Source organism: Amycolatopsis ponsaeliensis (assembly GCF_030182635.1).
Classification (GTDB): Bacteria; Actinomycetota; Actinomycetes; order Mycobacteriales; family Pseudonocardiaceae; genus Amycolatopsis; species Amycolatopsis ponsaeliensis.
The window spans coordinates 223517-279671 of the sequence record NZ_JAPZLD010000006.1 but is presented as its reverse complement, the minus strand read 5'-3'; the positions used below and the strand labels follow the sequence as shown (position 1 = coordinate 279671).

Genomic DNA, 56155 nt, shown 5'->3' with positions numbered 1-56155 from the left:
CGAGGACCGCATCCTGCGCCGGCTGATGGCCGTCATCCAGGCCACGCTGCGGACGAACTACCACGTCACCGACGCCGACGGGGCCCCGCGGACCTACCTGGCGATCAAGCTCGACCCGGCCGGCGTGCCCGACCTGCCCGAGCCGCGGCCGCGCTTCGAGATCTTCGTGTACTCGCCGCGCGTCGAGGGCGTGCACCTGCGCTTCGGCGAGGTCGCGCGCGGTGGCCTGCGCTGGTCGGACCGGCGTGAGGACTTCCGCACCGAGATCCTCGGCCTGGTCAAGGCGCAGGCGGTCAAGAACGCCGTGATCGTGCCGGTCGGCGCGAAGGGCGGCTTCGTCGTGAAGATGCCGCCGGCCCCGACCGGCGACGCGAGCATCGACCGCGACGCCCAGCTCAACGAGGGCATCGCCTGCTACCGCATGTTCATCTCCGGCCTGCTCGACCTGACCGACAACCGGATCGAGGGCAAGACCGTGCCCGCGCCCGGCGTCGTCCGGCACGACGCCGACGACTCGTACCTGGTCGTCGCGGCGGACAAGGGCACCGCGAAGTTCTCCGACATCGCCAACGAGATGTCCGCGCGGTACGGCTTCTGGCTCGGCGACGCGTTCGCCTCCGGCGGCTCGGTCGGCTACGACCACAAGGCCATGGGCATCACGGCGAAGGGTGCCTGGGAGAGCGTCAAGCGGCACTTCCGCGAGCTGGGCAAGGACACCCAGACCGAGGACTTCACCGTCGTCGGCATCGGCGACATGATGGGCGACGTCTTCGGCAACGGCATGCTGCTGTCGGAGCACATCCGGCTCGTCGCCGCGTTCAACCACATGCACGTCTTCCTCGACCCGAACCCGGACGCGGCCTCGACGTTCGCCGAGCGCCGCCGGCTGTTCGACCTGCCGCGCAGCTCGTGGGACGACTACGACCGCTCGCTGATCAGCGAGGGCGGCGGGATCTACCCGCGCTCGGCGAAGTCGATCCCGATCAGCCCGCAGGTCCGCGAAGCCCTCGGCCTCGACGAAGGGGTCACCGCGCTGGCGCCGATGGACCTGATCCAGGCGATCCTGCTGGCCCCGGTGGAACTCCTCTGGAACGGCGGCATCGGCACCTACGTCAAGGCGGAGACCGAAACCCACACCGCGGCAGGCGACAAGGCCAACGACGCCATCCGCGTCGACGGCAAGCAGCTGCGCGTCAAGGTGCTCGGCGAGGGCGGCAACCTCGGCCTGACCCAGCTGGGCCGGATCGAGTTCGCCCGCGCCGGCGGCAAGATCAACACCGACGCGCTGGACAACTCGGCCGGCGTCGACTGCTCCGACCACGAGGTCAACATCAAGATCCTGCTCGACCACCTGGTGACGACCGGGAAGCTCGAGGAGGCGCAGCGCAACGACCTGCTGGCGGAGATGACCGACGAGGTCGGCGCGCTGGTGCTCGACGACAACTACCGGCAGAACGCCGTCCTCGGCGTCAGCCGGGCGCACGCCGCGCCGATGCTGTCGGTGCACGCGCGCCAGGTCCAGGCGCTGGTGGCCGCGGGCGCCTTCGACCGGAAGCTCGAAGCGCTGCCGAGCAACTCCGAGTTCCGCGAGCTGGAGAAGGCGGGCAAGGGCCTCACGTCACCGGAGCTCGCGACCCTGCTCGCGCACGTCAAGCTGGAGCTGAAGGGCGAGCTGCTGGCCAGCGACCTGCCCGACTCGAAGGTGTTCGCCGGCCGGCTGTCCGAGTACTTCCCGAAGCCGCTGCGCGAGCGGTTCGCCGACGCGATCGGCGAGCACCCGCTGAAGCGCCAGATCATCACCACGATGATCGCCAACGAGGTGGTCGACGGCGGCGGGATCTCCTTCGTCTACCGGCTGATGGAGGAGATGAGCGCGACGGCGACCGACGCCGTCCGCGCGTACGCGGTGGTGACGCGGGTGTTCGACCTGCCGGCCCTGTGGGCGGAGATCGACGCGCTCGACAACGTCGTGCACACCGACGTCGCCGACGCGATGGTGCTGGAGACGCGGCGGCTGCTCGACCGGGCCGCGCGCTGGTTCCTCACCAACCGCCCGCAGCCGCTGGCGCCGCTGTCGGAGATCAAGCGCTTCGGCCGGGTGCTGGGCAAGCTCGTTCCGAAGATCGGTGACCTGCTCCGCGGCCGCGAGGCGGAGTCGGTGCAGAAGCACGTGGAAGAGCTGATCGCCGCGAACGTGCCCGAGGAGCTGGCTCGCCGCGTCTCGCTGCTGCTGCACACCTACGGCCTGCTCGACGTCACCGAGGTGGCCGAGCTCGCCGAGCAGCAGGTCGGCGTGGACGCCCCGCACAGCCCGGCGGAGACGGCGGAGCTGTACTACGCGCTGTCGGCACACCTGGACGTCGACAAGATGCTGACCGAGATCAGCGCGCTCGAACGCGGCAACCGCTGGCACGCGCTCGCCCGGCTTTCGCTGCGCGACGACGTCTACGGTTCGCTGCGGGCGATCACGCTGGACGCCTTGAAGCACAGCGACCCGGGCAGCAGCGGGGACGCCAAGATCGCCCAGTGGGAGAAGACGAACGCGTCCCGGCTGCAGCGGGCCCGCGTCGCGCTGGACGAGATCACCAAGTCCGGCCGGCTCGACCTCGCGACGCTTTCGGTGGCGGCCCGGCAGATCCGGAGCACGGTGCGGTGACCTACGTTGCGCACGTCCGCCCGCGCTGGACGGACATGGACGTCTACGGCCACATCAACCACGCGAAGATGGTGACGCTGCTCGAAGAGGCACGCATCCCGCTGCTGTTCAAGGGCGCCGTCGAGGCGGGGCTCGAGGAGCTGCCGAAGGGCATCGTCGTCGTCAAGCTGGAGGTGGCCTACAAGGCGCCGATCGTGGTGTCCGGGCAGGAGCTCCGCGTGGACATCGACCTGACGGAGCTGCGCGCGGCGAGCTTCCGGCTGGTCTACCGCGTGCACACCGGGCCGGCCGAATCCGACCCGGTCGCGGTCACCGCGGAGACGGTGCTGGCGCCGTACGACACGGTCGCGCTGCGGCCGCGTAGGCTCAGCCCGCCCGAGTCGGAGTTTCTGAAGCAGGGGTTCGCGGATGCCTGAGCTTTTCGTGCCGGACGCGGCGGACCGGGAGACCCTCGGTGCGTTCGTCGCCCGCGCGGTCCGGCTGGACGGCCAGACGGCCGTCCGGCTGCGGCAGCGCGGCGACGGCGTGGTCGAGGCCTGGACGGCGACGCCGTTCGAGTGCCTGGCCACGCGCGCGGTGGCCGGTGACGTCACGCCCGGCGACGTCACGGTGTCCGGCAACGAGCTGCTGGCGGCGCTGACGGTGGCGGGAGGGCCGCGGATGGACCCGGGTCCGGCCCGAGACCTCCTGTGGCACGGCGAGCTGCCGCCGTCCGGGCCGTGGCAGCTGGTCGACGAGCTGCCCGCCCGGGTGGTGTCGGACCTGGCCGACCGCGGCGTGACGCTGGCGCGCGACAACGCCGGCCCGCACGGCAACCCGCCGGCGTCGCTGATGGACCAGGCGGTGCTGACGGTCAGCGGCGGCACGGTCGAGGTCAAGGTCCAGATGCGCTGCCTGTTCGCGATGTCCGGCATGGGGTTCGTGGATTCGGACGTGGACGGCGACGTGGTCCGCGTGACGGCGACGGACTCGTGGCTGCGCCTGGACGCGCGCTACGGCGCGATCGTGCGGCGCCGGCACGCGCTGCTGCCGCTGCTGTTCTGATTACGGAATCCTTGTGTCGCGGGCGTGCGCCGGTTTTCGGTGGCACGCTGGTGCACATGCCCCCGGACGACGACCCGACGGCGGACTTCCTCGACGAAGTCCGCGAGGAGGAGACGCCCTGGCGTCGCGAGCGTCCGCCGGGGGAGCAGGCGCCGGAGCGTGCCGAGCGTCCTGAGAGGTGGGGCCGCACGCGAGCGGCGGGCCGGGCGGCCGCCCAAGCGGCGCCCTACCTCCAGGCCGCGGCGCTCGTGGCGTGGCTGGCGAGCGGCGCCTTCGACGACGGCTCCGGCGACCAGAGCGGTTGACAGGCTCGTGACCGATTGGTTACAGTCCGCGCCTTCCCGGAGGTGAGCCAGTTGATGAGGTTCCCGGCGTTCACCGTGGCCGTGACCCGCGAAGCCGGTGTGTGGACCGCGAAGGTGACCGACGGACTCGACGGCGCCGCGGGTGAATTCAAGCAGTTCGTCGACGTCGACCCCGGCATGCGGAAGATCATCGCGAACCTGACCGCGCTCCCGCCCGAGCGGTTCCACCTCCGGTGGCGCTACGAGTTCGACGACGCGGACGCGACCGAACTCGTGCTGCAGTACCAGGAGGCGCACCGGATCGCCGAGGACGTGGCCGAGTGGCGCGAAGGGGTCCGCGCGCGCCTGGTGTCGGCGTTGAACGGGCAGATCTCGCAACGCGCGATCGCCGACCTGCTCGGGCTGTCGCACCAGCGCGTCAACCAGATCGCGCGCGGCCCCGCACCCGAGGCGGCCGAAGTGGCCAAGCCCGGCCGGTGGGTGCCGCTCTAAACGAGCCAGGCGGCCGAGTCCGCCGGCAGCTTCCCGTCCACCAGCGGGCTGCTGCTCAGCAGCACCTCGCCCGGCGGCAGCGCGATGGGGCTCGCGGACGTGTTCAGCGCGCACACCAGGCCGCCGCTCTTGCGGCGGAACGCGAAGCAGCCGGCCGGGGCGCCGTACCACTCCAGCTCGTCGCCGTCGAACGCCGGATGCGTCTTCCGCAGCTCGATCGCCTGCCGGTACAGCGAAAGCGTCGAGCCGGCGTCTTCGATCTGCTTCTCGACCGTGAGCGCGGCCCACTCGCCGGGCATCGGCAGCCACGTCCGCGGGTTGCGGGAGAACCCGAACGGCGGCAGGTCGCCTTCCCACGGGAGCGGCACCCGCGAGACGTCCCGCCCGAACTCGGCCCCGCTGGTCTTCGCGCGCGGGTCGGCCATCTCGGCGGCCGGGATGTCCACGTTGGCCAGGCCGAGCTCTTCGCCGTTGTACAGGTAGACCGTGCCGGGCAGCGCCAGCTCGACCAGCGCCATCGCCCGCGCGCGGCGCACGCCCGCGGCGCCCCCGCCGTAGCGGCTGACCTGCCGCCAGACGTCGTGGTTGCCCAGCGTCCAGGTGGCGGGCGCGCCGACCTTCGCCGGCACCGTCAGGGAGCGCTGGATGGCCGTGCGCATCGCGTCCGCGTCGAAGTGGGTCAGCACCAGCCGGAAGTTGAACGCCAGGTGCAGCTCGTCGGGCCGCAGGTACCGGGACAGGCGTTCCTCGTCGGTCACCCAGATCTCGCCGACGGCCATCGCTTCCGGGAACTCGTCGAGCACCTTGCGGATCATCTGGTGGATCTCGTGGACACCGTCGTGGTCCCACCGCGGGTCGTAGTAGTGGCTGGGCCCGAGCGCGTCGGCGCGCGGGTCCATGTCCGGCAGGCCGGGCGGCTTGGCCATGCCGTGCGCGACGTCGATGCGGAAGCCGTCGACGCCGCGTTCGAGCCAGAAGCGCAGGGTGCGTTCCAGGTCGGCGGCGACCTCCGGGTTGGCCCAGTTGAGGTCCGGCTGCTGCGGCGCGAACAGGTGCAGGTACCACTGCCCGTCCGGCACCCGCGTCCACGCCGGCCCGCCGAACGCGCTGACCCAGTTGTTCGGCGGGTCCTCGCCCTTCGGGCCGACGCCGTCGCGGAAGATGTAGCGGTCGCGCTCCGGGCTGCCCGGCGCGGCCGCCATCGCCGACTTGAACCAGGCGTGCTGGTTGCTGGTGTGGTTGGGCACCACGTCGACGGTGACCTTGATGTTGCGCTTGTGCGCCTCGGTCAGCAGCACGTCGAAGTCGCCGAGGGTGCCGAACATCGGGTCGACGTCACGCGGGTCGGCGATGTCGTAGCCGTGGTCGGCCATCGGGGAGCGGTAGAACGGCGTCAGCCACAGCGCGTCGACGCCCAGCAGCTCCAGGTAACCGAGCCGGGAGTGGATGCCTTCCAGGTCTCCGACGCCGTCGCCGTCCGAATCGGCGAACGAGCGTACGTAGACCTGGTAGAACACGGCATCCCGCCACCAGCCGGGCCCGGGTCTCATCAGACGAAGCTGTTCATCATGCTGTGGGCGGCCATCTCCAGGTAGGCCCAGAGCTGCCCGCGGTAGGGCTCCTCGAGGTTCTCCTCGTCGACCGCGATCCGGATGCAGCGCAGCCAGGCGTCGCGCTCGATCGGCCCGATCTTGAACGGCGCGTGCCGCATCCGCAGCCGCGGGTGCCCGCGCCGGTCGGAGTAGGTGTGCGGGCCGCCCCAGTACTGCATGAGGAACAGCCGGAAGCGCTCCTCGGCCGGCCCGAGGTCCTCCTCGGGGTAGAGCGGGCGCAGGATCTCGTCTCGCGCGACTTCTTCGTAGAAGCGCGCGACGATCCGGCGGAACGTGGGTTCGCCGCCCACCGCTTCGTAGAGGTTCGCCGGTTCGCTCACTGCAGACACGCCTTCCATTTTGCCTTCCGGGTGCGGGTTCCCGACGCCCGGTCCCGCTCCTCGCCGGAAGGTCGCGAACCCGTTTCCCAGCGTAACCACGCGGGCCGGGTCGTGAGACATCTCACGGCCCGGCCGCGGGAGCACTACTTCTTCTCGGCCACCGGGGCGGAGTTCGGGAACAACCGGCCGAGCGGGGGCTCGAAGCCGGCCTCCTCCAGGGCCGCCAGCAGCTGGCCGCGCAGGGCCCGCTGGACCGCCCACTGCTTGCCCGGCCGCACCTTCACGGTCAGGCGCAGCTGGAGGCCCTCCGGGGTCACGCTCTCCACGCCCAGCATCTCCGGGGGCTCCAGGATGTTGTCCTTCAGCGCGTCGCTCTCGGTCGCGGCCAGGGCCGCCTCCCCGAGCACGGCGGACGCGCGCTCGACGTCGGCGGTGTAGCCGAGCGGGACGTCGACGAGCGCGACCGCGAAGCCCTGGCTCGAGTTGCCGACGCGCAGCACCTCGCCGTTGCGGACGTACCAGACCGTGCCCTTGACGTCGCGCAGCGTGGTGATCCGCAAGCCGACCGCCTCGACGGTGCCGGTCGCTTCGCCGATGTCGACGACGTCGCCGACGCCGTACTGGTCCTCGACCATCATGAAGATGCCGGAGAGGAAGTCCTTCACCAGGTTCTGCGCGCCGAACCCGATCGCGACGCCGATGATGCCGGCCGAGGCGATGATCGGGCCCAGGTTGATGCCGAGCTCGCCCAGCACGAGGATGAAGGCGAGACCGTAGATCAGGAACGTCGCCATCGACTTCAGCACCGAGCCGATGGTCTGCGCGCGCTGGCGGCGGCGTTCGATCACGGCGGAGCCCAGCACTTCAGGGGCGCGCTCGCGCAGGGGGCGGAGCAGCGCGGGGAGCTTCCCGCTGCCTCGGGGCAGCGTCGTGACCCGGTTGATCATCCGTCTGATCAGCAACCGCACGACGAACGCGATCACGACGATCATCAGGATCTTCAGCGGCTTGGTCAGCAGCCAGTTCGTCGAGCCGGACAGCCACTCGTTGCCGGTGGCCTTGTACACCTGGAAGCACAAGGTGGACGCGTCGTTGATGCACGGCGTCTGGCCGGCGGTGAGCAAGGGGGACACGGGAGTTCGATCATCCTTCCGATCAGGTCGGTGAGCCCAACTGTAAGTGGATGTTGGGTCGCGCGGATGTGACACGTCGTGTAACACACGTGCGCTGGGGGCCTGTTCTGTGGTCGACTATGCCTACGCCCCTGGAGGTGGTCGAGTGCCAGACCGACAACCCAGCCCCCGCGGCGTCTCCGGCCAAGCCATGGCCGCCGAGACGCCAGAGGTGGTCCTGCGCGCCTATCCGGGGGGTTCCGCATCCGGCGGAGCCGTCCCGGCCGGGCCGGGGAACCGCCCAGGGGGAGTTACCCGCCCGCCCGGACAGCGTAGTAGAGGCCGGGATCCGGCAGCCCCGGCCTGGGGCCGGCGCCGGGTGCTCCTGCTCAACGCCACTTTCGAGCCGTTGACCGCGTTGCCGCTGCGGCGCGCGGTCGTGCTCGTGATGTGTGGCAAGGCCGAAGTGGTGCACGGCGATCCGGGCGGCATCGAGCTGCATTCGGCGAAGGTGTCGCTGCCCGTGCCCTCGGTGATCCGGCTCAGCACGTACGTGCGCGTGCCGTACCGGGCCAAGGTGCCGCTGACCCGCGCCGGGCTGATGCACCGCGACCGGTACCGCTGCGCCTACTGCGGAGGGCGGGCCGAGACGATCGACCACGTCATCCCGCGCAGCCGGGGCGGGCCCCACGCCTGGACGAACTGCGTCGCCTGCTGCGCCAAGTGCAACCACCGCAAGGCGGACCGGCTGCTCTCGGAGATCGGCTGGCGCCTGCGCGTCGTCCCGCGTGCTCCGCACGGCCCGCACTGGCGGCTGCTCGCGCACTCCAAGGAGGCCGATCCGCTTTGGCGTCCGTATCTGGGCTCCGCAGCCTGACGCTCACGAGCTGACGGAGCCCCGGACATAACGGCGCCCCGGCTGCCTTGCGGCGGCCGGGGCGAGCCGGGTGCTTGCGCGTGTTCAGGTAGTGCGTACGGCCTTGAACGAGCGGTCAGGCAGCGAGCGCGTAGTCGCTCTGGCAGGTGACGCGGGTCCCCATGGTGACGCGCGTGCCGCGGGTGACCCGCGTACCTCGCGTGACGCGGGTGCCGCAGGTGACACGCGTGCCGGCCGTCACTCGAGTGCCCATCGTGACGCGAGTGCCCCGGGTGACCCGGGTACCGCGCGTGACCCGTGTCCCCGCTGTCACCCGGGTGCCCATGGTGACGCGCGTTCCCGCCGTGACGCGTGTACCCCGAGTGACGCGTGTACCCCGGGTAACCCTTGTGCCCGCGGTCACACGCGTTCCGGGCACGAATTCGATTTCGCTGGGTGACGAGGTGGCCTCGGTGATCGCCTGTGCGGGGGTGTGGACGCTGTTCATGGCAAGGCCTCCTGGGACCGGTGCGTTACCTGCTGGGGCTGGGGAGCGGGGCGCAAGGCCCGTACAGGTGAAAAAGCTACGAGGATTTCAAGGCTGCGACAAGACGACAGCGGCGGGTGCGGCCGCCTGTACGTTGAGTTGCAACCTTTCGGCCCGAAGGTCTTCGCCCCAACGTTCCAGTCGCCGCGAGCCAAGCGGCGGACGGCAGTCGGCTTACGACGAACGGTCGAGCGGGGTGGGCGCGGCGGCCTCAGTGTCTTCGGGGACCATCCGATACGCTCAGCGCCGTGAACGTTGTCGAGACGATCGTGGTCTTCGCCGTGATCCCGCTGGCCATCTACGGCCTCGCCGGGCTGCTGACGCTCCGGCGCAGGTCCGGCGGTGCCCCGCGGCACCGGTCCGGCCAGGCCTGGGACTACCCGGCCATGTGGTGGAGCGCCAACCCCGAAGGGGTCGGCGCGGGGCACCACGCCGCCACCGAGAACAGCGCGCCCGAGGGCGCCCCGACCGCGGCAGGAGGCGCTCGTGGCAACTGGTGAGCTGACGAAGCGCGTCGACGAGTCCGAACTGGGCTACGGCGAAGCTCTCACGTCCAGCGGCCGCGTGTCGGCCGCGAAGATGTACGAGCCGGAAGCGCCGACGAGCCCGTTCAACACGCGCCAGCTGGCCCGCCTCGACGAGGCGCTGACGTTCGCGAGCCGGGAGACGGGTCTCGACTTCAGCCTGTACCTCGGCGAGCTGGGCGACGACAGCCGCTCGGCGGCGGAGAAGCTGCACGCGACGACGTCGAACCCGGCGAACTCGGTCCTGATCGCGGTTTCCCCGGGCGAGCGCCTGATCGAGATCGTGACGGGCAAGGCGGCGTACGTCCGCCTGCCCGACCGCGGCGCCAAGCTGGCGATCGCCAGCATGGTGGCGTCCTTCAAGGAGGGCGACCTGGTTCGCGGGCTGGTCAACGGCCTGGTGAACGCGCTGCGCATGCTGTCCGACCAGGCGGGCCCCGCGCCCCGCTGACGCAGAGACGCGAAGAGCCCCGCACCTCGAGTAGAGGTGGCGGGGCTCTTTTACGTCCGGCTCAGGCCTGGGCGTCGAAGTCCCGCGCGGCCAAAGCGCGCACGATCCCCGCCCGGCCTTCCGAAACCAGCCGTCGCAGCGCCTGCGAGTGCTCACCGGTCAGCCACTCGTCCGACGCCGTCACCGTCTCCGGGGCCACCGCCCACGACGGGTACAGCCCGATCGCGATCGGCTGCGCGCGCTCGCTGGACCGCCGCTGCCACACCTCGTCGATCACCTCGAAGTACTGCGCGACGTACGAACCCAGCAGCGCCTTCTGGCCCGGGTGCGAGAAGCCCGAGATGAGCGAGTCGCTGACCGCGTTCGGCAGCTCGTCGTCGTACACCGCGCGCTGCCACGCGTCCGCCTTGGCCTCCGCCGTCGGGCGCAACGCCCGCGCGCGCTCGGCCTGCCGGCGGCCCGTCGCCGTGTTGTCGCGGGCCAGCTCGGCGTCGATCTCCGCCGTGTCCGCCTTGCCGTGCGCCACCAGCGCGTGCAGCAGGCGCCAGCGCAGGTCCGTGTCGACCGTCAGGCCGTCGAGCGGCGCGGACCCGTCGAGCCAGCCGGCCACCACGTCCAGCGTGGCCGCGTCCAGCACCGACCCCGCCAGCGAATTGACGAACGCCAGCTGGTGGTCCGAGCCCGCCTCGGCGGCGTGGACCAGCTCCAGCAGCCGCGTCGTGAACGCCGGCCAGCCGGTCGAGGCCGCCCACTGCTGCTCCGCGTACGAGTTGAGCGCCGTCTGGGCCTGCAGCAGCAGCCGCTGGACGACGCCGACCTCGGTCTCGGTGTGGATGCCGCGCTGCACCAGCGTGACGAAGTCGCGGGCCTTGAGCTCGGCCTCGCGGGTCATCTCCCACGCCGCCGACCAGCACAGCGTCCGCGGCAGCGGCTCGGTGATGTCGGCGACGCGGTCGATCAGCGTCGTCAACGACGCCGGGTCGAGCCGCATCGTGCAGTACGTCAGGTCGTCGTCGTTGACCAGCACGAGCTTGCCCGCGGGCCGCCCGACCAGGTCCGGCACCTCGGTGCGCTCGCCGTCGACGTCCAGTTCCACCCGCTGGGTCCGGATGATCTTGCCCGAGCCGTCCTCGTCGTAGATCCCGACGGCGACCCGGTGCGTGCGCAGCTCACCGGCGCCCGGCTTCGCGCCGGACTGCACGACGGCGAACGAGGTGAACTTCCCGTCCGCGCCGATCTCGTAGCGGGGGCTCAGCGAGTTCAGCCCGGTGGTCTCCAGCCACTGCGCGCTCCACCACGACAGGTCGCGCCCGGATGCCTCTTCCAGCGCGCCCAGCAGGTCGGCCAGCGTGGCGTTGCCCCAGGCGTGCTTGCCGAAGTACACCTTGAGGCCGTCGAGGAAGTGGTCGAGCCCGACGTAGGCGACGAGCTGCTTGAGCACGCTCGCGCCCTTGGCGTAGGTGATGCCGTCGAAGTTGACCTCGACCGCGTGCAGGTCGACGATGTCGGCCGCGATCGGGTGCGTCGAAGGCAGCTGGTCCTGGCGGTAGGCCCACGACTTCTCGATGTTCGCGAAGCTGGTCCACGCGTTCTTGTACTCGGTCGCCTCGGCCTGGGCCAGCACGCTCGCGAAGGTCGCGAACGACTCGTTCAGCCACAGGTCGTCCCACCAGCGCATGGTGACCAGGTCGCCGAACCACATGTGCGCCATCTCGTGCAGCAGCGTCTCGGCGCGCCGCTCGTAGGCGTAGCGGGTGACGCGGCTGCGGAAGACGTAGTCCTCGAGGAACGTCACCGCGCCGGCGTTCTCCATCGCGCCCGCGTTGAACTCGGGCACGAACAGCTGGTCGTACTTGGAGAACGGGTAGGGCGTGCCGAACTTCTCGTGGTAGAAGCCGAAGCCCTGCTTGGTCTCGGTGAACAGCCGCTCGGCGTCCATGTGCTCGGCCAGCGACGCGCGGCAGAAGATGCCGAGCGGGATCGTCTTGTGCTCGTCGGTGTACTCGTCGCTCCACTCGGCGTACGGGCCGGCGATCAGCGCGACCAGGTAGGTCGAGAGCCGCTCGGACTCCTTGAACACCGTGCGGACGGCGCCCTCGGGCGTCTTCTCCGTGGACTCCGCCATCGTGTTCGAGACGACCTTCCAGTCGTCCGGCGCGATCACGGTGAGCCGGTAGACCGACTTGAGGTCGGGCTGGTCGAAGCAGGCGAACATCCGCTTCGCGTCCGCCGTCTCGAACTGGGTGTACAGGTAGACGCCGTCGTCGACCGGGTCGACGAAGCGGTGCAGGCCCTCGCCGGTGTTCATGTACCGGCAGTCGGCGGTCACGGTGAGCTCGTTCGCCTCGGCCAGGCCGGCCAGCGCGATGCCCTTGTCCTCGACGTACGCGCTGACGTCGACGTCGGTGCCGTTCAGGGTGGCCGAGTGCACGCGGTCGGCGACGATGTCGACCCACGTCCGCTCGCCGGCCCGGGCGCTGGCGAACCGGACGGTCGTCTTCGACGCGAAGGTCTTCTCGCCGGGGCCGCCGTGGCCGTCGGTGAGATCCAGCTCGATGTCGTAAGCGGTGACTTCGAGCAGGTCCGCGCGCAGCTTGGCTTGGTCGCGGGTCAGGTTGGGGGCGGGCACAGGCACCTCTGGTCGTTGGTATCGGTTTTCAACTCCTCGCATCCAATCATGGGGAAGGGGTGGCGGGCGATGGGGAACAAGCCCGGGTCCCGAGGTGTTGGCCCGCTGTGTGGGGGTGTGCCCGCCCCCGGACCGGACCTGACTTCGCACAGGAGAACCTGATGACCGCTGCCGAGCAGCCCACGAGGGTCGACTTCTACTTCGACCCGATCTGCCCGTTCGCGTGGATCACCTCGCGCTGGATCCTCGAGGTGGAGAAGCACCGCAACCTGGACCTGCACTTCCGGATCATGAGCCTGTCGGTGCTCAACGAGGGCCGTGACGAGCTGCCCGAGCAGTACAAGGAGCTGCTGGCGAAGGGCTGGGGCCCGGTGCGCGTGGCCGTCGCGCTGTCGCAGCTCAAGGGCGAAGAGGTGCTGCGCGACTACTACACCGAGTTCGGCACGCGGTACCACAACCAGGGCAACAAGGACCGCGACGCGGTCATCAAGGAAGCCCTGGCCGCGATCGGCGCGCCGGCCGAGCTGTACGACGCCGCGGACTCGACCGAGTACGACGAGGCGCTGAAGAAGAGCCACCACGAGGGCATGGACCCGGTCGGTATGGACGTCGGCACCCCGACGATCCACATCGACGGCGTCGCGTTCTTCGGCCCGGTGCTGAGCTCGATCCCGCGCGGCGAAGACGCGCTGAAGGTGTTCGACGGCGCCGTCGCGCTGTCGAGCTACCCGGACTTCTTCGAGCTCAAGCGCACCCGCTCGGGCGAGCTGAACTTCGACTGAGGCGTCTTCAAGGCGTCTTGAGGGCGGCCAAGGTGACGTCGCCGGGGTAGCGCGAAGCGGCCACGGCGGCGGCCTCGGTCGTCTCGCCGCGCCCGACCCCGGCCTTGAGCGCGATCAGCTCGTGCAGGCCGTGGCGGTGGTAGCGGACGAAGTCGGCGTCGACCGGCTCGCCGTGGCCGGGCACGATCACCCGGGGCTCGAGCGCGAGGATCGTGTCGAACGTGTCCGGCCAGGCGGTCAGATCCGACTCGGAGCTGAACGAGAACTCGCTGAAGCCGTGCTCGGCGTTCTCGACGATGTCTCCCGCGAAGACCACCCCCGCGTCGGGCACGTGCACGATCACGTCGTGGTCGGTGTGGGCGCGGCCGGGGTGCAGCAGGACGGCCGTCCGGCCGCCGAGGTCGAGCTCGGTCCGGTCGGTGAACAGGTGGTCGGGCACGACGAACGTGGTGCGCGCGATGGCGTCGGCGGTCTCCGTCTTGCCCTGTTTGCGGTAGTGGGCGATCCAGGTGGCGCGCGCGCCTTCCGGGTCCTCGGTCAGCTCGGCGCGGCAGCCCTCGTGCGCCCAGACCGGGCAGGGCGCGAACCGCTCGGTGCCCCAGGTGTGGTCGAAGTGCGCGTGCGTGTACACGACCGACCAGGGCAGCGGGGTCAGCTCGCGGACCGCCGCCGCCAGCTCGGCGCCCTGCTCGAGGTCGCCGCGCGTGTCGACGACCAGGCAGCGGTCGGCGCCCACCACCAGGCCGACGGTCAGGTCCAGCTCTTCGTAGCGGCGCGCGTGCACGCCGTCGGCGACCTCGATCCAACGCCCGTTCATGCCAGTACTCCTTCGCTCAGTACGGGAGCAGCATCGCTCACGTCGAGCTGCGCGGCCAGCGTCACGTCCGCGCCGTGACCCGACTCGGTCAGCTCGCGACCGGACACGCAGCTTGCCAGGGCCGCGACGTCGACCGATCGGGCGGCGATCGCGGCTTCGGGGGACAACGACAGGCCGAGCCCGGCCAGTGCCGCGGCGATCGCGCCGGCGCCCAGCTGGTCTTCGACGCACGGCCGCAGCGGGCCGAACACTTCGCCCTCTCCGAAGATGTTCACGCCCCAACGTTCCCCCGCGGCGACGAGCCCGATCGGGCCGCCCAGGTCGTGCGCCTTCGCGGCGACGGCGGAGGCGTTGCGCAGGCAGCCGGCGAGGACCCGCGCGCCGGTCGCCGCGGCGGCGTCGCACAGCGTCGCGCCGTTGGGCGAGGGGAGCGCGAGCAGCGTCCCCGGCGGGATTTCCGTCACAGAAGACGGCCTGAGGGTGAACGCGCCTTCACCCGCGATGACGGCGCCGGCCGCCCGGGCCTGAGCCACCCCGCGTTCGTCGCGCCAGCGGACCGGCAGCACGCGCCCGCCGCGGCCGACCACGAGATCCGCGGTGGTGCTGAAGGAAAGCACGTCGACGACGACCAGTACGGCGCATTCCCGGCCGAGAGCGGCCACGCCTTCGGCGCCCCAGTCGAGCCGGACGTCGTACCCCGTCTGCTCCCAGATGCCCACCCCCGGAGCATGCCCGAAACCGGCCGTGATGGCAGACTCCAGCCGTGCGTGTCTACTTGGGATCCGACCATGCCGGCTTCGAGCTGAAGAACCACCTGGTGGCTCACCTGGAGAAGCAGGGCCACGAGGTCACCGACATCGGCCCGCGGGTCTACGACGCGGCCGACGACTACCCGGCGTTCTGCGTCGAGACGGCGCTGCGCGTGGTGGCCGACGAGGGCAGCCGCGGCATCGTCGTCGGCGGCTCCGGCAACGGCGAGCAGATCGCCGCGAACAAGGTCCCCGGCGCGCGGGCCGGCCTCGCGTGGAGCGTCGAGACGGCCAAGCTGTGCCGCGAGCACAACCACGCCCAGCTGATCGGCGTCGGCGCCCGGATGCACACCGCCGAGCAGGCCACGGAGATCGTCGAAGCCTTCCTGGCGACCGAGGTCTCGCCGGAGGAACGGCACGCGCGCCGCGTCCAGCAGCTGCTGGACTACGAGCGCACCGGCACCCCGCCGGCGCTGCCGGAGGCCTGATGCCCGAGGGGCACACGCTCCACCGGCTCGCGCGGCTGCACAAGCGCCGCTACGCCGGCGCCCCGGTCGAGGTGAGCAGCCCGCAGGGCCGGTTCGCCACCGAGGCGTCCCGTTTGGACGGTCGGGTGTTCGTCGGTGCGCAGGCGTACGGCAAGCACCTCTTCCACGACTACGGTCCACACGGGATCGTGCACATCCACCTCGGGCTCTACGGCACGTTCGGCGAGTCCCCGCTGCCCGCGCCGGAGCCGGTGGGCCAGGTCCGGCTGCGGCTGGCCGGGCGGACGCACTGGACGGACCTGCGCGGGCCGACCCGGTGCGAGCTGCTGTCCCCGGACCAGGTCGACGCGATCAAGGCGCGCCTCGGCCCCGACCCGCTGCGCCGCGACGCGAAACCCGACCAGGCCTGGGCGCGCATCTCGCGCTCGAAGACGTCGATCGCGGCGCTGCTGATGGACCAGGCGGTGCTGGCGGGCGTCGGCAACGTCTACCGCGCCGAGGTGCTGTTCCGCCACGGCGTCGCGCCGCTGACGCCGGGACGGTCGCTCGACCGGGCGTTGTGGGACGACCTGTGGGCGGACCTGGTGGCCTTGATGCGCGACGGCGTCCGCGTCGGCCGGATCGACACGGTCCGCCCGGAGCACCTGCCGGAGGCGATGGGGCGGGCGGCGCGGGTGGACCGCCACGGCGGCGAGGTGTACGTCTACCGCCGCGCCGGGCAGCCGTGCCTGGTGTGCGGGACGCCGGTGGCGAACTCGGAGCTGGTGGGCCGCAACCTCTACTGGTGCCCCACCTGTCAGCCGGCCTGAAGGCGGGTGGCGAAGGTCTTCGCGAACGTGTGGACGTCACCGGGCCAGCGCGCTGACACGTAGTTCCCGTCCTCGACGACGAACGCCGGACGCGCGTCGTCGAGCCGGTCGCGGGCCCGGCCGCTCGCCTGGACACGGTCGGTCGTGTCCCGGAAGTCCGCCGGCCGCGCCAGCGCCCGCGTGACCTCCTGCTGCACCGACATGTACCCCTCGGGCTGCCCCGGCTCCTCGCGGTAGGTGCGGTAGTAGTCCGGGTCCCAGAACCGGGTCCGCCGCGCGAGCCGCCAGGCTGTGCGTTCCAGCCGCCAGGTCAGCGCCGTCGTCTCGCGGCCGTACAGCACGGAGCGTCCGTTGTCCGGGTTGCGGCTGCGCGCGGCGAGCAGGACGCCGTGGCAGATCGCGCCGACCGGGAGGTCCCGGCGGAAGGCCTCGACGACCACGCCCTGCAGCACCGGGCTTTCGAGGTACTCCCGCATGCCGCGGGCGCGGTGCCCGCCGGGCAGCAGCAGGCCGTCGAAGCCATCGAGCTCGATGTCGTCCCAGCGGATCGGGGCGCGCCACGCGGGATCCGCGAGCAACGCCCGGTGGGCGTCACGGGCGGCTTCGTCGGCCCGCAACACGCGTCCGAGCGCCGTGAGCTTCCGCAGGCCCGGTACGCGGCTCCACAGGTCGAGGCCTTCGCCGGTGACCATGATTTCGTCGCAGGTCGCCTGCGCACCGTCCGGCGTCGCGAAGACCACGGTGTGCCCGGCGAGGACCGCCCGGCTGACGGCCACTTCGGACGGGTCCGAGTCCCGGGCGGGGACGGGGATCAGCACGGTCGCCACGGCATCCTCCTGAAGGTCGTCCAGGAGGATGCCAGCCGGCGATCAGAAGTCGAAGCCGCCCCCGTCGAAGCCCCCGCCATCGAAGCCGCCACCGTCGAAACCGCCGCCGCCCCAGTCGCCGCCACCCATGTCGCCGCCACCGTCGCCGCCGCCGAAGTCGCCTCCGCCGTCACCACCGTCGCCGCCCGCGTCACCGGACTCGAGCGCGTCCTGCTGGCCCGCGTCGTAGCCCGACTCCCAGGCCCCGGCGCTGGCGATGCCGCCCATGCCGGAGAACATGGCGCTGAACAGGAACATCGACCCGAGGCCCCAGGCGCCGGCGACGAGCGCGGGCTTCCACCACGGCTCGCTGTACCAGCCCTGCGGCACCGGCCGCCCGGCCACGCGGCCGCCGGGGTAGTAGTACGGCGTGTCCTGGCCCGCGTCGGGCGAGGCGGCGTAGTGCTGGCCCTCGACGTCGACGTCGCGGCGCTCGGTGACCTTGCCGGCGCGCTCGCGCTCGGCCTCCTCCGGCAGCTGCGGGCCGGGGTCCATGCCCATCGCGACGCGCGCGGCGCGGACGTAGTAGAGGCCTTCGACGGCGGTGTCCTTGACCAGCCGGGCCTGCTCGATCGTGCGAGCCTGCTCCATCTGGGAACCGGCCGCGTTGTAGCGCTCGGCGGCGTCCGCCATCGCCTGCATCGACGCGGTGTCGTTGCCGTTGAGGTTGAGGACCTGGCCGCCGAGCCGCTCGACGAGGCGCCGGGCGTCGGCCTTGGCGTCGTCGAGTTCCCGCTGCCGGGCCGCGGCGCGCTGCCGCGAGAAATAGAGGCCGCCACCGACGATCACGACGACGAGCACGATCAGGAAGATCGCGGTGCCCATGGACCACTCCCAGAAGCTCGGTGCCCGGTGACCGGAAGTCACCTTTGATTCGGACAACGCGGACGTTACGCGGAGGGTTCCCGGGACGTGATCCGGCACACCGCGCGGGCTGGCCGAGGAAACTAGAACACGTTATAGTTCCGTGGTATGAAGTTCACCCTGTCGATCGCGATGAACCCCCTCGATCAGCTGGGCGAGCTCGCCCGGGCCGCCGAAGAGGCCGGTTTCGCCTCCATCGCCCTGCCGGACTCGCTGTTCTACGCCGAGACGGTGGACACGGACTACCCGTACACGCCCGACGGCAGCCGGTTCTGGACCGGGGAGACGCCCTGGGTCGACCCGCTGGTCGCGACCGCGTCGATGGGCGCGGTCACCAGCCGCATCGAGTTCTACACGTCGGTGCTGAAGCTCGGCTCGCGCAACCCGGTGCTGCTGGCGCGCCAGGTCGGCTCGGCGTCGGTGCTCACCGGCGGCCGGTTCGGCCTCGGGCTCGGCGTCGGCTGGCTGCCGCAGGAGTTCGAGTACTGCGGCGTCCCGTTCGAGCGGCGCGGCAAGCGCGTCGACGAGGCCATCGACGTCCTCCGGCTGATCCTCGACGGCGGCATGGTCGAGTACCACGGCGAGTTCTACGACTTCGACAAGATCCAGATGAGCCCGGCGCCGCCGAAGCGGGTGCCGTTCTACATCGGCGGCCACACCGACGTCGCGCTGCGGCGCGCGGCCCGCGTCGCCGACGGCTGGTCGTCGGCGATGATGAAGCTCGACGAGCTGCGCGACACGATCGCCCGGCTCAAGGAGCTGCTGGCCGAGCGCGGCCGCGCCGACGACCCGTTCGACTACCAGGCCGTCTGCATCGACAAGTTCGGGCTCGACGGCTACCGCGAGCAGGCCGAGGTCGGCGTCACCGACATCATCACCATGCCGTGGGTGTTCGACGGCGTCGGGTTCGACGCGCCGGTCGAGCCGAAGCTCGAAGCGATCCACAAGTTCGGGGCCGAAATCATCGCGAAGTTCGAGGAGTGACGTCCATGGGTGTGCAGGTCAGCTGGGACACGTCGGCGGAGCAGCCGCCGGCGCGGCGCGCGGCGCTCGCGTCGATGACCGCGGTGACGGCGGGCGAGAAGGAGGCCTGGCTGGATTTGTTCGCCCCGGACGGGGTGGTGGAAGACCCGGTCGGGCCGTCCTTCTTCGACGAAGAGGGCAAGGGGCACCACGGCCGCGAGGGGATCAGCGCGTTCTGGGACAAGACGATCGGCAACGTGGAGCGCTTCGAGTTCACGATCCGCGACTCGCACGCGGCGGGCGACGAGTGCGCCAACGTCGGCACGATCACGACGTACCTGCCGGGCGGCTACCGCGTCGACACCGACGGGGTGTTCGTCTACCGCGTCGGCGAGGACGGGCTGATCACGTCGATGCGGGCGTTCTGGGAGACCGAACGCGCGATGGCGACCGCCCGGCAGGTGACCGAGTAGGTCCCGGCCAGCGGAAACCCAATTTCATATCTGATACATGATCTCTTGACGTCCGGTTAGGCAGGTCTCTTTACTAACTGGTGTAGACCTCCGATGTCTCCACCAGGGAGCAAGCATGTCCTTCCTCCGGCGCACGGCGGTCGCGGCCGCCGCATTCGCGCTCGCGGCCAGCGGCACCGTCCTGAGCCAGACCCCGGCGTCGGCTCTGGAAAACGGGCTGCTGCGCACACCGCCGATGGGGTTCAACAACTGGAACTCCACGCAATGCAAGGCCGACTTCAACGAGACAATGATCAGAGGTATCGCCGACCTCTTCGTCAGCAAGGGGCTCAAGGACGTCGGCTACCAGTACGTGAACATCGACGACTGCTGGGCGCTGCCCTCGCGGAACTCGGCGGGCAACCTGGTCCCGGATCCCGCTCGGTTCCCCGGCGGCATCAAGGCGCTGGCCGACTACGTGCACGCGAAGGGCCTGAAGTTCGGCATCTACACCAGCGCCGGCACGAAGACCTGCAACAAGGCCGGCTTCCCCGGTGGTCTCGGCCACGAGCAGCAGGACGCGAACCTCTTCGCCTCCTGGGGTGTCGACTACCTGAAGTACGACAACTGCAACAACCAGGGCGTCGACGCCCAGCAGCGGTACAAGGCGATGCGGGACGCGCTGGCGAAGTCCGGCCGGCCCATCGCGTACTCGATCTGCGAGTGGGGTCAGAACCAGCCGTGGACCTGGGCCGCGCCGGTCGGCAACCTGTGGCGCACCACCGGCGACATCTCCGACAAGTGGTCGAGCATGATCGGCAAGGCGCAGGCCAACCGCGGCCTCGCGCAGTACGCCGGGCCCGGGCACTGGAACGACCCGGACATGCTGGAGGTCGGCAACGGCGGCATGACCGCGGCCGAGTACCGCACGCACTTCAGCCTCTGGGCGATGATGGCGGCGCCGCTGCTCATCGGCAGCGACCTGCGGAAGGTGTCCGACGACAGCTTCTCGATCCTGAAGAACGCCGACGTCATCGCGCTCGACCAGGACCCGCTGGGCAAGCAGGCGACCGTGCTGAGCTCGACCGGCGGACTGGTCGTCTACAGCAAGGTCCTGTCCAACGGTGACCGCGCGGTGGCGCTGTCCAACGAAACGGCGTCGACGGCGACGATCAGCACTTCCGCGTCGGCGACCGGGATCGGCAGCGCGTCGTCGTACACGCTGAAGGACCTGTGGAGCAAGGCTTCTCGCGCTACCACGGGCACGATCAGCGCTTCGGTGCCTTCGCACGCGACGGTGCTGTACCGCTTGTCCCGTTCCGGTTCGCGCTACGAAGCCGAGTCGGCTTCACTGTCGGCGGGCGGCACGGTGGACGCGAACCACGCGGGCTTCTCGGGAACCGGCTTCGCGAACGGCGCCAACGCGGCCGGCAGCTACGTCGAGTGGCAGGTGACGGGGCCGGCGTCGGCACTGACGTTCGGCTACGCGAACGGCACGGCGGCGGCGCGCCCGGTGGACATCGCGGTCGACGGCACGGTGGTGGCCACGGACGTGCCGTTCCCGGCGACCGGCGCGTGGACGACGTGGAGCACGGTCACCCGGCAGGTCGCCTTGGCGGCGGGCCCGCACACGGTGCGTGTCACGGCGACGACTGTCGACGGTCCGGCGAACCTGGACTATCTGGACGTTTCGCCCTAGTGGCGCTGCGCCGCGAGGACCTGCACCTGCACTTCTTCGGCCTGCCGGGGTTCGATCCCGCGCAGTCCTACGGGAGCTGCCTGGTGCAGGTCCCCGACGTCGCGGCGCTGTTCGAGGCGTTCGCCGCGGGGATGCGCGCGGTGCACGGAAAGCTGCTGGCGGCGGGATCCAGCGGATGGCACGCCCCCGCGCGCTTCCTCGGCGGCCGATGTGGCTGCGGCCGAGGACTACCTGGCGGAGCTGCGCGAGTCGTAGGCCTGCCGGGCCGCGTCGACCTTGTCGAGGTTGGGCGACCATTCGGCGAGGGTCGCGAACATCGGGCCGAGGCTGCGGCCCAGTTCGCTGATCTCGTACTCGACCCGCGGCGGGACTTCGGCGTGGTAGGTCCTGGTGATCAGGCCGTCACGTTCCATCTGCCGCAGCCGCTGGGTGAGCACCTTCGGGGTGATGGTGGCGATGCGGCGCTCGAGTTCGACGAACCGCAGACGTCCGTATTCGTTGAGCGCCCACAGGATCGGCGTCGTCCAGCGGCTGAAGACGATGTCGACGACGGGGGCGATCGGGCAGGCCAGCTCGGGTGTGGTCTCGGTCACTTTTGGTGCCTCCGTCCAATACTTTCCTCTAGGTACCTACTATACGTCCGAATGTAGCGTCGCTCGCATGATCACAGTCATGGGAGCAACGGGCAACGTCGGCCGGCCATTGGTGGAGGCCCTGACGGCGGCAGGGGAAGAGGTCCGGGCGGTGTCCCGCAAGGGGCCGTTCCCGGGTGACGTGTCGGACGCAGCGTCGTTGCGTCCGGCCTTCGAGGGCGCGACGGCGGTGTTTTTGCTGCTGCCACCGGGTTTTCACGGTCCGGTTTCGCCGATACTCGCGTCGGCTGACGGAGCTCGGGTGGTGTTGTTGTCGTCGCAGGGAGTCGGAACGGGCCGGCACCCGTCGTTCTTTGAGGACGAGGTGCGCGGCTCGAGTCTGCCGTGGACGATCCTCCGGCCGAGTGGGTTCGCGTCGAACGCGTTGCAGTGGGCGGAAAGCGTGCGTACCTCCCGTGTTTTGTCCGCCCCCTTCGGCGACGTCGGTTTGCCGGTGATCGACCCGGCGGACATCGCCGAGGTGGCGGCCGCAACGCTGCTTTCACCGTTGCACACGGGCCGCACGTACGAACTGACAGGCCCGGCGCTGGTCTCTCCGCGAGACCAGGCGGCGGCGATCGGCACGGCGCTGGGCGAGCCGGTGCGGTTCACCCCGCAGACACGGCCGGAAGCGCTTGCGTCGTTCCAGAACTTCATGCCCCCGGAGGTTGCGGAGGCAACGCTGGACATCCTGGGCTCGCCGACACGGGCTGAGCAGCGGGTGAGCCCGGACGTCGCGCAGATCCTGGGTCGCCCAGCCCGCCCGTTCGCCGACTGGGCGGCACGGAACGCGGTGGCGTTCAAATGAAACTGTTCCACCGCGAGACGGGTGCGGGCGCACCGGTGGTGTTCTTGCACGGTAACCCGACATCGTCACACTTGTGGCGCAACGTGATGCCGCTGGTCCCGGGCCGCCGTCTGGCACCGGACCTGATCGGCATGGGCGACTCGCCAAGGCCACGCATCGACTACACGTTCTCCGACCACGCGCGCTACTTGGCGGAGTGGTTCGACGAGCTGTCGTTGGAGGACGTGGTCCTGGTGGGCCACGACTGGGGCGGAGCGCTGGCGGCGGACTGGGCGTCGCGGCACCCTTCGCGAGTCCGCGGGCTGGCGTTCACGGAAGCGGTCTTGAAGCCGATGACGTGGGAGGAGTTCCCGCCGCCGGGAGCAGAGGTGTTCCGCGCACTCAAGACCCCCGGGGCAGCCGATCCGATGATCGACATGTTTCTGAAGTCGCTCCCACCGGAGTACGAAGGCATGTACCCGACACGGGAGTCCCGAATCCCGCTGTTGCGCTGGGCCTGTTCGATGCCGTTGGGCGGCGAGCCGGCTTCGGTGGTCTCGAGGATCGAGACCTTCGACGGCTGGCTGGCGACGTCCTCTGGGGTCCCGAAGCTGCTGATCACCTTCGAGCCCGGCTTCGACACGATGCTGACCCCACCGATGGTCGAGTGGATGTCGAAGACGTTCGCCTCGCTGGAGGCGGCCCACCACCCGGTGACGGCGGGCCACCACACGCCGGAGGAGCAGCCGGAGCTGATTGCCGAGTCGTTGGTGACCTGGCTGGCAGGTGATGCCCGTCTGAGGTCAAGGTCGAACCGATACTTGAACTCTACCTAGCCCCTAGGTAGAGTTCAAGTATGGCTGGTCCAAGGATGACGCTACCAACGCAGCTGGTGCTGCGGGAACTGGTGAGCGACCCGGCCCGGGAGAGGTACGGCCTGGAGCTCTGTGCGGCTGCGGGACTGCCCAGTGGCACGATCCATCCGATCCTTGCGCGGCTGGAAAAGGTCGGTTGGCTCCGCAGTCGCTGGGAAGAAGTCGATCCGGCGGAACGAGGGCGGCCCCGACGTCGGTACTACAGCCTTGACCCGAACAGTCTGGGGCAGGTCCAGGCCGCCCTGCGCCGTGCGGAAGCCTCCGCGCAGGCGCTCGCGCGTCTGCGTCCCGACTTGGCCGGGGGTGCGTGATGGCGGGGGCACTCACCCTCGATCAAGGGCGTGCCGTTCGCCTCGTCCTCGAGCACGTCGTCGACATCAGCGGTTCCCTTGCTCGCGGCTTCATTGTTCTCAGGGACATCAGCCTGGATCTCCGGCCGCTTGCCGAGGCGCGGATTCAGAACCTCGGCCGTGACCTGGATCCGCGGCTGCTGCAGGACCAACAGCACATCTGTGCCCGTGACCGCGTCTTCGAAAACGCGCGCAGGCTCGTCTTCGAGCTGGAGCAAGCCGAGCGCGGCGCGCGTGCGATCGTCCGGTTGTTCGGCGTCGATCCGGACATCGAAATCTCGTCGAAGCCTGATCTTCAGCGCAACTACCTTGCCGTCCGGGATCTGAATCTCGGGTTCAAGGACGGCATGTTCGACGCGCTCAAGGGGATCGGCAGCCTGGCCAGGGAGCTGAACGAGCACCTCCATGCCGACCAGGTGGCCAACGTGGGCCCGCGATTGACCGATCACGCGTCCGGCGGCATGTACTTCGTGCGGCGGATGGAATCCGTGATTTCCGCGACTTACTTTCCGGTCAAGGATTTCCAGCGTCGGCTAGTGCGTATGCATTCACGAGTCATCGAGCTGTCCAACGGCACGCGTGTCGCCAAGATGTCGCAACGGCTGACTTCTTGCGCGGTCCGGTTGCTCCCCGTTTTCTCCCGTGCGGAGTACGACGAGGTGTTCCGTTCGGAGTTGCTCGAGATGACCGAATCCGGCTGCTCGTGGCTGGGCCAGGTGCGGCACGCGCTGAGAGTGCTGGTGCGAGCGCCATTGCTGGCGCTGACGCTTCGTTCCGGACCGCCGACGGATCGGGGTGTCTGGTGAATGCCCCGAAGTCGCTTGAGGACGGAGATTACCGATGGCTGACGTGGCTCCGTGAGGTCGTTGCGTGTGAGAAGAGCACACGCAACGCCTTGCGGCTGGCGCGGTGTGCAGTCGCGGCGGGCGTCCTCGCCCTGGCGATCGTGGCAACAGCGCTGGTGCTGATCAGCCTGGTGTCACCACTCGCACTGACGGGTCTGGTGAGCGGCGGCTCAGCAGCAACAGCGGGCACTCTAGCCCTACGCCGCCACCGCCCAAGGCGGCAACGAACCCCAAGGAAGTAATCAAGAAACCTCCGGCAGTCCACCCAGGATGAGCCCGAGGCACCGTGGGGTCCGGGGGCTCGGCCCCCGGGGGAAGAGAAGGAGGGTAAGAGGCGCCCGCGAAGCGAAGCCTCGAACCCGGGTCGGGATGACAGGATTTGAACCTGCGACCCTCCGCTCCCAAAGCGGATGCGCTACCAAGCTGCGCCACATCCCGTGACACCCCCAGGGGGGTGTGCGGTCAGCCTAGCGGGTCACGCTAAGCTGACCTCGCACCCGGGTACCTCGGGGGCACGCGGGTGTAGCTCAATGGTAGAGCCCTAGTCTTCCAAACTAGCTACGCGGGTTCGATTCCCGTCACCCGCTCCGAACGATGCAGCGTCCGCTTCCAGCGACGCTGCGATCACGTCCAGCAGCTTGTCCGTGTCCACCGGCTTCGTGATGTAGTCGTCCGCGCCGCTGGCCAATGTCCTTGCCCGGTCCTCCGGGGTTGCCTTCGCCGTCACCGCGATCACCGGCAGGTCCGCGTTCGCCGCCTCGGCCCTGATGGCCGCGATCGTTGCGTTGCCGTCCAGCTCCGGCATCATCACGTCCATCAGGACCAGCGCCGTGTCCTCGTGGCGCTCCAATGCCCTGATTCCGTCCACGCCCGTCTCCGCGTAGACCACCTCGAGGCCCGCCTGCTCCAGGACCGCCGCCAGCGCGAACACGTTGCGGAGGTCGTCGTCGACGATCAGGACCTTCTCGCCGTGGAAGCGCTTCGGTGTGACGTCCGGGGCCGCCACCAGGACCGTGCTCGGGACCGGCGGCAGCCGGGGGGAGGACAACGCCGTCACCGGGTCCACCAGGTTGGCCGCCGCCACCGGGAGGTAGAGGGTGAACGTCGAACCCACTCCGGGCTCGCTCACCACCCGCAGCTCGCCGCCCAGGAGCTCCGTCAGCTGCTGGCTGATGTTGAGCCCGAGGCCCGTTCCGCCGTACTTGCGGCTCGTCGTGCCGTCCGCCTGGCGGAACGCCTCGAAGATCACCGCCAGCTTCTCCTCCGGGATCCCTATCCCGGTGTCCTCGACCGCGAACGCGATGATGCCCGGCGCGTTGCGAAGCGCCTCCTGCTCCACCTCCGCCGGGTCCGCTGCCCGGATGTGGAGGCGGACGCGACCCTCGTCGGTGAACTTCGCCGCGTTCGACAGCAGGTTCCGGAGGATCTGCTGGAGGCGGTGCTCGTCGGTGTGGACGCTGCCCGGTACCGGCGGGTCGATGTGGACCGCGAACTCCAGGCCCTTGTCCGCCGTCAACGGACGGCACAGGGACTCGACGTAGTCCACCAGCTCCGGCAGCGTGATGTCGGACATCTGCATGTCCAGCCGGCCCGCCTCGACCTTGGCCAGGTCCAGTATGTCGTTGATCAGCTGCTGCAGATCGGACCCCGCCGCGTAGATCGTCTTCGCGAACTGGATCTGCTTCTCCGTCAGGTTGCCCTCGGGGTTCTCCGACAGCAGCTTCGCCAGGATCAACGCGCTGTTCAACGGCGTCCGCAGCTCGTGCGACATGTTCGCCATGAACTCGGTCTTGTACTGCGACGCCACCGTCAGCTGCCCGGCACGCTCCTCCAGCTCCTGGCGCGCCTGCTCGATCTCGCTGTTCTTGACCTCGATGTCGCGGTTCTGCTGGGCCAGCAGCGCCGCCTTCTCGGCCAGCTCCGTGTTGGACCGCCGCAGCTCGCCCTGCTGGGCCTGCAGCTGCTCCGACCGCGCTCGCAGCTCCTGCGCCAGCCGCTGCGACTCCGTCAGCAGCGCTTCCGTGCGCGAGTTCGACAGGATCGTGTTGACGTTGACGCCGATCGTGTGCCGCAGCTGCTCGAGCAGGTCCTGATGGACCGTGCTGAACTCGTTGACCGAGGCCAGCTCCAGCACCCCGAGCACCTCGCCCTGGAACAGCACCGGCAGCACGATCAGGTTCACCGGCGACGACGAGCCGAGCCCGGACGACACCAGCGCGTACTCCGGCGGCGCGTCCTGGACCAGGATCGTGCGGTGGTCGACGGCGGCCTGCCCGATCAGCGACTCGCCGATCGCGAACCGCAGGCCGGCGCGGGACTGGGCGAGGCCGTACGCGGCGATGCACTCGAGCACCGTGCCGTCGCGGTCGTCGTCGCGGGCCAGGAAGAACGCGCCCTGCTGGGCGCGGACCAGCGGGGCCAGCTCGGACAGGATCAGCGCCGCCACCGACGCCAGGTCGCGGTGCCCCTGCATCCGGCCCGACAGCTGCGCGAGGTTCGTCTTCAGCCAGTCCTGCTCGCGGTTGGTCCTCGTCGTCTCCTTGAGGTTCGCGATCATCTGGTTGATGTTGTCCTTGAGGTCCGCGACCTCACCGGACGCGTCGACCGCGATGTGCCGGGTCAGGTCGCCCGCTGTCACCGCGGTCGCGACCTGCGCGATCGCGCGGACCTGCGTGGTCAGGTTCCCGGCCAGCTGGTTCACGCTCTCGGTGAGCCGCTGCCAGGTGCCGGACACGCCGCCGACCTCGGCCTGGCCGCCCAGCTTGCCCTCGGTGCCGACCTCGCGCGCCACGCGCGTGACCTCGGAGGCGAACGCCGAGAGCTGGTCGACCATCGTGTTCATGGTCGTCTTGAGCTCGAGGATCTCGCCGCGGGCGTCGACGTCGATCTTCTTCGTCAGGTCGCCCTGCGCGACCGCGGTGGTCACCTGCGAGATGTTGCGCACCTGGCTGGTCAGGTTGTGCGCCATGAAGTTGACGTTCTCGGTCAGGTCCTTCCAGGTCCCGGCCACGCCGGGGACCCGCGCCTGGCCGCCGAGAATGCCTTCGGTGCCGACCTCGCGCGAGACGCGGGTGACTTCGTCGGCGAACGCGCGCAGCGTCTCGACCATGCCGTTGAGCGTCTCGGCCAGGGCCGCGACCTCGCCCTGGGCGACGATCGAGATCTTCTTCGACAGGTCGCCGTTGGCCACGCCGGCCGCCACGGTGGCGATGCTGCGCACCTGGTCGGTCAGGTTGGTGGCCATGACGTTGACGTTGTCGGTGAGGTCCTTCCAGGTGCCCGCGACGCCGCGGACGGTGGCCTGGCCGCCGAGCTTGCCTTCGGTGCCGACTTCGCGCGCGACGCGGGTGACTTCGTCCGCGAACGCCGAGAGCTGGTCGACCATCGTGTTGAGCGTGGTCTTGAGCTCGAGGATCTCGCCGCGCGCGTCGACCGAGATCTTCTGCGTCAGGTCGCCCTTCGCGACCGCCGACGTCACCGTGGCGATGTTCCGGACCTGGTCGGTCAGGTTGTTCGCCATGAAGTTGACGTTGTCGGTGAGGTCCTTCCACGTCCCGGCGACGCCGGGCACGGCGGCCTGGCCGCCGAGCTTGCCTTCGGTACCGACCTCGCGCGCGACGCGGGTGACTTCGTCCGCGAACGCCGAGAGCTGGTCGACCATCGTGTTGAGCGTCGTCTTCAGCTCGAGGATCTCGCCCCGGGCGTCCACCGCGATCTTCTGGGTCAGGTCGCCGCGCGCGACGGCCGTCGCGACCTGGGCGATGTTGCGGACCTGGGTGGTCAGGTTGTTCGCCATGAAGTTCACGGACCCGGTGAGGTCGCGCCAGGTGCCGGCGACGCCGGGGACCTGCGCCTGCCCGCCCAGCTGACCCTCGGTGCCGACCTCGCGGGCGACGCGGGTGACTTCGTCCGCGAACGCCGACAGCTGGTCGACCATCGTGTTCATGGTCGTCTTGAGCTCGAGGATCTCGCCGCGCGCGTCGACGGTGATCTTCTGGGTCAGGTCGCCCTTCGCCACGGCCGTGGTCACGTGCGAGATGTTGCGGACCTGGTCGGTGAGGTTGTCGGCCATCCCGTTGACCGAGTCGGTGAGGCTGCGCCACGTCCCGGCCGCACCGGCCACCTCGGCCTGCCCGCCGAGCTTGCCCTCGCTGCCGACCTCGCGCGCCACGCGGGTGACCTCGCCGGCGAACGCCGAGAGCTGGTCGACCATCGTGTTGAGCGTGTTCTTCAGCTGCAGGATCTCTCCGCGGGCGTCGACCTCGATCTTCTTCGTCAGGTCGCCGTTGGCCACCGCCGTCGCCACCTGCGAGATCCCGCGGACCTGGTCGGTGAGGTTGTCGGCCATCTGGTTGACCGAGTCGGTCAGGTCGCGCCACGTCCCGGCGACGCCGGCCACCTGGGCCTGGCCGCCGAGCTTGCCGTCGGAGCCCACCTCGCGGGAGACGCGGGTGACCTCGTCGGCGAACGACGACAGCTGGTCGACCATCGTGTTGATGGTGTTCTTGAGCTCGAGGATCTCGCCGCGGGCGTCGACGTTGATCTTCTGGGTCAGGTCGCCGCGCGCGACGGCCGTGGTGACCTGCGCGATGTTGCGGACCTGCTCGGTCAGGTTGTCGGCCATGAAGTTGACGGAGTCGGTCAGGTCGCGCCAGGTCCCGGACACGCCCGGGACGACCGCCTGGCCGCCGAGACGTCCCTCACCCGCGATCTCGCGGGAGAGCCTCGTCACTTCGGCGGCGAACCTCGACAGCTGCGCGATGAGGCCGTTGACCGTCTTCGCCAGCGTCGCGTACGCGCCCTGCAGCGGGCGGCCGTCCAGCGTCAAGGTCATCGGCTGGGAAAGGTCACCTTCGGCGACGGCGCCGAGCACCCGGTCCAGCTCGATCGTCGGCCGCGTCAGATCCTCGACCAGGCCGTTGACACTGTCGACGGCGGTGCTCCAGCCGCCCGGGCCGACTTCGGTCTCCAGCCGCTCGCTCAGCCTGCCGTCCTGGCCGACGGCCGCGCGCACCCGCAGCAGCTCGCTGACCAGCCGCTGGTTGCGTTCGGCGATGTCGTTGAACGCGACCGCGAGCTGCGCCGAGATGCCGTCGCCGTGCGGCACGAGCCGCCGGCGGAAGTTGCCGTCCCCGAGATCCCGCACCGCCACGAGCAGCCGCTCCAGCGCCGCCGCCTCGCTCTGGGATTCCGTTGTCATGTGTGCCGACCCTCTCCACCACGCATGCGCCAGCCATGGTCCATGACCCAGCGTGTCATGATTCGCCCTACACTTCGAGCCAGTCCGCCCGCTCACGCGGTAACCGTGCGATAGCTGTCCGGAGGCAGGAGGTCCGTGCATGGTGTCACGTCCGGCTCCGGCCTCGGCGGCCCTGCCGCCGATGACCGGTGAGGACGCGCCGCCGGGCTTCGACGCCTTCGGACGGGCCGTCCTCGAAGACGTGCGCGACGCGGTGTTCCTCCAGGACGCCGACGGGGTGCTGCGCTGGGCGAACCCGGCGGCCCGGACGCTGACCGGCGGCGCCGAGCCGCGGCTGCATCCGCTCGCTGAAACCTCCGGCCACGTCGAAGTGGCGGGTAATCGTCGTCCCGCCCGGATCCGTGCGTTACCGGGCGGCTGGCACGCCTGGACCGTCTCCGCGGAAGACGTCCCGCAGCGCCACGTTGGCGACTTCCTCGCCGAGGCCGGGCCCCGGCTGGCCGCCGCGCGCGGGCGCCACGGCACCGCGCGGGTGATCGCCGAGCTGGCCGCGTCCGCGCTGGCCGAGACGGTCTTCGTGCTGCTGCCGACCACCCGCGGCCGGTGGGAGTGGTGGAGCTGCGAGCGCCCGACGGCGCACGGCCACGGCCGGATCCGGCGCGTCCCGGCGCAGGTCGCGCCGGTGCTGGCGGCCACGTTCGCGGCCACCGGGAAGCCGCAGCCGACCCCCGTGCCCGAGCCCGAGGTCGCCACCCTGCCCTCGGTCGTGGCCGACCGGTTCGCCGGGCACGCCGAGGTGGCGGTCGTGTCGCTGGGCCCGAACGCGAGTGCCGGCGTCACCGGCGCCCTGCTGCTGGGCCGCAAGGCGGACCCCGAGTTCGGCGCCGAGCAGGGCCGCGCGGTCGTCGAGTTCGCCAGGGCGGCCGGGACGGCGCTCGCCAACGCGCAGCGCTACGCCCGCCAGGAGGAGGCCACGCGCGGCCTGGAGACCACGCTGCGCCCGGTCGACCCGCCCGAGCTGGACGGCGCCCGGTTCGAGACCTGGTACGAGCCGGCCGCCGGGGTGCTCGCGGTCGGCGGCGACTTCTTCGACGTCCTCGCGCACGACGACGGCAGCGCGTTCCTGGTGCTCGGCGACATCTGCGGCAAGGGCGCCGAGGCCGCGGCGCTCACCGGGCGGGTCCGGCACGCGCTGACCGCGCTCGCGATGGTCGAGCGCGACGGCCGGACGCTGCTGCGGCTGCTCAACGAACTGCTCATCGCCGGCGGCAGCAGCCGGTTCGCCACGCTGGTGCTCGGCACGGCCCGGCCGTCCGACGGCGGGGTCGGCCTGACGCTGGCCTCCGGCGGGCACCCGGCGCCGCTGATCGTCCGCCGGGGCGGCGTGGTCGAAGAGGTCACCGTGCCCGGGACGCTGGTCGGGATCTCACCGCAGGCCCGCTTCGCCGAGGCGGAGGTGCGGCTGGAGCGCGGCGACGTCTGCCTGCTCTACACCGACGGCATCACCGAGGCCCGCAACCGGCACGACCCGACGGAGCTGTTCGGCGACGACCGGCTGCGCGCGGTGCTGGCGACCGCGGCGGGCCAGCCCGCCCGCGAGGTCGTGCGGCGGCTGCGGCAGGCCGTGCGCGACTGGCTCGGCAGCTCCGCCCACGACGACATCGCGGTGCTCGCGATCGAGTGTTCCGACTGACGGTAAGTCCTGTGTGGACCGAGTTTGGCCGCCTCTCCAGGGGGTAATTCCTTCGTGCATTGATCTCGGGCGGAGGAGAGTTTCATGGCGAACGCACTGCAAGGACGCCGCGTCGCGATCCTGGCCGCGGACGGCGTCGAACAGGTCGAGCTGGAGCAGCCGCGCCAGGCCGTCCTCGACGAGGGCGCGACGGTGGAGCTGGTGTCGCTGGACACCGGCGAGATCCAGGCGATGAACGGCGACATCGACAAGGGCGAGAAGTTCCCGGTCGATCGCAAGGTGGCCGACGTCGGCATCGGCGACTTCGACGCGCTGCTGCTCCCGGGCGGCACGATGAACCCCGACAACCTGCGGACGAACTCCGACGCGGTCCGGTTCGTCGCGGACTTCGTGCGCGCGGGCAAGCCGGTCGGGGTCATCTGCCACGGTCCGTGGACGCTCGTCGAAGCGGATGTCGTCCGTGGCCGCACGCTGACGTCGTACCCGAGCATCCGGACCGATCTGCGTAACGCCGGCGCCACCGTCGTCGACGAAGAAGTAGTAGTCGACAACGGCCTGGTGTCGAGCCGCAACCCGGACGACCTGCCGGCGTTCTGCCGCGCTGTCGTGCGCGAGTTCGCGGGCTGACGTCCTTTGTGGACGTTCACCCGCTCGTGTCCTTAAGTCCGGCTTAAATCTGTTGGCTTTCGGCGGCCCGGCGGAGGACGCTGAGGGTGTGACCAGGATCGCCCGTGGAGAGGAGGTGGACACCATGACAGTGCAGGCACGCCGCTACGGCCGCTGGTGCCGGGAGCACTTCGACGTGGTCGCCGCCCAGGGCGTCCCCGCTCCCCGGCCCGCCGACGTCGCCGAGGCCCGGCCGCGGCCGGAGCCGGAGCCCGTCAAACCGGTCGCCGACCAGCCGAAGGGCTGACCCAGCGCAGAATAAGCCGCCCCGGTCGTGACCGGGGCGGCTTCTTCGCGCGACGGATCAGCCGTAGTAGCTGCGGCGGCGCCGGTACCAGACCCGCCTCGGGCCGGGCGCGCCGATGCGCGTGATGACGTCGGTCAGCACGGCCCCGATGACCAGCCAGATGACCGCGGCCAGGCCGTCGTTGCAGAACACCCGGAACTTCTCGTTGTCCGGGGTGAAGAGGTTGCGCAGGCCGAGGGAGACGCCGGCCGACCACTCGGAGATGAGGTGCGCGAAGCCGTTCGCCGCGTTCGCCTCGCCGAACACCAGCAGGATGTGCACGGCGAGCACCAGGGCGAACACGCCGCACACGAGGTGGATGAGGGCGTTGACCGTGCGCACGATCCGGATGCGCGGGTGGGTGCGCTCCACGACTTCTTCGGCCGGAGCCGGTTCGTACGGCGGATCGTAGGGCTCGGGGGGCGGGGGATACGGCATCGACGTCGCCGTCCTTTCGACTGTCCGATGTGGACGTACCTGGGCGAGCGGGAGCAACAACCGGAGAGATACCCGGCACCCGGGTGCGCGAACCACGCGTTCCCCAAACTTCCCTCAAACTTGACATGGTAGGGTAGTTTGCGGAATATGAGGAGGGTCATGGCGCAGGAGGTCTTCTCCGTCGAACAGGTCGCCGCGAAGCTCGGGCTGCACGTCCGGACGGTCCGGAACTACGTGCGCGACGGGCGGCTCAAGGCGGTCCGGATCGGCAAGCAGTACCGGATCGCCGCCGACGACCTCGAGGCCTTCACCGGGCTGCCGGTCGCCGATCCGCGGCCGGGCCGGCCGATCGCCGAGCTTTCGAGCGTCGCCGAGGTCAGCGGCGTCGACCGCGCGACGGCCGACCGGATCGCCACCGTCGTCGTCGCCTCGGTGAACGGGCCGCGAGACGGGGGCGAGCGGCCCCTGCGCGTCGAAACCATCTACGACAAGGAGCGCGCCACCATGAAGATCATCGTGCTCGGCGACCTCGCCGCCGGCGCGGACCTGCTGCGCTTCGTCGCCTCGTTCACCGAGGGCCTGACGTGACCACCAGCTACCGGACGGCCGAAGGCGCGAAAGCCGTCCGGCAGCGCTACGACGCCCTCATCGAGGACTGGCCCGTGCCGTCCGAGAGGCGCACCCTCGAGACCCGGCTCGGCGCCACCTTCGCCGTGGTCTCCGGTCCGGTGGGCGCGCCGCCGGTCGTCGCGCTGCAGGGCTCCGGTGGCACCGCGGCGCACTGGCTGCCCGACATCGCGACGCTCGCGGAGCACCTGCGCGTGCACGCCGTCGACGCGCCCGGGGAGCCGGGCCGGACCGTCGATGCGCGGCCGCCGCTCGGGTCGCCGGCCTACGCCGAGTGGCTCGAGGACGTCCTCGACGCGCTCGAACTGCCCCGCGCGGCCTTCCTCGGCACCTCGCTGGGCGGCTGGTGGGCCCTCGACCACGCCTTGCGTCGTCCTGAGCGCGTCACGGCGCTGGTGCTGGTCAACCCCGCGGGGATCGGCCGCCGCCGGGTCGCGCCGCTGCTGAAGTTCGCCGCCTACAGCCGGTTCGGCGCCTGGGGGCGACGGCGTTCGCTGGCCATGGTCGCGAAGGGCGGCCCCGCCGACCCGGGGCGGCGCGCGATCGGGGAGTTCACCCTGGCGACGTTCGAGCACTTCAAGCCGCGGCTGGAGCCGATCCCGGCGTTCCCGGTCGAGCGGCTGCGCGAACTCGCGACGCCGGTGCAGGCCCACTTCGGCGCGCACGACGTCCTGCTCGACCAGCGCGACGCCGCGGCGAAGCTGCGGGAAGCCCGGCCGGACGCCGACGTCCGCCTGGCCGAGGACGCCGGGCACTTCCTGCCCGGCTGGGCGGAAGCCACTGTGGAGTTCTTGAGAGGAGCGGGATCGTGATCGACCAGGGCGTGTGGTTCGTACCGGCCGAAGGGCCGGAGCTGGCCACCGAGCAGGACGCCGTCGACCTCGTCGGTGCCACCTACGGCCAGGACGTCGACGTCCTCGTCGTGCCGGTCGAGCGGTTCCCCGCCCGGTTCTTCGACATGCACGCCAAATTGATCGGGCACTTCTTCTCGAAGATCGTCCAGTACGGCTTCCGGCTGGTGCTGCTCGGCGACGTCCGCGCGCACGTCGAGGCGAGCACCGCCTTCCGGGACGTCGTGCGGGAGTCCAACCGCGGCCGGCACGTCTGGTTCGTGGCCGACCTCGCGGAGCTCGACGCCCGGCTGGCCGCGGCGCGCTGAGCCGCGAGACGGAACCTGGCGCCGGCCGCGCAACCCCGGACCGTGCGGCACGTCCAGGTGATCATGCGAATCCCGGCGCTGCTCGCGTCCGTCCTCACCCTCCTGGCCGTGTCCATCGCACCCGCGACGGCGGAATCCGTTGTCCCGAGGGGGTTCCGGCCCGCTTCGACGAGCTGGACCGGCCCGGCCACGGGGTACGTCCTGGGGTACTCGCCGTGCGCGAAGTCGTGGTGCCCGGCGCTGCTGGGCACCACCGACGGCGGGGCGCACTGGCGGCGGCTCGGCACGCCGCCGATGTCGTTGCCGGACAACCACAACCACGTCGCGCTGACCTTCGTCGGCGACCGCGTCGCGTACGTCGACGACGGCGTCCACGTGCGTACGACGCGCGACGGCGGCGCGAGCTGGCGCCCGGTCGGCCTCGTCGGCGCGCGGGAGCCCTACTACCTCTCGAAGATCACCGAAACCGCCGGCCGGGTCTTCGCCGTCGTCACCACCTTCGGCGAGGGGCGAGGCTCGACGCGGCTGTACTCCGGCGTCGCCGGCTCGCCGGTGCTGGTTCCGGTGCCCGGCTTTGTGGCCACCGGCGGGATCACCTACGGCGACCTGGCCGTCGGCGGCGGCCTGCAGGTCGCGCTCGGCGCGGACTACGGCACCGAGCGGTACTGGACCTCGCGCGACGGCGTCCGCTTCACCCCGGCCGAAGCGCCGTGCCCGGCCGGGTCGGTCGCCTCGCTGGCCGGGGTCCGCGACCGGCAGGTCGTGGCGTTGTGCAGCAGCAGCCCCGGCTCGCCGCAGCCCGGCTCGACCGAGCGACAGTTGCGGCACGCGGCGAAGCTCGGCGGGGCGTTCAGCGGTGGGGACGCGGCGCCCTTCGCCGGGATCACGCAGGGCTTCGCGGCGGCGTCACCGGCGTCCGCGACGGTCGCGGCCGAGGGAGGCGGCACCGGATTCCTGCACAGCACGGCCGACGGCGGCCGCACCTGGACGACGAGCGTGCTGTCCGACCGCGGGCTCAGCCTGACCGATCTGGACTTCCCCGGCGGCGGCACCGGCGTGGTCGTCGACGGCCAGCCGGACGCCGACGGCGGCTCCGCCCTGTATCGGACCACGGACGGCGGACACATGTGGCGCGAAGTGCCGATGGGGTAGTTGTCCCTGGCAGCTAAGGCCCTTCGGCCCGGTTCACTTGATGAACGCCATGTCGTAGTCTGTGCACTGTCCGTTGCCGGACAGAGGTGGCCGGGCCCGGGCAGGGGGCCGGCGCCACAGACAAGGGAGAACAGTCGATGACGCCTGGCGACCTGCGGTCCGGAACCGAGGGAGGCTCGGCGTCCCTCGATTTCTCCAAGGCGAGCTTGGCCCGGCTGTCGGACGCGCTGCTGGGTGGCCACGACCACTACGAGGTCGACCGCGAGGCGATGCGGCGCCTGCTGGCGATCGCGCCCGGCGCGCGCACGATGGCGAAGGAGCACCGCGACTGGCTGGTGCGCGCGGTCCGGTTCCTCGCCGGGAAACGCGGCATCGACCAGTTCCTCGACCTCGGTTCCGGCATGCCGACGGCGGAGAACACCCACCAGGTGGCCCAGCGGTACAACCCGGACGCGCAGGTCGTGTACGTCGACAACGATCCGGTCGTGCAGGTGCACGGCCGGGCGCTGCTCGAGGAGAACTACCTGACCCACGTGACGGGCGCCGACCTGACCCGCCCGGCCGAGACGCTGGCCGACGAGGTCGTCAAGGAGTACCTGGACTTCACGCGGCCGGTGGCGCTGATCCTGACGTCGATCGTCCACCACATCGACGACTACGAGCGCGCGAAGTCGATCGTCGCGGAGTACCTGGCGGCGCTCGCACCGGGCTCGTACCTGCTGCTCACGCACAACTTCGACCCGGAAGAGGACTCGCCCCGCCAGGAGCTGGCACGGTTGCTGGAGACGAGCTTCCAGGGCACCGGCCTCGGCAGTGTGTACCGCACCCGCGAACAGATCACGGCGTTCTTCGAGGGCACGGAGCTGCTCCGGCCGGGGCTGGTCTACCTGCACGAATGGTGGCCCGACGGCCCCCGGATCCACCCGCTGAGCGAGCTGAACTTCCTCACGCTGGGCGCGGTCGCCCGCAAGCAGTGACGACGTGCCGTTAAGGCCACCTTACGGGCGTCAGACGCCCGTAAGGTGGCCTTAACGGCATTGATCGGGTCAGGCGGCGTTGAACGTGTCCGGGTTCGGGCCGGTGCGCTCGCCGCGGTCGAGCGGGGTCAGCGACTCCAGTTCATCCTCCGTGAGGGTGAACCCGAACAGGTCGAAGTTCTCCGCGATCCGCGACGGCGTCACGGACTTCGGGATCACCACGTTGCCCAGCTGCAGGTGCCAGCGCAGCACGATCTGCGCCGGCGTGCGGCCGCGCTTCACCGCCAGGTCCGCGACCACCGGGTCACCCAGCAGTGAACCGCCCTTGGCCAGCGGGCTCCACGCCTCGGTCGCGATCCCGTGCTTCGCGTCGAACTCGCGGACCTCCTGCTGCTGCAGGTACGGGTGGAGCTCGATCTGGTTGACCGCCGGCGCGACGTCGGCCGCGTCGAGCAGCCGCTCCAGGTGCGCGGGCTGGAAGTTGGACACGCCGATCGCGCGGACCCGGCCGTCGGCGTGCAGCTTCTCGAACGCCTTCCACGTGTCGAGGTACTTGTCTCGCTCGGGCGTCGGCCAGTGGATCAGGTAGAGGTCCAGCTGCTCCAGGCCCAGCTTCTTCATGCTCTCGTCGAACGCCTTGAGCGTCGAGTCGTAGCCCTGGGCCGAGTTCCACAGCTTCGTGGTGATGAAGAGTTCGTCGCGGGCGATGCCGGACTCGGCCAAAGCCTGGCCGACGCCCTTCTCGTTGCCGTAGACGGTGGCGGTGTCGATGCTGCGGTAGCCCGCTTCGAGCGCGGCCTTCACGGCGGTGGCGGTCTCGTCGTCCGGGACCTGGAACACGCCGTAGCCCAGTTGGGGCATCCGCACGCCGTTGTTGAGTTCGATCACGGGCACGCTGGTCACGAGGGTTCCTTTCGGTGAGTGGTTCATCGGGCGGGTACCCGTTCCCCGGCTTCGAAACTAGCCGGGGCCTTGCGGTCGAGCAGGCCGGAAACGAGCGCCACGGCGAGGCCCGCGGCGGCGAGCACCGCGCCGATCCAGTTGGGGGCGGTGTAGCCGAGGCCGGACTCGATGGCCTGGCCGCCGAGCCACGCGCCGCCGGCGTTGCCGAGGTTGAACGCGGCGATGTTCGCCGCCGAGGCCAGCGCCGGGGCGCCCTCGGCCTTGGCCATCACGCGGGCCTGCAGCGGCGGGACCGTCGCGAACCCGGCCGCGCCGAACAACACGATCGTGATCGCGGCCGGCACCTTCGCGTGGGCGGTGAAGACGAACGCGACCAGCACGATCGCCAGCGCGGCGAGGATGACGTACAGGCTGGGCATCAGCTTGCGGTCCGCGGCCCGGCCGCCGAGCAGGTTGCCGGCGAACAGCCCGGCGCCGAAGAGCACGAGCAGCCAGGTGACGGCGCCGCTGGAGAAGCCGGCGACCTCGGTCATCATCGGCGCGATGTAGGTGAAGGACGCGAACACCCCGGCGAAACCGAGCGCCGTCATGGCAAGGGCGAGCCACACCTGCGGGCGGCGGAACACGGCGAGCTCGCCGCGCAGGCCCGCGTTCGGATCCGGTTCCTGGTGCGGCACGAGGGCGAGGATGCCGATCGCGCCGATCACCCCGAGCACGCTGACCACCCAGAACGTCGAGCGCCAGCCGAAGGCCTGGCCGAGGGCGGTGCCGGCGGGCACGCCGAGCACGTTCGCCACGGTCAGCCCGGTGAACATCAGCGCGATGGCGCTGGCCTGCTTGGCCGGGGCCACCAGCGAAGCGGCGACGACCGAGCCGACGCCGAAGAACGCACCGTGCGAGAGGGCCGCGACGACCCGGCCGGTCATCAGCAGGCCGTAGCTCGGGGCGAGCGCCGAGAGCACGTTGCCCGCGATGAACAGGCCCATCAGGGCGACGAGCACGGTCTTACGCGGAACCCGCGAGGCGAGCGCGGTGAGCACGGGCGCGCCGACGACGACGCCGAGCGCGTATCCCGAGATGAGCAGGCCTGCGGACGGGATCGAGACGCCGAAGTCGGCCGCGACCTCGGGCAGCAGGCCCATGATCACGAACTCGGTGGTGCCGATCCCGAAAGCGCTGATCGCGAGGGCGAGCAGAGCGGCGGGCATGGACTTCCTTCTTCCGGAGTAGTCTTGTGGGCGTGAGCAACTACAAGCGTCCGAGATAGTTGCACGCGCCGTATATTGCACAGGCTTGATAGTGCCGCGCGCAACCGTATGCGGCAAGTCCGGGAGAGGTGAACCGTGTCACTGGACGACGACGCCGTCGAAGCCCGCGCGCAGGGCTGGCGCACGCTGGCCGCGCTGCACGCGCGGATCGAGGACAGGCTGCAGCGCGCGCTCGAGCGCGACCACGAGCTGTCGGTGAGCGAGTACAGCGTGCTCGACGCGCTGGCCCGCCAGGACGGCTTCCACCTGCGGATGAACCAGTTGGCCAACGCGGTGGTGCTCAGCCAGTCGGCGACGACCCGGCTGGTCACCCGGCTGGAGAGCCGCGGGCTGCTGGCCCGCTACCTCTGCGCCGACGACCGCCGCGGCATCTACACGGAGGTGACGCCGTCTGGGCAGGCCCTGCTGACGGCGGCGCGGCCCACCCACGACACGGCGCTGGCGGAAGCCCTCGCCGAAGCCGAGGCTTTGCCGGAACTCGCGCCGCTGGTCGCCGCGCTCGGCACGCTCACTTTCACCCGCTGACCCGCTTGCGGAAAGTTTCGGTGCCGCGGCGACACTTTCGCGTCGGTCCGCGGTAAGGCTTGCGGCGTCCCGATGACCGGGACACTACGGAAGTCGGTCCCGTTCGGCGGTGGGATTGGGGAGGGCGGGCGCCCTAACCCGTGCTCCATCCGTGGGACCCTTTTGCTGCCTGCGTTCGATAGTTTCGCTGGTCAGAACGATTTGTGTGGCATTTGTCCACGAAAGCCGCCGGGTGCCCTCGTTGACCCGATCGTTTCGCCGCACCTAATTTGTTGAACCACCAGACGAACCGGGGTGGTGTCGGCGTGGACTCCTCCTTCTCGCTCAAACCGGTGCGCCCGGCCGACCAGGCCGCCGTTCGCCGGAGCAACCTCGCGCTCGTGCTGCGGCACCTGCGGGACGCCGGACCCCGCTCGCGTGCGGCGATCGCCGCCGACACCGGGCTGAACAAGGGAACCGTCTCGAGTCTCGTCGCCGAGCTCGTCGAGCGCGGGCTGGCTCGCGAAGGCGAGCGGGAACGCGCCGGCGCGGTCGGGCGCCCGGGCACGATCGTCGAGCTGGACGGCCGCGGCGTCGGCGGCATCGGCGTCGAGATCAACGTCGACTACCTGACCGCACTGGCCCTCGACCTCACCGGCACGGTGCTCTTCGAACAACGCGTGGCGCTCGACGTCCAAGCGCTTCCGGTGGCGAAGGTGCTCGACGCCGGCGCGGAGCTGACCGCGCGGGCGCTGCGGGAGTGCCGCCGCCTCGGGGTCGTGCCGGCCGGCGTGACCATCGGGGTTCCGGCGCTGGTCGACGAAAGCGGCACCGTCGCCTTCGCCCCGAACCTGCACTGGACCGACGTTTCGGTGGTCCGCGGGATCACCGAACGGCTGACCCGGCGGCTGGGCCCGCCGTCGTTCCCGATCCGCACGGCCAACGACGCGAACCTCGGCGCGCTCGGCGAGTACGCCATGGGCAGCGTCGCCGGGACCGCCGACCTCGTGTACCTGACCGGCGAGATCGGCGTGGGCGGCGGAGTCATCTCCGGTGGCCGGCTGCTCGGTGGCGCGGAGGGGTTCTCGGGAGAAGTAGGACACATCCAGGTCGATCCCGCGGGCCGCGTCTGCGGGTGCGGGCGCCGCGGCTGCTGGGAGACGCTCGTCGGGCTGGCCGGGATGCTGCGGCTGGCCGCGTCGCCGGCCGACCCGGTGCACGACCCGTCGCTCGACCTCGAACAACGGCTCGACATGATCCGCCGCCGGGCCGAGCTGAAGGACAAGCGGACGCTCGACGCGCTCGCGCAGGTCGGCACCGGCCTCGGGGTCGGCGCGGCCGTGCTGGTCAACGTGTTCAACCCGCGCGTGGTGCTGCTCGGCGGCTACTTCGCCCAGCTGGGCCCGTACCTGCTCGGCCCGATGCTGGCCGAGCTGGAGGCCCGGGTGATCGCCCCGCGCATCGGGGGCTGCCGCGTCGAGCTGTCCTGGCTCGGGTTCTCCGCGGCTTCGCGCGGCGGCGCGCACGTCGCACTGCAGGCGGTGTTCGACGATCCGGCGCTGGTGCCGGTGCGGCCGGAAAGGGACAGCGGATGACGCTCGCGGAAGTGACCGGTACCGGCCAGGCGCCCGTTCGAAGACCCGGCCGGCGACCAGGTGCGCCTTCGTCGCGAAGGCGTGCGGAAACACTTGATCGACTCCGGCGATGTAGTCCGGGGGACATCCGCGTGCCCAGGGGCACCGCGCTCGCCGAACCGAGCGGTGTCCTGACCCGCGTCCCGTCGGGGGCGACCGGCGCGGGCTGAACTCGCCGAACTGGAGGATGAACATGGGGAAGATCGGTGTCTGGCTGATCGGCGCCCGAGGATCGGTGGCCACGACGGCCATCGCCGGCGCCGCCGCGATGCGGGCGGGACTCGCCGCGCGCACGGGCTGCGTGACCGAGCTGCCGGACTTCGCCGGCGCGGACCTTCCCGGCCTGGGAGACCTGGTCTTCGGGGGCCACGACGTCGTCGACACGCCGCTGGTCAAGCGGGCGGAGCAGCTGGCGGCGGCGGGAGTGCTGCCGGCCACCTTGCCCGGCGCGGTCACGGCGGAGCTGGAGGCGGCGGAAGCCCGGCTCCGGCCGGCGCCGTCCGGGGGCGGCCGGGCCGCCGCCGACCGGATCGTCGCGGACCTGACCGAGTTCCGGGAGGGGCTGGACCACGTGGTCGTGGTCAACGTCTCCTCCACCGAAGCGCCGTGCGCGCCGCACCCCGCACACGCGTCCTTGGCTGCCTTGGAAGCCGAGCTGGAAGTCCTGCCGCCCAGCGCGTTGTACGCCTACGCCGCGTTCCGCGCGGGTTGTGGCTTTGTCGACTTCACCCCGTCCACCGGCGCCCGGCTGCCCGCGCTCGACGAACTCGCGCGCACGGCCGGGCAGCCCTACGCGGGCCGCGACGGCAAGACCGGCGAGACGCTGCTGCGGTCGGTGCTCGCGCCGATGTTCGCCCAGCGCGCGCTGAACGTCCTCTCGTGGTCGGGCACGAACCTGCTCGGCGGTGGCGACGGCGCCACGCTCGCCGACCCCGGCGCGGCGTCGAGCAAGAACGCGTCGAAGCAGCAGGTGCTTTCCCAGAACCTCGGCCGGGACGTCGACGGCGAGGTGCACATCGACTACGTCCCGGCGCTCGGCGACTGGAAGACCGCCTGGGACCACGTGCTCTTCGAAGGTTTCCTCGGCACGCGCATGACGCTGCAGCTCACCTGGCAGGGCTGCGACTCCGCGCTCGCCGCGCCGCTGGTGCTCGACCTCGCCCGGCTGACCGGCAAGGCGTGCCGCGACGGCGTCGCCGGCCCGGTCGCCGAGTTCGGGTTCTTCTTCAAGGATCCCGTCGGGGACGGCCCGCACGACCTCGCGTCGCAGTACGCGGCCCTGCGTGAGTGGGCGAACCGGTGAAGGCGCTCGTCGAACTCGTCCGCGCGCCCGCCGCGCTGACCGTGCCGGGAGACGCCGTCGCCGGGGCCGCCGCCTCGGGCTGGCCCTTCGGCCGCCGGACGCTGGCCCTGACCGGCGCGTCCGTCTGCCTCTACTGGGCGGGCATGGCGCTCAACGACTACGCCGACCGCTTCCTCGACGCGATGGAACGGCCCGAGCGGCCGATCCCGTCCGGCCGGGTCAAGCCGGGGACCGCGCTCGGCGTCGCGGCCGGGCTGACCGCCGGCGGGCTGGGCATCGCCGCGGCCGCCGGCGGGAAGCACGCCCTGCGTGTCGCGGTGCCGCTGGCCGCGACGGTCTGGGCGTACGACTTCGTGCTCAAGGAGACCGTGTTCGGGCCGGCCGCGATGGCCGCGACCCGGGCTCTGGACGTCCTGCTCGGCGCGGGCGGTGCCCGGGCCGCGGTGCCCGCGGCGCTCACCGTCGGGGCCCACACGTACGCCGTGACGACGTTGTCAAGGTCCGAAGTGGACGGTGCGAAGCCCGCGCTGCCGGCGGCCACCCTCGCCGCCACGGCCGGGGTGCGCGTCGCCGCCGGCCGCGTCGGCCCGCTGGCGTCGGCGCTGCTCGGGACGTACGCGGTGACCACCGGGCGGGCGCAGTACGACGCCGTCCGCGACCCGGCCGCGCCCCAGATCCGGCGCGCGGTCGGCGCGGGCATCCACGGCATGATCCCGCTGCAGGCCGGGCTGATCGCCCGCACCGGCGCGTGGCGCTCGGCGCTGGCCGTCGCCGCCGCGTTCCCGATCGCGCGGGCGCTGAGCCGGAAGGTGTCGCCGACATGAGGTTCGGGTACGGCACCAACGGCTTCGCCAACCACCGCCTCGGCGACGCCCTGCGCGTCCTGGCGGACCTGGGCTACGACGGCGTCGCGCTGACGCTCGACCACCAGCACCTCGACCCGTTCGGCCCGGACCTCGCCCGCCGCGTCGCGTCGCTGGGCGCGGAACTGGACCGGCTCGGGCTGGCCGTCGTGATCGAGACCGGCGCCCGGTTCCTGCTGGACCCGTGGCGCAAGCACTCGCCGACGTTCCTCGACCCGGACCGGGCGTCGCGCATCGACTTCCTGACCCGGGCCGTCGAGATCGCCGCGGACCTCGACGCCGAAGCGGTGTCCTTCTGGAGCGGGAACAAGCCCGCGGAGCTGGCAACCGAGGACGCGTGGACACATCTGGCCGACGGATGTGCCGAGGTGCTCAAGGCGGCCGACGAACACGACGTCAAGCTCGGCTTCGAGCCGGAGCCCGGGATGCTCGTCGAGGACCTCGACGGCTACTTCGAGCTGGCCCGGCGCCTGGGTGACCCGGAGCGGTTCGGGCTGACGCTGGACATCGGGCACTGCCGGTGCAACGAGGCGGCGTCCGTGCCCGACTGCGTCCGGCGCGCGCTGCCGCGGCTGGTGAACGTGCAGATCGACGACATGCGCCGGGGCACCCACGAGCACCTGGAGTTCGGGCGGGGCGAGATCGACTTCCCGCCCGTGCTGGAAGCGCTGTCGCCGTACCCCGGGCTGGTCGCGGTGGAACTGCCGCGGGACAGCCACGCGGCACCGCGGATCGCGCGCGAGTCCCTGGAGTTCCTGCACAAGGCGGTGGCCGCGTGAACGCCTGGCTGAAAAAGGCACTGCACGACGTCGCCGCCGACGCTTCGGCGTTGCGCACGCTGTTCCCGGGCGTCGGCCGCCGGGTCGGCCGCGGTCCGTCGGACACGCCGGGCTGGACGGTCGACGACGTGGCCCGCGTCAAGCTCCTGGAAGCCGCACCCGCGGCGGCCGCGGAGATGCCGGACCTCTACCGCTACGGCGACGCCGCCGAGAAGCGGGCCGTCCTCCGTGGACTGTCCGTTGTGGACATCGGCGACGCCGGGCTCGCCCTGGTCGCCGATGCCCTGCGCACCAACGACACGCGGCTCGTCACCGCCGCGATGGGGGAGTACGCCGCCGAGCACCTCGACGACGCCGCGTACCGCCACGGCGTGCTCAAGTGCGTCTTCATGGGCATCCCGCTGGCCGAGGTCGCCGGGCTGGACCGCCGGACCGACGAGGAGCTGCTGCGCATGATGCGGTCGTTCGCCGCCGAGCGCACCGCCGCGGGCCGCGCCGTGCCCGCCGACCTCCTCCCGCTGCTGAACGAACAGGACGCCTGATGCGCATCTTCGACCCGCACATCCACATGAGCTCCCGCACCACCGACGACTACGCGGCGATGCACGCCGCCGGCGTCCGCGCGCTCGTCGAGCCGGCGTTCTGGCTGGGCCAGCCGCGCACGAACGTCGGCAGCTTCACCGACTACTTCGACGCGCTCGTCGGGTGGGAGCCGTTCCGCGCGAGCCAGTTCGGCATCGCCCACCACTGCACGATCGCGCTGAACCCGAAGGAAGCCAACGACCCGCGGTGCGCGCCGGTGCTCGACCTGCTGCCGCGCTACCTCGAGAAGGACGGCGTCGTCGCGGTCGGCGAGATCGGCTACGACTCGATGACCGCCGAGGAGGACAAGGCGTTCGCCGCGCAGCTGGCCCTGGCGATCGACCACGAGCTGCCCGCGATGGTGCACACGCCGCACCGCGACAAGGCGGCCGGGACCGAGCGCAGCATGGCCGTCGTCCGCGAGTCCGGCATCGCGCCGGAGCGCGTCGTGCTCGACCACCTCAACGAGGTGACCGTCGCGATGGTCAAGGAGTCCGGCTCCTGGATGGGGTTCTCGATCTACCCGGACACGAAGATGGACGAAGAGCGGATGGTCGCCATCCTGCGCGAGTACGGGACCGAAAAGGTGCTGGTCAACTCGGCCGCAGACTGGGGCAAGAGCGACCCGCTCAAGACGCGCAAGACCGGCGACGCGATGCTCGCCGCCGGGTTCACCGAGGACGACGTCGATCAGGTGCTGTGGCGCAACCCGGTGGAGTTCTACGGCCAGAGCGGCCGCCTCTCGCTGGAAGGCGAGGCGCCGGACGCCGAGTTCGCGGGCAACTCCATCCTGCGAGGTGCGCGCAAGTGAGGTTCCGGCATCGCGACGGCACGCTCGTCCACCTCGCCTACTGCACCAACGTGCACCAGGCCGAGGACCTCGACGGCGTGCTCACCCAGCTGGCCCGCTTCGGCGAGCCGGTGCGGGAACGGCTGGGCGCCGACCGGCTCGGGCTGGGCCTGTGGCTGGCCCGGCCGGTCGCTTCGGAGCTGGTCGCCGACCCGGCCGCGGTGTCCCGGCTCCGGGCGGAACTCGCCGCGCGCGGCCTGGAGGTCGTCACCTTCAACGGGTTCCCGTACCAGGGGTTCCACGACCCGGTCGTCAAGCACAAGGTGTACCGGCCGGACTGGTCCACGCCCGAACGGACGCGCTACACCCTCGACCTGGCCCGGCTGCTCGCCGAGCTGATGCCGGAGGACGCGGTCCGCGGCAGCGTGTCGACGTTGCCGCTCGGCTGGCGCACGGAATGGCGGGACGACCGCGGCCAGCTCGAGCTGCTCGCCGAAGGGCTGGCGAAGCAGGATCGTCCGGTGCGCGTGGCTTTCGAGCCCGAGCCCGGCTGTGTCATCGAGACGACCGCACAGGCGGCGTCGCTGCTGTCCGAAGTGGACAAGGAGTGGCTGGGCGTCTGCCTCGACACGTGCCACCTCGCGGTCGGGTTCGAGGACCCGGCGGACGCGCTCGGCCGGCTCGAAGCGGCCGGTCTGGACGTCGTCAAGCTGCAGGCGTCGGCCGCACTGGAGGCTGCGAACCCGGCCGACCCGGAAACGCGGAAAGCCCTGGAATCCTTCGTGGAACCCCGGTTCCTGCACCAGAGCAACGAAGGCGCCCCGCCGGGCGCCGACGACCTCGACGAGGCACTGGCCGGGGGACTCCCGGGCGAGGCGCCGTGGCGGGTGCACTTCCACGTGCCGCTGCACGCCGACCCGGCGCCGCCGCTGACGTCCACCCGGCCGGTGCTGGCCGGGACGCTGGCCGAGCTGTTCGGCGGCGCCACCGCGCGCGCCGACCACGTCGAGGTCGAGACCTACACCTGGCAGGTGCTCCCGGACGCACCCGCCGACGACGCCGGGCTCGTCGCGGGCATCGCCGCCGAGCTGGACTGGACCCGGCGTTCCTTGATCGAACTAGGCTTGGAAGAGGTTTCCGCATGAGCTTGCTGGTCATCGACGTCGTCGGGCTGACGCCCCGGCTGCTCCCGCACATGCCGAACCTGCGCAAGATGGCCGAACCCGGCTTCACCGCGCAGCTCGACACCGTGTTCCCGGCGGTGACGTGCTCGGTGCAGTCGACGTTCCTCACCGGGCTGCAGCCGGCCGAGCACGGCATCGTCGGCAACGGCTGGTACTTCCGCGACCTCGGCGAGATCTTCCTCTGGCGCCAGCACAACAAGCTGGTCCAGGGCGACAAGTTCTGGGACGCCGCTCGCCGCGCGCAGGCCGGGCACAAGGTCGCCAACGTCTGCTGGTGGTACGCGATGGGCATGGACGTCGACCTGACGGTGACCCCACGGCCGATCTACCACGCCGACGGCAAGAAATCCCCGGACGCCTACACCCACCCACCGCAGCTGCACGACCGGCTCGTCGGCGCGCTCGGCGAGTTCCCGCTGTTCACCTACTGGGGCCCGACGGCGGCGATCACGTCGTCGAAGTGGATCATCGCCGCGGCGCAGAAGATCATGGCCGAGGACAAGCCCGACACCACGCTCGTCTACATCCCGCACCTGGACTACGACCTCCAGCGCTTCGGCCCGGACGCGCCCCAGGCCGCGGCGGCCGCGCGCGTGATCGACACCGCTTTGAAGCCCCTGCTGGACTTCGCGGCCGCAGGCGGGCATACCGTCGTCGCGCTCTCGGAGTACGGCATCACGAACGCGAGCCGGCCGGTCGACATCAACCGCGCACTGCGTCGTGAAGGCCTGCTCAACGTGTACGTCCAGGCGGGCATGGAGTACCTGGACCCGTGGACGTCGCGGGCGTTCGCGGTGGCCGACCACCAGGTCGCGCACGTCTACGTCGCCGACCCGGCCGACATCCCGCGCGTGCGGGACATCGTCGCCGGACTGTCCGGAGTGGACGTCGTACTCGATCGTCCGGAGCAAGCGAGCATCGGGATCGACCACGAGCGGGCCGGGGAACTGGTCGCGATCGCCGAGCCGGTCGCGTGGTTCACCTACTACTACTGGCTGAGCGACGACCGCGCACCGGACTTCGCGAAGACCGTCGAGATCCACCGCAAGCCCGGTTACGACCCGGCGGAGCTGTTCTTCGACCCGAACGACCCGATGGTCAAGCTGAAGGCGGCGTCCGCGCTGGCCCGCAAGAAGCTCGGCCTGCGGTACTCGATGCAGGTCGTCCCGCTCGACCCGGCGCCGGTGCGCGGCAGCCACGGGCGGCTGCCCGACTCGCCCGAGGACGGGCCGGTGCTGCTGTGCTCGGACCCGGCGCTCGCGCGCGAAAAGATCCACGCCACCGAAGTCAAGGACTTGCTGCTGGCGGCCATCCGAACCGAGTAGGACTCACCAGGAGGTCAGGACATGGCACGACCGTTGACCCTGTTCACCGGGCAGTGGGCCGATCTGCCGTTCGAGGAGGTGTGCGAGCTGGCGAGCGGCTGGGGCTACGAAGGCCTCGAGATCGCCTGCTGGGGAGACCACTTCGAAGTGGATCGCGCGGTGGCGGAAGACGGCTACGTCCGGGCGAAGCTCGAGACGCTGGCCAAGTACGACCTCAAGGTGTGGGCGATCTCGAACCACCTGCTCGGCCAGGCCGTCTGCGACCACCCGATCGACGAGCGGCACGAGGCGATCCTGCCCGTCCGGATCTGGGGCGACGGCGAGCCCGAGGGCGTCCGGCAGCGGGCGGCGGCGGAGATGAAGACCACCGCCCGCGCCGCGGCGAAGCTCGGCGTGTCCACTGTGGTCGGCTTCACCGGCTCGTCGATCTGGCACACGGTGGCGATGTTCCCGCCGGTGCCGCCGTCGATGATCGAGCGCGGGTACGCGGACTTCGCCACCCGGTGGAACCCGATCCTGGACGTGTTCGACGAGGTCGGCGTGCGCTTCGCCCACGAGGTGCACCCGAGCGAGATCGCCTACGACTACTGGAGCACGGTCCGGACATTGGAAGCGATCGGGCACCGCGAGGCGTTCGGGCTGAACTTCGACCCGTCGCACTTCGTCTGGCAGGACCTCGACCCGGTCGGGTTCCTGTGGGACTTCAAGGACCGCATCTACCACGTCGACTGCAAGGAGGCCCGCAAGCAGCTCAACGGCCGCAACGGCCGGCTCGGCTCCCACCTGCCCTGGGCGGACCCGCGGCGCGGCTGGGACTTCGTGTCCACCGGCCACGGCGACGTCCCGTGGGAGGACGTCTTCCGGATGCTCAACGCCATCGGCTACGACGGCCCGATCTCCATCGAGTGGGAGGACGCGGGCATGGACCGGCTCATCGGCGCACCGGAAGCGCTGGAGTTCGTCCGCAAGCTCAACTTCTCCCCACCCACGGCGGCGTTCGACGCCGCTTTCTCCTCGAAGTAACGCTTCTGTCGTACGGGTGACCGCCAGCCCCGTCGGAAGGTGAACGAAACGGCTTCGGCCCATTCCGGGGCGAAGCACGCTCAAATCCAGGAAGGACCCAGCATGTCTCCGTCCCCACCGAAGTGGGCGAGGCTGTTCGGCGCCGCGACACTGAGCGCCGGCCTCCTGCTCACCATCGACACCCCGGCTCGCGCGGACATCCCGCCCGCCGACTACCAGCAGGTCGCCCTCGCCACCGGCGCGGCCGAACTCGGCGAGGCGATGTCGCTCGCCGTGCTGCCGGACCGCTCGGTCGTGCACACCTCCCGCGACGGCACCGTCCGTGTCACCACCGCGGCCGGCGCGACCTCCGTCGCGGCCAAGCTGAACGTCTACACCCACGACGAGGAAGGCCTCCAAGGCGTCGCCGCCGACCCCGGCTTCGCCACCAACCGCTACGTCTGGCTGTACTACTCACCGCGTCTGTCCACACCGGACGGTGACGCGCCGACCGAAGGCACCGAGGCCGACTTCGCCCCCTTCAAGGGCGAGCTGCACCTATCGAGATTCGTCTTGAAGACCGACAACACCCTCGACCTGGCCAGCGAGAAGGTCGTCCTGGCCGTGCAGAACGACCGCGGCCAGTGCTGTCACGTCGGGGGTGACATCGACTTCGACGCCGCCGGCAACCTCTACCTCACCACCGGCGACGACACCAACCCCTTCTCCTCCGACAGCTACTCGCCGATCGACGAACGGACCGACCGCAACCCGCAGTTCGACGCGCAACGCTCGTCCGGCAACACGAACGACCTGCGCGGCAAGCTCCTGCGGATCCACCCGCAGGCCGACGGGACGTACACGGTCCCGTCCGGCAACCTCTTCGCGCCGGGGACCGCGAGCACCCGGCCGGAGATCTACGCGATGGGCTTCCGCAACCCGTTCCGGATGAGTGTCGACAAACCGACCGGTGTCGTCTACCTCGGCGACTACGGCCCGGACGCGGGGGTCACCGACGCCAACCGCGGGCCGCAGGGCCAGGTCGAGTTCGACCGGATCACCTCCGCCGGCAACTTCGGCTGGCCGTACTGCACCGGCTCGAACACCACGACCGAGACGTACAACCACTTCACGTTCCCGAGCGGCCCGTCCGGCGCGAAGTACGACTGCGCGGGCGGCCCGACGAACTCGTCGTTCCGCAACACCGGGCTCGCGAAGCTGCCGGTGCCGAAGGCCGCGTGGATCAAGTACGCGGGTGACGAAGGTTCGCCGCCGGAGTTCGGCAGCGGCTCGGAGTCGCCGATGGGTGGGCCGGTCTACCGCTACGACGCCGCTTCGACGTCCACGGTCAAGTTCCCGCAGTCGCTGGACGGCAAGTACTTCGCCGGTGAGTACGGGCGCAAGTGGATCAAGGCGGTCACCGTCAACGCCGACGGCAGCCGTGGCACCATCGACGACTTCCCGTGGACCGGCACGCAGGTCATGGACATGGCGTTCGGCCCGGACGGCGCCCTGTACGTCCTCGACTACGGCACCGGCGACGACAACCAGGCGCTCTACCGGATCGAGTACCTGGCGGGCACCAACCGCAACCCGGTCGCGAAAGCCGCGTCCGACAAGACGTCCGGGCCGAACCCGCTGACCGTCGCCTTCTCATCCGCGGGCAGCAGCGACCCCGAAGGCGGGGCGTTGAGCTACCGCTGGGACTTCGGCGACGGCGCCACGTCGACCTCGGCGAATCCGGCGCACACCTACACCACCAACGGCACCTACTCGCCGACACTCACGGTGTCCGATCCGGAGGGCCTGACCGGCACGGCGAGCCTGGTCGTCACGGTCGGGAACACCGCGCCCTCGGTTTCGCTGGGTGTTCCGGCGGACGGTCAGCTGTTCTCCTTCGGGGACACCGTGCCGTTCCAGGTGACCGGCAGCGACCCGGAAGACGGGCCGCTGGACTGCTCGAAGGTCAAGGTCACCTACCTGCTCGGCCACGACAGCCACCAGCACCAGATCACCCAGGCGACCGGGTGCGGCGGCTCGATCGCGGTGCCGGTCGACGGTGAGCACGACGCCGCGGCGAACATCTACGGCGTCTTCGACGCGGAGTACACGGACAACGGCGGGCTGACGTCGCACAGCGTGCACAAGCTCCAGCCGCGGCACCGCCAGGGCGAGCACTTCTCGGCGCAGTCCGGGATCCAGCTCGCCGACCACGGTTCCGCGGAGGGCGGCCGGACGGTCGGGTACACCGACGACGGCGACTGGATCGCGTTCACGCCGTACGCACTGGGCAACGCGTCGTCGATCAGCGCCCGCGTGTCGTCGGGCGGCCCGGGCGGGACGCTCGAAGTGCGCGCGGGCTCGCCGACCGGCACCCTGCTCGGGTCGGCCGCCGTCGCCAACACCGGGGACTGGGACACGTTCCAGAGCGTGACGGCGAACCTGGCGAACCGGCCGGCCGGCACGACGACGCTGTACCTCGTGTTCAAGGGCGTCACCGGGCAGGGCAACCTGTTCGACCTCGACGCGTTCACCTTCACCACCGCCACCCAGGCGGGCGCGGTCGAAGGCGAGTCGTTCACGTCCGGTTCGGGGGTGCAGGTCGCCCCGCACGCCGCGGCGAGCGGCGGGAACACCCTGGGCTACATCGAGAACGGCGACTGGGCCGGGTACGCGTCGGTGAGCACGTCCGGCGCGCGGACCTTCACCGCGCGGGTGTCCTCGGCCGGCGCGGGCGGCACGATCGACATCCGGTCCGGTTCGGCCACCGGGACGCTGCTGGGTTCGGTGACGGTGCCGGTCACCGGTGACTGGGAGGTCTTCCAGAACGTCACGACGTCGGTGACCGGTGGATCCGGGCCGCTGTTCCTGGTGTTCCGCGGCGGTTCCGGTTCCCTGTTCGACATCGACACCTTTAGCCTGAGCAGTATGCCTACCCAGGTCGATCCCGCGTACGACGTGCTGGTGTTCTCCAAGACGGCCGGCTTCCGGCACGACTCGATCCCGGCGGGGATCCAGGCGATCCGGGAGCTGGGCGAAGCTCAGGGATTCGGGGTGACGGCGACCGAGGACGCGTCGGTGTTCACGGCTTCTTCGCTCGCCGCGTACAAGGCGGTGGTGTTCCTCTCGACCACCGGTGACGTCCTGGACGCGAACCAGCAGGCCGCGTTCGAGTCCTATGTGGAGGGTGGCGGCGGTTACCTCGGCATCCACGCGGCGGCGGACACCGAGTACGACTGGCCGTGGTACGGCTCGCTCGTCGGTGCCTATTTCAAGAGTCACCCGGCGATCCAGCCGGCCCGGTTCGTGACCGAGGACGGCACCCATCCGGCCACGGCGCACCTGCCGGCGGTCTGGACCCGGACCGACGAGCTGTACAACTACCGGACCAACCCGCGTGGCAGCGTGCACGTGCTGCAGACGCTGGACGAGTCCAGCTACACCGGCGGAGAGATGGGCGCCGACCACCCGATCACCTGGTGTCACCCGCAGGGCAGTGGCCGGGCGTTCTACACCGGGCTCGGCCACACGATCGAGTCGTACTCGGACTCCGCGTTCCGGGCCGAGCTGGTCGGCGGGATCCGTTACGCCGCAGGTGTTGTCGCGGCGGACTGCGGTGTGCCCGCGGGGTCCACAGTGGAGGGTGAGTCGTTCACGTCGGGTTCAGGCGTGCAGATCGCGTCGCACGCTCCGGCGAGCGGCGGCCAGACGCTGGGCTACATCGAGAACGGTGACTGGGCCGGGTACGCGTCGGTGAGCACGGCGGGCGTCACGCGGTTCAGCGCGGTCGTGTCCTCCGCGGGCGCGGGCGGCACGATCGAGATCCGCGACGGCTCGGCGACCGGCGCCCTGCTGGGCACGGTCGCGGTGCCGAACACGGGCAGCTGGGAGACGTTCCAGACGGTCTCCACGACGGTGTCGGCCGGTTCGGGTCCGCTCCACCTGGTATTCCGGGGCGGCGCGGGTTCCCTGTTCGACATCGACACGCTGACCGTGTCGTAATGCTATGAAGGGCACCCTCATGGACTTAAGAGCCATGAGGGTGCCCTTCATGACGCGTCAGCGGACGCCGAAGAGGTGCTCCAGGGCCAGCTGGTTCAACCGCGTGAAGTGGTAGCCGCGGGTCGCCGCCGCGTCGAGGTCGAAGTCGTCGTTCAAGAGGTCGTCGAACGACTCGCCCGGAGCGAGGGTGGGGGTCGAGAGCTCCGGCACCCGCGACGCCGCCAGTGCCTCGGCGACCTCCGGGTCCGAACGGAACTTGGCCGCCTTCTCCTTGAGGATCAGGTACGTCCGCATGTTCGCCGCGGCGGACACCCACACGTCCGCCGGGTCCTCCGTCCGCATCGGCTTGTAGTCGAAGTGGCGCGGACCCTCGTAGCCGCCGTTCTCCAGCAGGTCGACCAGGAAGAACGCGCTCTTCACGTCGCCGTGGCCGAAGATCAGGTCCTGGTCGTACTTGGGGCCGTGCTGGCCGTTGAGGTCGATGTGGAACAGCTTGCCCTGCCACAGCGCCTGCGAAATGCCGTGCACGAAGTTGAGCCCGGCCATCTGCTCGTGCCCGACCTCGGGGTTCAGCCCGAACAGCTCGGGCCGCGCGAGCTGCGAGATGAAGCCCAGCGCGTGCCCGATGGTCGGCAGCAGGATGTCGCCGCGCGGCTCGTTCGGCTTGGGCTCGAGGGCGAACCGCAGCGGGTAGCCCTTCTCGACGACGTAGTCCGCGAGCAGGTCCAGGCCCTCCTTGTAGCGGGCCAGTGCCGCGCGGACGTCCTTCGCGGCGTCGGACTCGGCGCCCTCGCGGCCGCCCCAGACGACGTAGGTCTCCGCGCCCAGCTCGGCCGCGAGGTCGAGGTTGCGGCGCACCTTCCGCAGCGCGTAGCGCCGGACGTCACGGTCGTTGCTGGTCAGGCCGCCGTCCTTGAACACCGGGTGGGTGAACAGGTTCGTCGTCGCCATCGGGACCTTCAAGCCGGTCTCGGCCAGCGCCTTGCGGAACCGCTCGATCGCCTTGTCGCGGTCGGGCTCGGTGGCGAGGAGGTCGTCATCGTGGAACGTCACGCCGTAGGCGCCCAGCTCCGCCAGCCGGTGCACGCTCTCCACCGGGTCCAGCGGCGGCCGCGTCCCGACCCCGAACGGGTCGTTCGCGGGCCAGCCCACGGTCCAGAGGCCGAAGGTGAACTTGTCGGCCGGCTGGGGAGCGTAGTCGCTCATGACTGTCCCTTCATTTAGTTCACGTTGTAGACTAAATATGCGCCGCGGCGGTCCCGGGCGTCAAGAGGCCGGTTAGAGTGCTTCGCAGGGAGGGACGCGATGACCCAGGCCGTGCGGCACGACTCGATGCGCGCCCGCAACCTCGAGGTCGTGCTGGGCGCGGTCAGCCGCGGCGGCCCGCTGACCCGCGCGGCGCTCGCCGAGCTCACCGGCCTGACCAAGTCGACGGTCAGCAAGCTCGTCGGTGACCTGGTGGACGCGGGCCTGCTGGCCGAGACCGGCCCCGCGCGGGCGGGCGAACGCGGCCGGCCGGGCGTCGAAGTCGTGCTCAGCGGCGCGCGCGTGGCGTCGCTGGGGCTGGAGATCAACGTCGACTACCTCGCGGTCCGGGTGCTCGACCTCACCGGCGGGGTCCGGTTCGCCGCCCGCCGCGAGCGGGACAACCGCGGTTCGCGGCCGAAGAAGGTCCTGGCGGAGCTGCAGGCACTGGCGACGGAGGCGCTGACCGAGACGCACCGGCTCGGGCTGGAGGTCGCGGGCGCGGTGCTGGCGGTGTCCGGCCCGGTCGGCGACGGCGTGCTGTTCAGCGCCCCCAACCTCGGCTGGCAGGACGTCCGCCCGGCCGATCTGCTGCGCCTGCCCGTGCCGGTCGAGCTGGACAACGAGGCGAACCTCGCGGCCCTGGGCGAGCTGTGGTTCGGTGACGGCGAGCGTGATTTCCTTTACGTGTCGGGCGAAGTCGGCATCGGCGCGGGCCTGGTGGTGAACGGCACGCTGTTCTCCGGCGCTCGCGGACTGGCCGGCGAGCTGGGCCACGTCGTCGTGGCCCCGGACGGGCCGCGGTGCCGGTGCGGCGGCAGCGGGTGCCTGGAGACGTTCGCCGGGCAGGAGGCGTTGCTGACGGCGGGTCGGGTGGGGTCGGTCCCGGCCTTGCTGGCGGCGCTGTCCCGGGGTGACACGGCGGCGCTGGAGGCGTGCACGGCGGCCGGCCGCGCGCTCGGCGTCGCGCTGACGTCGGCGGTGAACCTCCTGGACATCGACCGCATCGTGCTGGGCGGGGTGTTCACGCAGCTGTACCCGTGGGTGTCAGAGCCGGTGTCGGAGGTGCTGTCGGCACGGCTCGGCGGGCTCCGGGGCGTGCCTCCGACGCTGTCGGCGTCACGCCTGGGCGGCGACGCGGCGACGTTGGGTGCGGCGGGCCGGGTGGTGCACCGGGTCCTGGCCGAGCCGGCGCCGTTCCTGGCGCGGGTTCAGGAGGCGTAAGCCCGCACCCAAGGCGAGGTGAGCTGGGAGGCCCAGTAGTGCGTCCGGTCGAGATACGCGGTCTCGGAAGCCGCACCGGAAGTCCCATACGCACCGGCGAAAGTCTCGTAAACCGGCGAAGGCGGCGAAGAGCTGGCCGGTTCGATGACCGACCCTTCGTGCCACTCGTTGAACGACGTCACCGAGACCCAATCGGCGCCCGAGGAAAGCGCGTTCTGCCACTCCCGGTCGTAGGTCGCCCCGTTGTCCCGGGAAAGGGTCGGGGTCGTGTTGCCCGGTACCGCGCGGTCGTCGACGTACCCCGGCCCCACCGAGGGCGCCCACACCAACCCGTTCGCCTCGCAGTACGCGCCCGCGTCGCGCCAGCCCGGCGCCGTCGCCCCCGCGATCGCGTCGTACGTGTACATCCCGCCGAAGTGCGCGACCTTGCTCGTGTCCGTCGTCTGCGCCAGCACGATCGCCGACGACCGCACCTGGTCCAGCGGCGTCCAGTCCGTGATGCGCAGGCTCTCGAACACGTAGAACGCGCCGCGGCCGCCCTCGCGGTAGAACGCCGGGCTGGAGCCGTACCGGCTGGTGATGTAGTCGATGTCCGACACCGTCGAGGACGCCGTCCGCCCGCCGTACGGCTCGAGGTGCCACGCGACGCGGATCCCGTGCCGTGCCGCGGCTTCCAGGACGCCGGCCGCCAGACCGTCCTCATAGGACCCCTGGCCCCACCAGCTGTAGACGAGCACCCCGGCGCCGGACTGCTCGATCCACCGCATGTGCTGCTCGACCGCGCCGGAGAAGTCCCCGGAGTCGTACGGCCCCAGCACCGGG

54 protein-coding genes, 2 tRNA genes and 1 pseudogene (2 of these 57 cut by a window edge) are annotated in these 56155 nt (G+C 70.8%); 40 read left to right on the top strand and 17 right to left on the bottom strand.

Annotated features, from left to right (window positions below):
• The 5 genes in view from QQ657_RS12140 to QQ657_RS12120 are tightly spaced (at most 56 nt apart) and all read left to right on the top strand, a layout consistent with a single transcriptional unit that may run on beyond the window.
• Positions 1-2656: the 3' portion of an NAD-glutamate dehydrogenase gene (locus QQ657_RS12140; RefSeq protein ID WP_284742177.1), read on the top strand. 2330 nt of this gene lie to the left of the window's left edge; the window shows 2656 of its 4986 coding nt (coding positions 2331-4986); its start codon lies off the left edge, out of view; the stop codon is at positions 2654-2656.
• On the top strand, positions 2653-3072 hold the full coding sequence (locus QQ657_RS12135; protein WP_284742176.1) for an acyl-CoA thioesterase: 420 nt from the start codon (positions 2653-2655) through the stop codon (positions 3070-3072). The genes QQ657_RS12140 and QQ657_RS12135 overlap by 4 nt, the downstream gene beginning before the upstream one ends.
• Positions 3065-3700 carry a DUF8010 domain-containing protein gene (locus QQ657_RS12130; RefSeq protein ID WP_284742175.1) on the top strand — a complete coding sequence of 212 codons (636 nt, stop codon included), beginning with the start codon at positions 3065-3067 and terminating at the stop codon, positions 3698-3700. The genes QQ657_RS12135 and QQ657_RS12130 overlap by 8 nt, the downstream gene beginning before the upstream one ends.
• A gap of 56 nt (positions 3701-3756) precedes the next feature.
• Positions 3757-4005, top strand: a complete 249-nt coding sequence (locus tag QQ657_RS12125) for a hypothetical protein (protein ID WP_284742174.1) — start codon at positions 3757-3759, stop codon at positions 4003-4005.
• 54 nt (positions 4006-4059) lie between these two features.
• A complete protein-coding gene (locus QQ657_RS12120) occupies positions 4060-4497 on the top strand; it encodes a hypothetical protein (RefSeq protein ID WP_284742173.1) in 438 nt (145 codons plus the stop codon).
• Here the strand turns inward: QQ657_RS12120 and QQ657_RS12115 are convergent.
• From QQ657_RS12115 to QQ657_RS12105, 3 genes are all read right to left on the bottom strand, one after another.
• On the bottom strand, positions 4494-6047 hold the full coding sequence (locus QQ657_RS12115) for a glycoside hydrolase family 13 protein (protein WP_284742172.1): 1554 nt from the start codon (positions 6045-6047) through the stop codon (positions 4494-4496). The two genes, QQ657_RS12120 and QQ657_RS12115, sit on opposite strands and share 4 nt — an antisense overlap.
• On the bottom strand, positions 6047-6430 hold the full coding sequence (locus QQ657_RS12110) for a globin (protein ID WP_072477289.1): 384 nt from the start codon (positions 6428-6430) through the stop codon (positions 6047-6049). The genes QQ657_RS12115 and QQ657_RS12110 overlap by 1 nt, the downstream gene beginning before the upstream one ends.
• Positions 6431-6573: 143 nt before the next feature.
• A complete protein-coding gene (locus QQ657_RS12105) occupies positions 6574-7563 on the bottom strand; it encodes a mechanosensitive ion channel family protein (protein WP_284742170.1) in 990 nt (329 codons plus the stop codon).
• A 358-nt stretch (positions 7564-7921) separates the two neighbouring features.
• Here QQ657_RS12105 and QQ657_RS12100 point away from each other — a divergent pair, with 358 nt between their 5' ends.
• On the top strand, positions 7922-8419 hold the full coding sequence (locus QQ657_RS12100) for an HNH endonuclease (RefSeq protein WP_350310664.1): 498 nt from the start codon (positions 7922-7924) through the stop codon (positions 8417-8419).
• A 115-nt stretch (positions 8420-8534) separates the two neighbouring features.
• Here the strand turns inward: QQ657_RS12100 and QQ657_RS12095 are convergent, their stop codons facing one another.
• A complete protein-coding gene (locus tag QQ657_RS12095) occupies positions 8535-8906 on the bottom strand; it encodes a hypothetical protein (protein ID WP_284742168.1) in 372 nt (123 codons plus the stop codon).
• 287 nt (positions 8907-9193) lie between these two features.
• Between QQ657_RS12095 and ctaJ the strand changes: the two genes are divergently transcribed.
• Together ctaJ and QQ657_RS12085 are read left to right on the top strand one after the other, a co-directional pair.
• Complete coding sequence (gene ctaJ / locus QQ657_RS12090; protein ID WP_284742167.1) at positions 9194-9445, top strand: aa3-type cytochrome oxidase subunit CtaJ; 252 nt, start codon at positions 9194-9196, stop codon at positions 9443-9445.
• Positions 9432-9920 (top strand): DUF5130 family protein, encoded by a 489-nt coding sequence (locus QQ657_RS12085; RefSeq protein WP_284742166.1) that lies wholly within the window; start codon positions 9432-9434, stop codon positions 9918-9920. Before ctaJ ends, QQ657_RS12085 begins: the two co-directional genes overlap by 14 nt.
• 61 nt (positions 9921-9981) lie before the next feature.
• Here QQ657_RS12085 and pepN read toward each other — a convergent pair whose 3' ends face one another.
• Positions 9982-12549 carry an aminopeptidase N gene (pepN, locus tag QQ657_RS12080; protein WP_284742211.1) on the bottom strand — a complete coding sequence of 856 codons (2568 nt, stop codon included), beginning with the start codon at positions 12547-12549 and terminating at the stop codon, positions 9982-9984.
• A 161-nt stretch (positions 12550-12710) separates the two neighbouring features.
• Here pepN and QQ657_RS12075 point away from each other — a divergent pair, with 161 nt between their 5' ends.
• Entirely contained in the window at positions 12711-13331 is a 621-nt protein-coding gene (locus QQ657_RS12075; RefSeq protein WP_284742165.1) for a mycothiol-dependent nitroreductase Rv2466c family protein, read from the top strand.
• A 7-nt stretch (positions 13332-13338) separates the two neighbouring features.
• On the opposite strand, the gene QQ657_RS12070 is transcribed toward QQ657_RS12075, so the two are convergent.
• Positions 13339-14148 carry an MBL fold metallo-hydrolase gene (locus QQ657_RS12070; RefSeq protein WP_284742164.1) on the bottom strand — a complete coding sequence of 270 codons (810 nt, stop codon included), beginning with the start codon at positions 14146-14148 and terminating at the stop codon, positions 13339-13341.
• Positions 14145-14867: a 2-phosphosulfolactate phosphatase gene (locus QQ657_RS12065; protein ID WP_434056732.1), complete on the bottom strand. Its 723-nt coding sequence runs from the start codon at positions 14865-14867 to the stop codon at positions 14145-14147. The genes QQ657_RS12070 and QQ657_RS12065 overlap by 4 nt, the downstream gene beginning before the upstream one ends.
• A 44-nt stretch (positions 14868-14911) precedes the next feature.
• On the opposite strand from QQ657_RS12065, the gene QQ657_RS12060 reads away from it, so the two are divergent.
• Positions 14912-15385, top strand: a complete 474-nt coding sequence (locus QQ657_RS12060) for a ribose-5-phosphate isomerase (protein ID WP_284742163.1) — start codon at positions 14912-14914, stop codon at positions 15383-15385.
• On the top strand, positions 15385-16194 hold the full coding sequence (locus QQ657_RS12055; RefSeq protein ID WP_284742162.1) for an Fpg/Nei family DNA glycosylase: 810 nt from the start codon (positions 15385-15387) through the stop codon (positions 16192-16194). Before QQ657_RS12060 ends, QQ657_RS12055 begins: the two co-directional genes overlap by 1 nt.
• Here QQ657_RS12055 and QQ657_RS12050 read toward each other — a convergent pair.
• A complete protein-coding gene (locus QQ657_RS12050; RefSeq protein ID WP_284742161.1) occupies positions 16182-17021 on the bottom strand; it encodes a type 1 glutamine amidotransferase domain-containing protein in 840 nt (279 codons plus the stop codon). The two genes, QQ657_RS12055 and QQ657_RS12050, sit on opposite strands and share 13 nt — an antisense overlap.
• A gap of 42 nt (positions 17022-17063) precedes the next feature.
• On the bottom strand, positions 17064-17885 hold the full coding sequence (locus tag QQ657_RS12045; protein WP_284742160.1) for a hypothetical protein: 822 nt from the start codon (positions 17883-17885) through the stop codon (positions 17064-17066).
• Between the two features lie 147 nt (positions 17886-18032).
• Here QQ657_RS12045 and QQ657_RS12040 point away from each other — a divergent pair, with 147 nt between their 5' ends.
• The 4 genes and pseudogenes from QQ657_RS12040 to QQ657_RS57055 form a co-directional block, all read left to right on the top strand.
• Positions 18033-18908 carry a TIGR03619 family F420-dependent LLM class oxidoreductase gene (locus QQ657_RS12040; protein WP_284742159.1) on the top strand — a complete coding sequence of 292 codons (876 nt, stop codon included), beginning with the start codon at positions 18033-18035 and terminating at the stop codon, positions 18906-18908.
• 5 nt (positions 18909-18913) lie between these two features.
• A complete protein-coding gene (locus QQ657_RS12035) occupies positions 18914-19360 on the top strand; it encodes a nuclear transport factor 2 family protein (RefSeq protein WP_284742158.1) in 447 nt (148 codons plus the stop codon).
• A 115-nt stretch (positions 19361-19475) separates the two neighbouring features.
• Positions 19476-21038, top strand: coding sequence for a carbohydrate-binding protein (locus QQ657_RS12030; RefSeq protein ID WP_284742157.1), 1563 nt, complete (start codon positions 19476-19478; stop codon positions 21036-21038).
• Positions 21038-21145, top strand: a pseudogene (locus QQ657_RS57055) (DUF8817 family protein); the annotation flags it as partial. The gene QQ657_RS12030 and the pseudogene QQ657_RS57055, both read left to right, overlap by 1 nt.
• Positions 21146-21265: 120 nt before the next feature.
• On the opposite strand, the gene QQ657_RS12020 reads toward QQ657_RS57055, so the two are convergent.
• Positions 21266-21631, bottom strand: coding sequence for a winged helix-turn-helix transcriptional regulator (locus tag QQ657_RS12020; protein WP_284742155.1), 366 nt, complete (start codon positions 21629-21631; stop codon positions 21266-21268).
• A 67-nt stretch (positions 21632-21698) separates the two neighbouring features.
• Here QQ657_RS12020 and QQ657_RS12015 point away from each other — a divergent pair, with 67 nt between their 5' ends.
• The 4 genes from QQ657_RS12015 to QQ657_RS12000 are packed head-to-tail and all read left to right on the top strand — an operon-like array spanning position 21699 to position 24488.
• Positions 21699-22478, top strand: a complete 780-nt coding sequence (locus QQ657_RS12015) for an SDR family oxidoreductase (RefSeq protein ID WP_284742154.1) — start codon at positions 21699-21701, stop codon at positions 22476-22478.
• A complete protein-coding gene (locus QQ657_RS12010) occupies positions 22475-23293 on the top strand; it encodes a haloalkane dehalogenase (RefSeq protein ID WP_284742153.1) in 819 nt (272 codons plus the stop codon). The genes QQ657_RS12015 and QQ657_RS12010 overlap by 4 nt, the downstream gene beginning before the upstream one ends.
• 56 nt (positions 23294-23349) lie before the next feature.
• Positions 23350-23643 carry a PadR family transcriptional regulator gene (locus tag QQ657_RS12005; RefSeq protein ID WP_284742152.1) on the top strand — a complete coding sequence of 98 codons (294 nt, stop codon included), beginning with the start codon at positions 23350-23352 and terminating at the stop codon, positions 23641-23643.
• Positions 23643-24488 (top strand): hypothetical protein, encoded by an 846-nt coding sequence (locus tag QQ657_RS12000; protein ID WP_284742151.1) that lies wholly within the window; start codon positions 23643-23645, stop codon positions 24486-24488. Before QQ657_RS12005 ends, QQ657_RS12000 begins: the two co-directional genes overlap by 1 nt.
• Positions 24489-24891: 403 nt before the next feature.
• On the opposite strand, the gene QQ657_RS11995 is transcribed toward QQ657_RS12000, so the two are convergent.
• Positions 24892-24965: transfer RNA gene (locus QQ657_RS11995), tRNA-Pro, on the bottom strand.
• Positions 24966-25043: 78 nt separating this feature from the next.
• On the opposite strand from QQ657_RS11995, the gene QQ657_RS11990 reads away from it, so the two are divergent.
• Positions 25044-25114 (top strand) — tRNA-Gly (locus QQ657_RS11990).
• Here the strand turns inward: QQ657_RS11990 and QQ657_RS11985 are convergent.
• Positions 25069-29727, bottom strand: a complete 4659-nt coding sequence (locus tag QQ657_RS11985) for a HAMP domain-containing protein (protein ID WP_284742209.1) — start codon at positions 29725-29727, stop codon at positions 25069-25071. The genes QQ657_RS11990 and QQ657_RS11985 overlap by 46 nt on opposite strands.
• 139 nt (positions 29728-29866) lie before the next feature.
• Here QQ657_RS11985 and QQ657_RS11980 point away from each other — a divergent pair, with 139 nt between their 5' ends.
• From QQ657_RS11980 to QQ657_RS11970, 3 genes are all read left to right on the top strand, one after another.
• Positions 29867-31420 carry a SpoIIE family protein phosphatase gene (locus QQ657_RS11980; RefSeq protein WP_284742150.1) on the top strand — a complete coding sequence of 518 codons (1554 nt, stop codon included), beginning with the start codon at positions 29867-29869 and terminating at the stop codon, positions 31418-31420.
• A gap of 84 nt (positions 31421-31504) precedes the next feature.
• Entirely contained in the window at positions 31505-32047 is a 543-nt protein-coding gene (locus QQ657_RS11975; RefSeq protein ID WP_284742149.1) for a type 1 glutamine amidotransferase domain-containing protein, read from the top strand.
• A 124-nt stretch (positions 32048-32171) separates the two neighbouring features.
• Positions 32172-32333, top strand: a complete 162-nt coding sequence (locus tag QQ657_RS11970; RefSeq protein WP_284742148.1) for a hypothetical protein — start codon at positions 32172-32174, stop codon at positions 32331-32333.
• Between the two features lie 57 nt (positions 32334-32390).
• Here the strand turns inward: QQ657_RS11970 and QQ657_RS11965 are convergent, their stop codons facing one another.
• On the bottom strand, positions 32391-32810 hold the full coding sequence (locus QQ657_RS11965; protein WP_284742147.1) for a hypothetical protein: 420 nt from the start codon (positions 32808-32810) through the stop codon (positions 32391-32393).
• A 159-nt stretch (positions 32811-32969) separates the two neighbouring features.
• On the opposite strand from QQ657_RS11965, the gene QQ657_RS11960 reads away from it, so the two are divergent.
• The 5 genes from QQ657_RS11960 (at position 32970) to QQ657_RS11940 (ending at position 36725) form a co-directional block, all read left to right on the top strand.
• Positions 32970-33398 (top strand): helix-turn-helix domain-containing protein, encoded by a 429-nt coding sequence (locus tag QQ657_RS11960; RefSeq protein ID WP_284742146.1) that lies wholly within the window; start codon positions 32970-32972, stop codon positions 33396-33398.
• Positions 33395-34249 carry an alpha/beta fold hydrolase gene (locus QQ657_RS11955; RefSeq protein ID WP_284742145.1) on the top strand — a complete coding sequence of 285 codons (855 nt, stop codon included), beginning with the start codon at positions 33395-33397 and terminating at the stop codon, positions 34247-34249. The genes QQ657_RS11960 and QQ657_RS11955 overlap by 4 nt, the downstream gene beginning before the upstream one ends.
• Positions 34246-34596 (top strand): DUF4180 domain-containing protein, encoded by a 351-nt coding sequence (locus QQ657_RS11950; RefSeq protein ID WP_284742144.1) that lies wholly within the window; start codon positions 34246-34248, stop codon positions 34594-34596. Before QQ657_RS11955 ends, QQ657_RS11950 begins: the two co-directional genes overlap by 4 nt.
• A 57-nt stretch (positions 34597-34653) precedes the next feature.
• Positions 34654-35748, top strand: a complete 1095-nt coding sequence (locus QQ657_RS11945) for a beta propeller repeat protein (RefSeq protein WP_284742208.1) — start codon at positions 34654-34656, stop codon at positions 35746-35748.
• A gap of 137 nt (positions 35749-35885) precedes the next feature.
• On the top strand, positions 35886-36725 hold the full coding sequence (locus QQ657_RS11940; RefSeq protein ID WP_284742143.1) for an SAM-dependent methyltransferase: 840 nt from the start codon (positions 35886-35888) through the stop codon (positions 36723-36725).
• A 69-nt stretch (positions 36726-36794) separates the two neighbouring features.
• Here the strand turns inward: QQ657_RS11940 and QQ657_RS11935 are convergent, their stop codons facing one another.
• Together QQ657_RS11935 and QQ657_RS11930 are read right to left on the bottom strand one after the other, a co-directional pair.
• Positions 36795-37628, bottom strand: a complete 834-nt coding sequence (locus tag QQ657_RS11935) for an aldo/keto reductase (RefSeq protein ID WP_284742142.1) — start codon at positions 37626-37628, stop codon at positions 36795-36797.
• A 23-nt stretch (positions 37629-37651) separates the two neighbouring features.
• Entirely contained in the window at positions 37652-38836 is a 1185-nt protein-coding gene (locus QQ657_RS11930; protein ID WP_284742141.1) for an MFS transporter, read from the bottom strand.
• A 135-nt stretch (positions 38837-38971) separates the two neighbouring features.
• Between QQ657_RS11930 and QQ657_RS11925 the strand changes: the two genes are divergently transcribed.
• From QQ657_RS11925 to QQ657_RS11880, 11 genes are all read left to right on the top strand, one after another.
• Positions 38972-39421, top strand: a complete 450-nt coding sequence (locus QQ657_RS11925; RefSeq protein ID WP_284742140.1) for a MarR family winged helix-turn-helix transcriptional regulator — start codon at positions 38972-38974, stop codon at positions 39419-39421.
• Positions 39422-39726: 305 nt separating this feature from the next.
• Positions 39727-40995 (top strand): ROK family transcriptional regulator, encoded by a 1269-nt coding sequence (locus QQ657_RS11920; protein ID WP_284742139.1) that lies wholly within the window; start codon positions 39727-39729, stop codon positions 40993-40995.
• A gap of 232 nt (positions 40996-41227) precedes the next feature.
• Positions 41228-42337 (top strand): inositol-3-phosphate synthase, encoded by a 1110-nt coding sequence (locus tag QQ657_RS11915; protein WP_284742138.1) that lies wholly within the window; start codon positions 41228-41230, stop codon positions 42335-42337.
• Positions 42334-43161, top strand: a complete 828-nt coding sequence (locus tag QQ657_RS11910) for an SCO3242 family prenyltransferase (protein ID WP_284742207.1) — start codon at positions 42334-42336, stop codon at positions 43159-43161. Before QQ657_RS11915 ends, QQ657_RS11910 begins: the two co-directional genes overlap by 4 nt.
• Positions 43158-43979, top strand: coding sequence for a sugar phosphate isomerase/epimerase family protein (locus tag QQ657_RS56680; protein ID WP_350310663.1), 822 nt, complete (start codon positions 43158-43160; stop codon positions 43977-43979). Before QQ657_RS11910 ends, QQ657_RS56680 begins: the two co-directional genes overlap by 4 nt.
• Positions 43976-44521 carry an EboA domain-containing protein gene (locus QQ657_RS56675; RefSeq protein ID WP_350310662.1) on the top strand — a complete coding sequence of 182 codons (546 nt, stop codon included), beginning with the start codon at positions 43976-43978 and terminating at the stop codon, positions 44519-44521. The genes QQ657_RS56680 and QQ657_RS56675 overlap by 4 nt, the downstream gene beginning before the upstream one ends.
• Complete coding sequence (locus tag QQ657_RS11900) at positions 44521-45372, top strand: TatD family hydrolase (RefSeq protein ID WP_284742137.1); 852 nt, start codon at positions 44521-44523, stop codon at positions 45370-45372. Before QQ657_RS56675 ends, QQ657_RS11900 begins: the two co-directional genes overlap by 1 nt.
• Positions 45369-46496 carry a metabolite traffic protein EboE gene (gene eboE / locus QQ657_RS11895; protein ID WP_284742136.1) on the top strand — a complete coding sequence of 376 codons (1128 nt, stop codon included), beginning with the start codon at positions 45369-45371 and terminating at the stop codon, positions 46494-46496. Before QQ657_RS11900 ends, eboE begins: the two co-directional genes overlap by 4 nt.
• Positions 46493-47860 (top strand): alkaline phosphatase family protein, encoded by a 1368-nt coding sequence (locus QQ657_RS11890; protein WP_284742135.1) that lies wholly within the window; start codon positions 46493-46495, stop codon positions 47858-47860. Before eboE ends, QQ657_RS11890 begins: the two co-directional genes overlap by 4 nt.
• A gap of 21 nt (positions 47861-47881) precedes the next feature.
• Positions 47882-48883 carry a sugar phosphate isomerase/epimerase family protein gene (locus tag QQ657_RS11885; RefSeq protein WP_284742134.1) on the top strand — a complete coding sequence of 334 codons (1002 nt, stop codon included), beginning with the start codon at positions 47882-47884 and terminating at the stop codon, positions 48881-48883.
• A 102-nt stretch (positions 48884-48985) separates the two neighbouring features.
• Positions 48986-52864 carry a carbohydrate-binding protein gene (locus tag QQ657_RS11880; protein WP_350310661.1) on the top strand — a complete coding sequence of 1293 codons (3879 nt, stop codon included), beginning with the start codon at positions 48986-48988 and terminating at the stop codon, positions 52862-52864.
• Between the two features lie 57 nt (positions 52865-52921).
• On the opposite strand, the gene xylA is transcribed toward QQ657_RS11880, so the two are convergent.
• Entirely contained in the window at positions 52922-54070 is a 1149-nt protein-coding gene (gene xylA / locus QQ657_RS11865) for a xylose isomerase (RefSeq protein WP_284742133.1), read from the bottom strand.
• Between the two features lie 99 nt (positions 54071-54169).
• Between xylA and QQ657_RS11860 the strand changes: the two genes are divergently transcribed.
• Complete coding sequence (locus tag QQ657_RS11860) at positions 54170-55333, top strand: ROK family transcriptional regulator (protein WP_284742132.1); 1164 nt, start codon at positions 54170-54172, stop codon at positions 55331-55333.
• Here QQ657_RS11860 and QQ657_RS11855 read toward each other — a convergent pair.
• A protein-coding gene (locus QQ657_RS11855; RefSeq protein WP_284742131.1) for a glycoside hydrolase family 99 protein crosses the window boundary here: on the bottom strand, positions 55321-56155 show its 3' portion. The gene runs 197 nt beyond the window's last position; only the last 835 of its 1032 coding nucleotides appear in the window; the start codon falls outside the window, past its right edge; it ends in the stop codon at positions 55321-55323. The genes QQ657_RS11860 and QQ657_RS11855 overlap by 13 nt on opposite strands.

What these genes read in the sequence shown, in the direction of transcription:
- QQ657_RS12130 (WP_284742175.1), top strand. Translation starts at nt 3,065, where the DNA reads ATGCCTGAGCTTTTCGTGCCGGACGCGGCGGACCGGGAGACCCTCGGT.
- QQ657_RS12125 (WP_284742174.1), top strand. Translation starts at nt 3,757, where the DNA reads ATGCCCCCGGACGACGACCCGACGGCGGACTTCCTCGACGAAGTCCGC.
- QQ657_RS12120 (WP_284742173.1), top strand. Translation starts at nt 4,060, where the DNA reads ATGAGGTTCCCGGCGTTCACCGTGGCCGTGACCCGCGAAGCCGGTGTG.
- QQ657_RS12115 (WP_284742172.1), bottom strand. Translation starts at nt 6,047, where the DNA reads ATGAGACCCGGGCCCGGCTGGTGGCGGGATGCCGTGTTCTACCAGGTC.
- QQ657_RS12095 (WP_284742168.1), bottom strand. Translation starts at nt 8,906, where the DNA reads ATGAACAGCGTCCACACCCCCGCACAGGCGATCACCGAGGCCACCTCG.
- QQ657_RS12075 (WP_284742165.1), top strand. Translation starts at nt 12,711, where the DNA reads ATGACCGCTGCCGAGCAGCCCACGAGGGTCGACTTCTACTTCGACCCG.
- QQ657_RS12070 (WP_284742164.1), bottom strand. Translation starts at nt 14,148, where the DNA reads ATGAACGGGCGTTGGATCGAGGTCGCCGACGGCGTGCACGCGCGCCGC.
- QQ657_RS12055 (WP_284742162.1), top strand. Translation starts at nt 15,385, where the DNA reads ATGCCCGAGGGGCACACGCTCCACCGGCTCGCGCGGCTGCACAAGCGC.
- QQ657_RS12045 (WP_284742160.1), bottom strand. Translation starts at nt 17,885, where the DNA reads ATGGGCACCGCGATCTTCCTGATCGTGCTCGTCGTCGTGATCGTCGGT.
- QQ657_RS12040 (WP_284742159.1), top strand. Translation starts at nt 18,033, where the DNA reads ATGAAGTTCACCCTGTCGATCGCGATGAACCCCCTCGATCAGCTGGGC.
- QQ657_RS12035 (WP_284742158.1), top strand. Translation starts at nt 18,914, where the DNA reads ATGGGTGTGCAGGTCAGCTGGGACACGTCGGCGGAGCAGCCGCCGGCG.
- QQ657_RS12030 (WP_284742157.1), top strand. Translation starts at nt 19,476, where the DNA reads ATGTCCTTCCTCCGGCGCACGGCGGTCGCGGCCGCCGCATTCGCGCTC.
- QQ657_RS12015 (WP_284742154.1), top strand. Translation starts at nt 21,699, where the DNA reads ATGATCACAGTCATGGGAGCAACGGGCAACGTCGGCCGGCCATTGGTG.
- QQ657_RS12010 (WP_284742153.1), top strand. Translation starts at nt 22,475, where the DNA reads ATGAAACTGTTCCACCGCGAGACGGGTGCGGGCGCACCGGTGGTGTTC.
- QQ657_RS12000 (WP_284742151.1), top strand. Translation starts at nt 23,643, where the DNA reads ATGGCGGGGGCACTCACCCTCGATCAAGGGCGTGCCGTTCGCCTCGTC.
- QQ657_RS11985 (WP_284742209.1), bottom strand. Translation starts at nt 29,727, where the DNA reads ATGACAACGGAATCCCAGAGCGAGGCGGCGGCGCTGGAGCGGCTGCTC.
- QQ657_RS11980 (WP_284742150.1), top strand. Translation starts at nt 29,867, where the DNA reads ATGGTGTCACGTCCGGCTCCGGCCTCGGCGGCCCTGCCGCCGATGACC.
- QQ657_RS11975 (WP_284742149.1), top strand. Translation starts at nt 31,505, where the DNA reads ATGGCGAACGCACTGCAAGGACGCCGCGTCGCGATCCTGGCCGCGGAC.
- QQ657_RS11970 (WP_284742148.1), top strand. Translation starts at nt 32,172, where the DNA reads ATGACAGTGCAGGCACGCCGCTACGGCCGCTGGTGCCGGGAGCACTTC.
- QQ657_RS11965 (WP_284742147.1), bottom strand. Translation starts at nt 32,810, where the DNA reads ATGCCGTATCCCCCGCCCCCCGAGCCCTACGATCCGCCGTACGAACCG.
- QQ657_RS11960 (WP_284742146.1), top strand. Translation starts at nt 32,970, where the DNA reads ATGGCGCAGGAGGTCTTCTCCGTCGAACAGGTCGCCGCGAAGCTCGGG.
- QQ657_RS11940 (WP_284742143.1), top strand. Translation starts at nt 35,886, where the DNA reads ATGACGCCTGGCGACCTGCGGTCCGGAACCGAGGGAGGCTCGGCGTCC.
- QQ657_RS11930 (WP_284742141.1), bottom strand. Translation starts at nt 38,836, where the DNA reads ATGCCCGCCGCTCTGCTCGCCCTCGCGATCAGCGCTTTCGGGATCGGC.
- QQ657_RS11915 (WP_284742138.1), top strand. Translation starts at nt 41,228, where the DNA reads ATGGGGAAGATCGGTGTCTGGCTGATCGGCGCCCGAGGATCGGTGGCC.
- QQ657_RS56680 (WP_350310663.1), top strand. Translation starts at nt 43,158, where the DNA reads ATGAGGTTCGGGTACGGCACCAACGGCTTCGCCAACCACCGCCTCGGC.
- QQ657_RS11900 (WP_284742137.1), top strand. Translation starts at nt 44,521, where the DNA reads ATGCGCATCTTCGACCCGCACATCCACATGAGCTCCCGCACCACCGAC.
- QQ657_RS11890 (WP_284742135.1), top strand. Translation starts at nt 46,493, where the DNA reads ATGAGCTTGCTGGTCATCGACGTCGTCGGGCTGACGCCCCGGCTGCTC.
- QQ657_RS11885 (WP_284742134.1), top strand. Translation starts at nt 47,882, where the DNA reads ATGGCACGACCGTTGACCCTGTTCACCGGGCAGTGGGCCGATCTGCCG.
- QQ657_RS11880 (WP_350310661.1), top strand. Translation starts at nt 48,986, where the DNA reads ATGTCTCCGTCCCCACCGAAGTGGGCGAGGCTGTTCGGCGCCGCGACA.
- xylA (WP_284742133.1), bottom strand. Translation starts at nt 54,070, where the DNA reads ATGAGCGACTACGCTCCCCAGCCGGCCGACAAGTTCACCTTCGGCCTC.
- QQ657_RS11860 (WP_284742132.1), top strand. Translation starts at nt 54,170, where the DNA reads ATGACCCAGGCCGTGCGGCACGACTCGATGCGCGCCCGCAACCTCGAG.